This is a genomic window from Camelimonas lactis (assembly GCF_004342915.1).
Classification (GTDB): Bacteria; Pseudomonadota; Alphaproteobacteria; order Rhizobiales; family Beijerinckiaceae; genus Camelimonas; species Camelimonas lactis.
In genome coordinates this window covers 342,345-400,015 of the sequence record NZ_SLWL01000001.1, presented here as the reverse complement: position 1 = coordinate 400,015, position 57,671 = coordinate 342,345, and the positions used below count along the sequence as shown (strand labels likewise).

At 67.5% G+C, this 57,671-nt stretch carries 45 protein-coding genes and 1 other RNA gene (1 of these 46 only partly in view); 14 read left to right on the top strand and 32 right to left on the bottom strand.

Annotation, left to right across the window (positions count from 1 at the left end):
- Positions 1-60: 60 nt before the first annotated feature.
- The 3 genes from EV666_RS01730 to EV666_RS01720 all read right to left on the bottom strand — a co-directional run bounded on the left by EV666_RS01730 (position 61) and on the right by EV666_RS01720 (position 3,872).
- Positions 61-1,131 carry a bifunctional riboflavin kinase/FAD synthetase gene (locus EV666_RS01730; protein WP_132002044.1) on the bottom strand — a complete coding sequence of 357 codons (1,071 nt, stop codon included), beginning with the start codon at positions 1,129-1,131 and terminating at the stop codon, positions 61-63.
- Between the two features lie 1,221 nt (positions 1,132-2,352).
- The gene (locus EV666_RS01725) at positions 2,353-2,796 is read right to left on the bottom strand and encodes a MaoC family dehydratase (RefSeq protein WP_132002041.1); all 444 of its coding nucleotides are present in this window, start codon (positions 2,794-2,796) and stop codon (positions 2,353-2,355) included.
- A gap of 188 nt (positions 2,797-2,984) precedes the next feature.
- Positions 2,985-3,872, bottom strand: coding sequence for a TIGR01459 family HAD-type hydrolase (locus tag EV666_RS01720; RefSeq protein WP_132002038.1), 888 nt, complete (start codon positions 3,870-3,872; stop codon positions 2,985-2,987).
- Positions 3,873-4,077: 205 nt separating this feature from the next.
- On the opposite strand from EV666_RS01720, the gene aptA reads away from it, so the two are divergent.
- Both aptA and EV666_RS01710 read left to right on the top strand, forming a co-directional pair.
- On the top strand, positions 4,078-5,463 hold the full coding sequence (aptA, locus tag EV666_RS01715) for an omega-aminotransferase AptA (RefSeq protein WP_132002035.1): 1,386 nt from the start codon (positions 4,078-4,080) through the stop codon (positions 5,461-5,463).
- A 7-nt stretch (positions 5,464-5,470) separates the two neighbouring features.
- Positions 5,471-5,902, top strand: coding sequence for a secondary thiamine-phosphate synthase enzyme YjbQ (locus tag EV666_RS01710; protein ID WP_132002032.1), 432 nt, complete (start codon positions 5,471-5,473; stop codon positions 5,900-5,902).
- 25 nt (positions 5,903-5,927) lie between these two features.
- On the opposite strand, the gene EV666_RS01705 is transcribed toward EV666_RS01710, so the two are convergent.
- The 23 genes from EV666_RS01705 to EV666_RS18525 form a co-directional block, all read right to left on the bottom strand.
- On the bottom strand, positions 5,928-6,758 hold the full coding sequence (locus EV666_RS01705; RefSeq protein WP_132002029.1) for a 3'-5' exonuclease: 831 nt from the start codon (positions 6,756-6,758) through the stop codon (positions 5,928-5,930).
- Between the two features lie 4 nt (positions 6,759-6,762).
- A complete protein-coding gene (gene ligA / locus EV666_RS01700; protein WP_132002026.1) occupies positions 6,763-9,234 on the bottom strand; it encodes an NAD-dependent DNA ligase LigA in 2,472 nt (823 codons plus the stop codon).
- A gap of 217 nt (positions 9,235-9,451) precedes the next feature.
- Positions 9,452-11,122 carry a DNA repair protein RecN gene (recN, locus tag EV666_RS01695; protein ID WP_132002023.1) on the bottom strand — a complete coding sequence of 557 codons (1,671 nt, stop codon included), beginning with the start codon at positions 11,120-11,122 and terminating at the stop codon, positions 9,452-9,454.
- A 6-nt stretch (positions 11,123-11,128) separates the two neighbouring features.
- Positions 11,129-11,980, bottom strand: a complete 852-nt coding sequence (locus EV666_RS01690; RefSeq protein WP_132002020.1) for an outer membrane protein assembly factor BamD — start codon at positions 11,978-11,980, stop codon at positions 11,129-11,131.
- A 541-nt stretch (positions 11,981-12,521) separates the two neighbouring features.
- On the bottom strand, positions 12,522-13,463 hold the full coding sequence (lpxC, locus tag EV666_RS01685) for a UDP-3-O-acyl-N-acetylglucosamine deacetylase (protein WP_132002017.1): 942 nt from the start codon (positions 13,461-13,463) through the stop codon (positions 12,522-12,524).
- Positions 13,464-13,768: 305 nt separating this feature from the next.
- Positions 13,769-15,601 (bottom strand): cell division protein FtsZ, encoded by a 1,833-nt coding sequence (gene ftsZ / locus EV666_RS01680; RefSeq protein WP_132002014.1) that lies wholly within the window; start codon positions 15,599-15,601, stop codon positions 13,769-13,771.
- Positions 15,602-15,796: 195 nt separating this feature from the next.
- The gene (ftsA, locus tag EV666_RS01675; protein ID WP_132002782.1) at positions 15,797-17,104 is read right to left on the bottom strand and encodes a cell division protein FtsA; all 1,308 of its coding nucleotides are present in this window, start codon (positions 17,102-17,104) and stop codon (positions 15,797-15,799) included.
- A 23-nt stretch (positions 17,105-17,127) separates the two neighbouring features.
- The gene (locus tag EV666_RS01670) at positions 17,128-18,069 is read right to left on the bottom strand and encodes a cell division protein FtsQ/DivIB (RefSeq protein ID WP_245514143.1); all 942 of its coding nucleotides are present in this window, start codon (positions 18,067-18,069) and stop codon (positions 17,128-17,130) included.
- A 23-nt stretch (positions 18,070-18,092) separates the two neighbouring features.
- Positions 18,093-19,028 (bottom strand): D-alanine--D-alanine ligase, encoded by a 936-nt coding sequence (locus tag EV666_RS01665; protein ID WP_132002008.1) that lies wholly within the window; start codon positions 19,026-19,028, stop codon positions 18,093-18,095.
- Between the two features lie 167 nt (positions 19,029-19,195).
- Positions 19,196-20,131 carry a UDP-N-acetylmuramate dehydrogenase gene (gene murB, locus EV666_RS01660; protein ID WP_132002005.1) on the bottom strand — a complete coding sequence of 312 codons (936 nt, stop codon included), beginning with the start codon at positions 20,129-20,131 and terminating at the stop codon, positions 19,196-19,198.
- A 56-nt stretch (positions 20,132-20,187) separates the two neighbouring features.
- A complete protein-coding gene (gene murC / locus EV666_RS01655) occupies positions 20,188-21,588 on the bottom strand; it encodes a UDP-N-acetylmuramate--L-alanine ligase (protein WP_132002002.1) in 1,401 nt (466 codons plus the stop codon).
- A 71-nt stretch (positions 21,589-21,659) separates the two neighbouring features.
- On the bottom strand, positions 21,660-22,769 hold the full coding sequence (locus EV666_RS01650; RefSeq protein WP_132001999.1) for a UDP-N-acetylglucosamine--N-acetylmuramyl-(pentapeptide) pyrophosphoryl-undecaprenol N-acetylglucosamine transferase: 1,110 nt from the start codon (positions 22,767-22,769) through the stop codon (positions 21,660-21,662).
- Position 22,770: 1 nt separating this feature from the next.
- Positions 22,771-23,919, bottom strand: coding sequence for a putative lipid II flippase FtsW (ftsW, locus tag EV666_RS01645; RefSeq protein ID WP_132001996.1), 1,149 nt, complete (start codon positions 23,917-23,919; stop codon positions 22,771-22,773).
- A 119-nt stretch (positions 23,920-24,038) separates the two neighbouring features.
- Entirely contained in the window at positions 24,039-25,418 is a 1,380-nt protein-coding gene (gene murD / locus EV666_RS01640) for a UDP-N-acetylmuramoyl-L-alanine--D-glutamate ligase (protein WP_132002778.1), read from the bottom strand.
- 34 nt (positions 25,419-25,452) lie between these two features.
- Positions 25,453-26,556 (bottom strand): phospho-N-acetylmuramoyl-pentapeptide-transferase, encoded by a 1,104-nt coding sequence (gene mraY / locus EV666_RS01635; protein WP_132001993.1) that lies wholly within the window; start codon positions 26,554-26,556, stop codon positions 25,453-25,455.
- A gap of 19 nt (positions 26,557-26,575) precedes the next feature.
- On the bottom strand, positions 26,576-28,033 hold the full coding sequence (locus EV666_RS01630) for a UDP-N-acetylmuramoylalanyl-D-glutamyl-2,6-diaminopimelate--D-alanyl-D-alanine ligase (protein WP_132001990.1): 1,458 nt from the start codon (positions 28,031-28,033) through the stop codon (positions 26,576-26,578).
- Between the two features lie 142 nt (positions 28,034-28,175).
- Positions 28,176-29,663, bottom strand: a complete 1,488-nt coding sequence (locus tag EV666_RS01625) for a UDP-N-acetylmuramoyl-L-alanyl-D-glutamate--2,6-diaminopimelate ligase (RefSeq protein WP_132001987.1) — start codon at positions 29,661-29,663, stop codon at positions 28,176-28,178.
- Positions 29,664-29,855: 192 nt separating this feature from the next.
- Positions 29,856-31,655, bottom strand: coding sequence for a peptidoglycan D,D-transpeptidase FtsI family protein (locus EV666_RS01620; protein WP_132001984.1), 1,800 nt, complete (start codon positions 31,653-31,655; stop codon positions 29,856-29,858).
- 404 nt (positions 31,656-32,059) lie between these two features.
- A complete protein-coding gene (gene ftsL / locus EV666_RS01615) occupies positions 32,060-32,488 on the bottom strand; it encodes a cell division protein FtsL (RefSeq protein ID WP_132002775.1) in 429 nt (142 codons plus the stop codon).
- A complete protein-coding gene (gene rsmH, locus EV666_RS01610) occupies positions 32,488-33,531 on the bottom strand; it encodes a 16S rRNA (cytosine(1402)-N(4))-methyltransferase RsmH (RefSeq protein WP_132001981.1) in 1,044 nt (347 codons plus the stop codon). Before rsmH ends, ftsL begins: the two co-directional genes overlap by 1 nt.
- Positions 33,528-34,034, bottom strand: coding sequence for a division/cell wall cluster transcriptional repressor MraZ (locus tag EV666_RS01605; protein WP_132001978.1), 507 nt, complete (start codon positions 34,032-34,034; stop codon positions 33,528-33,530). The genes rsmH and EV666_RS01605 overlap by 4 nt, the downstream gene beginning before the upstream one ends.
- 801 nt (positions 34,035-34,835) lie before the next feature.
- An RNA gene (gene rnpB, locus EV666_RS01600) (RNase P RNA component class A) lies at positions 34,836-35,214 on the bottom strand.
- A 149-nt stretch (positions 35,215-35,363) separates the two neighbouring features.
- Entirely contained in the window at positions 35,364-36,398 is a 1,035-nt protein-coding gene (locus EV666_RS18525; RefSeq protein ID WP_245514176.1) for a lytic transglycosylase domain-containing protein, read from the bottom strand.
- A gap of 1,234 nt (positions 36,399-37,632) precedes the next feature.
- Here EV666_RS18525 and EV666_RS01590 point away from each other — a divergent pair.
- The 8 genes from EV666_RS01590 to EV666_RS01555 all read left to right on the top strand — a co-directional run bounded on the left by EV666_RS01590 (position 37,633) and on the right by EV666_RS01555 (position 43,966).
- The gene (locus tag EV666_RS01590) at positions 37,633-37,887 is read left to right on the top strand and encodes a hypothetical protein (protein ID WP_132001975.1); all 255 of its coding nucleotides are present in this window, start codon (positions 37,633-37,635) and stop codon (positions 37,885-37,887) included.
- A gap of 357 nt (positions 37,888-38,244) precedes the next feature.
- The gene (locus tag EV666_RS01585; protein ID WP_132001972.1) at positions 38,245-39,045 is read left to right on the top strand and encodes a TerB family tellurite resistance protein; all 801 of its coding nucleotides are present in this window, start codon (positions 38,245-38,247) and stop codon (positions 39,043-39,045) included.
- Between the two features lie 177 nt (positions 39,046-39,222).
- Entirely contained in the window at positions 39,223-39,993 is a 771-nt protein-coding gene (locus EV666_RS01580) for an N-acetylmuramoyl-L-alanine amidase (RefSeq protein ID WP_132001969.1), read from the top strand.
- Between the two features lie 265 nt (positions 39,994-40,258).
- Positions 40,259-41,329, top strand: a complete 1,071-nt coding sequence (locus tag EV666_RS01575; RefSeq protein WP_132001966.1) for an FAD-dependent oxidoreductase — start codon at positions 40,259-40,261, stop codon at positions 41,327-41,329.
- Positions 41,326-41,553 (top strand): sulfur carrier protein ThiS, encoded by a 228-nt coding sequence (gene thiS / locus EV666_RS01570; protein WP_245514142.1) that lies wholly within the window; start codon positions 41,326-41,328, stop codon positions 41,551-41,553. The genes EV666_RS01575 and thiS overlap by 4 nt, the downstream gene beginning before the upstream one ends.
- A gap of 4 nt (positions 41,554-41,557) precedes the next feature.
- Positions 41,558-42,343 (top strand): thiazole synthase, encoded by a 786-nt coding sequence (locus EV666_RS01565; protein ID WP_132001963.1) that lies wholly within the window; start codon positions 41,558-41,560, stop codon positions 42,341-42,343.
- Positions 42,330-42,938: a thiamine phosphate synthase gene (locus EV666_RS01560; protein WP_132002765.1), complete on the top strand. Its 609-nt coding sequence runs from the start codon at positions 42,330-42,332 to the stop codon at positions 42,936-42,938. Before EV666_RS01565 ends, EV666_RS01560 begins: the two co-directional genes overlap by 14 nt.
- A gap of 611 nt (positions 42,939-43,549) precedes the next feature.
- The gene (locus EV666_RS01555; RefSeq protein WP_245514141.1) at positions 43,550-43,966 is read left to right on the top strand and encodes a septal ring lytic transglycosylase RlpA family protein; all 417 of its coding nucleotides are present in this window, start codon (positions 43,550-43,552) and stop codon (positions 43,964-43,966) included.
- A gap of 92 nt (positions 43,967-44,058) precedes the next feature.
- On the opposite strand, the gene EV666_RS01550 is transcribed toward EV666_RS01555, so the two are convergent.
- Positions 44,059-44,403, bottom strand: a complete 345-nt coding sequence (locus EV666_RS01550; RefSeq protein ID WP_132001960.1) for a hypothetical protein — start codon at positions 44,401-44,403, stop codon at positions 44,059-44,061.
- On the opposite strand from EV666_RS01550, the gene EV666_RS01545 reads away from it, so the two are divergent.
- Together EV666_RS01545 and EV666_RS01540 are read left to right on the top strand one after the other, a co-directional pair.
- The gene (locus tag EV666_RS01545) at positions 44,393-45,466 is read left to right on the top strand and encodes a hypothetical protein (RefSeq protein ID WP_132001957.1); all 1,074 of its coding nucleotides are present in this window, start codon (positions 44,393-44,395) and stop codon (positions 45,464-45,466) included. The two genes, EV666_RS01550 and EV666_RS01545, sit on opposite strands and share 11 nt — an antisense overlap.
- A 679-nt stretch (positions 45,467-46,145) precedes the next feature.
- On the top strand, positions 46,146-47,192 hold the full coding sequence (locus EV666_RS01540; RefSeq protein ID WP_132001954.1) for a hypothetical protein: 1,047 nt from the start codon (positions 46,146-46,148) through the stop codon (positions 47,190-47,192).
- A gap of 183 nt (positions 47,193-47,375) precedes the next feature.
- On the opposite strand, the gene metH is transcribed toward EV666_RS01540, so the two are convergent.
- The 4 genes from metH to EV666_RS01520 all read right to left on the bottom strand — a co-directional run bounded on the left by metH (position 47,376) and on the right by EV666_RS01520 (position 54,270).
- A complete protein-coding gene (gene metH / locus EV666_RS01535) occupies positions 47,376-51,149 on the bottom strand; it encodes a methionine synthase (RefSeq protein ID WP_132001951.1) in 3,774 nt (1,257 codons plus the stop codon).
- A gap of 130 nt (positions 51,150-51,279) precedes the next feature.
- Positions 51,280-52,233, bottom strand: coding sequence for a methylenetetrahydrofolate reductase [NAD(P)H] (gene metF / locus EV666_RS01530; RefSeq protein WP_245514140.1), 954 nt, complete (start codon positions 52,231-52,233; stop codon positions 51,280-51,282).
- On the bottom strand, positions 52,230-53,249 hold the full coding sequence (locus EV666_RS01525) for an ArsR/SmtB family transcription factor (RefSeq protein ID WP_245514139.1): 1,020 nt from the start codon (positions 53,247-53,249) through the stop codon (positions 52,230-52,232). Before EV666_RS01525 ends, metF begins: the two co-directional genes overlap by 4 nt.
- A 130-nt stretch (positions 53,250-53,379) precedes the next feature.
- The gene (locus EV666_RS01520; protein WP_132001945.1) at positions 53,380-54,270 is read right to left on the bottom strand and encodes a DMT family transporter; all 891 of its coding nucleotides are present in this window, start codon (positions 54,268-54,270) and stop codon (positions 53,380-53,382) included.
- Positions 54,271-54,699: 429 nt separating this feature from the next.
- Between EV666_RS01520 and EV666_RS01515 the strand changes: the two genes are divergently transcribed.
- Positions 54,700-55,881 (top strand): OpgC family protein, encoded by a 1,182-nt coding sequence (locus EV666_RS01515; RefSeq protein WP_165909864.1) that lies wholly within the window; start codon positions 54,700-54,702, stop codon positions 55,879-55,881.
- 26 nt (positions 55,882-55,907) lie between these two features.
- Positions 55,908-56,915: an SGNH/GDSL hydrolase family protein gene (locus EV666_RS01510; RefSeq protein ID WP_132001939.1), complete on the top strand. Its 1,008-nt coding sequence runs from the start codon at positions 55,908-55,910 to the stop codon at positions 56,913-56,915.
- A gap of 269 nt (positions 56,916-57,184) precedes the next feature.
- Here the strand turns inward: EV666_RS01510 and EV666_RS01505 are convergent, their stop codons facing one another.
- Positions 57,185-57,671: the 3' portion of a DUF6065 family protein gene (locus tag EV666_RS01505; RefSeq protein ID WP_132001936.1), read on the bottom strand. It continues 266 nt past the right edge of the window; 487 of the gene's 753 nt are visible here — the last part of the coding sequence; the start codon falls outside the window, past its right edge; the stop codon is at positions 57,185-57,187.

Genomic DNA, 57,671 nt, shown 5'->3' with positions numbered 1-57,671 from the left:
GCCGGCAACATAGAGCATTTCCGCCTGAAAGGAAGTCGCTGCGGGCGCAACGTCGCCGCTTCAGCCAAGCACGGAAGGCGGCGGCGGATCAGCGGCCAGAATGCGACGCGCTTCGGCGCTGTCGCGGTCCATCTGCCGCACCAGGTCGTCGATGCTGTCGAATTTGGCTTCGCCGCGCAGGAAAGCAAGGAACTCCACGTCCAGCGTTTTGCCATAGAGATCGCCGCTGAAATCGAACAGGAAGCTCTCCAGCAACGGCGCGCCATTATCAAAGGTGGGGCGGCGGCCGAAGCTGGCGACGCCGCCATGCACGACGCCGTCAACCAGCACCCGCACCGCGTAAATGCCGTGGGCGAGCTGGCAGTCGTCTGGCAGGCGAATATTGGCGGTCGGGTAGTTCAGCGTGCGGCCGATCTTCTGGCCATGGCGCACCTCGCCGCGCACGAACCAGCGATAACCGAGCAGCGCGTTGGCGGCGGCGATGTCGCCCAGGCGCAGCGCGGCGCGAATCCGGCTTGAGGACACCGCCCCGGCTTCATCGTCGCCGTCGCTGACCCTGGCGACAATGCGCACCGGCGCGCCGCTGCTGGCGCCGCGCGCCGTCAGATAGGCGGGCGAGCCTTCCCGCCCCTTGCCGAAATGGAAGTCATGACCGACGACGACGCCGGAAACCCCGAGCCCCCGCACCAGCAGGTCGTCGAAAAATGACTGCGCCGTCATGGCGGCGAGCGCGGCGTTGAACGGCAGGACGATCATGCCGTCGAGCCCCAGGCGGGCGAGCAGCGTCTCCTCCACCCCGTCGGGGGTGATGCGGAACACCGGCTTGTCCGGGTTGAAGAACGAGCGCGGGTGCGGCGCGAAGGTCAGCATGGCGGCGGGCCGGCCCAGCTCATCGGCCAGGGCGCGGCAGGCGGCGATCACCGCCCGGTGGCCGGCGTGCACGCCGTCGAAGTTGCCGATGGCGACGACGGGCCGCGCCAGGGCGTCGCCGCCACAGCCCAAGGGCAGCCCTGCCAGCGCCGCCTCAGCGGCGTTATCAATGCAGCGCTGCACCAAAAAAGGGCGCGCCTGCTCCAGAGCCGGGAAGATATCGGGAGCCGGTCGTGAACCGGATTGCGGCGCCTGCACCATGAAACCGTCAACACTTGCCGGCAGGGCAGTGCTGATCCGTTGCCGGATTTTGCCCCGCCGCCTTGATAAGTTGTGTTTTCTTCACGCGACATGGCCCCCACGTCGCTCGAAAACGCGCTGTCCGCCAACGGGACATGGCCCGCATGACGGCCGGCGAAACCTGCCAACATTCGGCGGCTGAGGTCAAGGGCGCGGGCGCGCAACCGCGCGGACCAGGAAAGGGGGCGGGAGGCAATCACTGCCGCAAATCCTGCGGGCCGCGCCAGCGACCCATCATCGGTTCCGTCATCCGCAAAGCCGGACTGGCGCGTTCACGCCATCAGAGCGCAATACGTTTCAACAATGCGTTTAATTGAATCGCATCGCCGCTTTAACTTCCTGATGCTGCATGGTTGTTCACGAATAAACGGCGTCCATTTACGCGCATCATGCGCGGAGCATTTCCGGTCAAACCAGACGCACCGGAAATGCCCTGTCTCTTTGGTTCAATGCATTCCATTCACAAAAAAGCTGTCAATTTTCCTCGATAATGCGCTGGCGCATCAAGAGTTCGCCTACAAACAAAATGGGATGAGCACCCTGTAGCCCTGGGTGCATTTATCCAGACACTCCTTGTCTCCGCCACAGACCAGACGCTTGGCGCGCTCCCCACCAGACGACGCGCCAGAAGACGCGCCCCGCGTCGTCGCGGCGTTCGCAACGCCGAAGCCGGCAAGCATCGCACCTGCGAGCGCCGCTATAAACAAATGCCGGGACCCAAACATGTTCATATCCCTTCATGTATTCATTGCTATAAACAACCAAATAAACACACATGCTTATCTGGTTGAATGACTATCAAAACCGAATTTTGGCAATTTTGTGTCAACTTGGTCCGAAAAGTAAAATTGAAAAACACCCAACAACATGTAGATCGACAACTAATCTATGCGAAAATAAAATTGAACGACCCGATCGACGGCGGCATGCAATCCCCGGGCAACCGGCTGAACAAACAGTCCCTCATCCCGACCAACTGCCGCCGCCAGATTTGGGGATAATTCTGCTTCTGCCGCCGTCATCCTGGGCCATTGACCTGGAGCCGATGCGTTCAGAGTGAAACGCATCAACGTCCTGTCCTCACGGTATCGCATGGCTTTTCCCGAACAGGCGGCGCCCGCCCATTCGCATCATACGCCAGGAGATCGCCTTGCCGATTGGCCCGGCATGGCCGCGGCAGCCTCAGGGCGCCGCGCCTCCAGATTCGGGAACGGCCACCCATGCTTCGCCTTCCAGAACCCCGCGTCCATCGGCCACACATTCGCAAAACAGCCGCACGCGCTGGCGCGCCGGAACCAGCTCCACCACCTCGACGGCGGCGGTCACCACGTCGCCAATCCGCACCGGCGCCAGGAATTGCAGGGTCTGCGACAGGTAGACGGAACCCGGCCCCGGCAGCCGCGTGCCGATCAGCGCCGAGATCATGCCGGCCGTGAACATGCCATGGGCGATGCGCTGGCCGAACAGCGACTGGGACGCGAAGGCTTCGTCCAGCAACAGGGGGTTGCGGTCGCCGGTAATGGCGGCGAAGTCGCTGATGTGCGTCTCCATGATGGTGCGCATCAGCGTTTCGCGCATGCCCAGTCGCAGGTCGTCAAACGCATAGGCCTGCAATGCCGATCCCATGACGCCTCCAGTCCCCCGCCCATCTTGCGCCGGTAAAATAACGCCCGCCCGCGGCCGCCGCCCCAGCCAGGACCAGGGCCGGCAGCCAGAGTGCCGTTGAAGCCCGGCGCGGCCAATTGGACTTTGGTCACGCCGCAACGACCCTGGGCCCACAACCACAAGGAAAAATTGCCGGAAACCCGGCGCCCTCACCAGCGCAGGTGGTCGATGAGCGCCGTGGGGCGCACGCGCTGGCGCAACGCCCATTCGTTCACGGACGCCGGCGTCAGCTTGCCGGGCGTCATCACTTCGTGCGCGTGAATGCCCCGCGCCACGAACAGCACGTCAATGCCGGCCGCGACCGCGCCGGCCACGTCCGTATGGATCGAATCGCCGATGGCGAGAATGCGGTCGTGCGCGATGGTCGCGTCCTTCAGGCGCTCGCCCATGTCGAAGGCGGCTGCGTAGATGGGACCGTGCGGCTTGCCGGCGTAGAGCACCCGGCCGCCCATCTGCTCATACAGCGCGGCGACGGCGCCGGCGCAGGGAATCAGCTGGTCGCCGCGTTCGACCACCAGGTCGGGATTGGCGCAGATCATCTCCACATCGCGCGCCACCAGGCTTTCCAGGGTGGCGCGATAGGTTTCGGCTGTCTCGGTTTCATCATCGAACAGGCCGGTGCAGACGACATAACCGGCCTCGTCCACGGACACGAAATTCGCGCCAAGTCCCTCGAAGATCGGGCGATCCCGCCCCGGCCCGATCATAAACACCGGCAGGCTGGCCCGTTCGGCGATGGCGCCGCGGGTGATGTCGCCCGAGGTGACGATGGCGTCCCAGGCGTCACGGGGCGCGCCCAGCCGGTCGAGCATGTCGCGCACCAGGTGGAACGGGCGCGGCGCGTTGGACACCAGCACCACAATGCCGCCGCCCGCGCGGAACCGGGCCAGCGCCGCGCAGGAATCAGCGAAGGCCGAAACGCCATTGTGAATGACGCCCCAGATGTCGCAGACCAGCAGATCCTTGCCGACAGCAAGCTCCGACAGACCCCTGACCAGTTGAACGCCGGCGCCCGCCGACCCCTGCGTTGCGTTCATCCGCATGCCTTTCCTGATGGCGGCGCCCATCGGCCGCCCGAACACGCCCGGATTCGGGACCGGCCCCATGGCCGGCGCGGCCCCTTATGGCCAGGCATTGCCGCAACAACAAGACGCCGCGCCCGACGACGCGCTATAGTGCCGCCGATCATCCGGTCAGCAACGCGGCCTGCCAGGCAACCGGCCCCGCCGCGCAGGAGGCGACATGAACGAGCATACCCCGCACGCCGCCCGAACCCAGGCCGCCAGTCACGCCGCCAGCCAGGCGCCCAATGATCTCGACGCCTTCTGGATGCCGTTCACCGCCAACCGCGCCTTCCGGGCGCGTCCCCGGCTCATCGCCGGCGCCGAAGGCATGCATTATGTCACGGTGGACGGCCGCCGTATTCTCGACGGCGCCGCCGGCCTGTGGTGCAGCAACGCCGGCCATGGCCGCGAGCCCATCGTCCGGGCCATCCAGGCCCAGGCGGCGCAACTGGATTTCTCGCCCACCTTCCAGTACGGCCACCCCGCCGCCTTTACCCTGGCCAGCCGCCTCGCCGAACTGGCCCCTGGCGATCTCAACCACGTGTTCTTCGCCAACTCCGGCTCGGAGGCGGCCGATACGGCGCTGAAAATCGCCATCGCCTACTGGCAGGCCCGGGGCAAGGCCACCAAAACGCGGCTGATCGGTCGCGAGCGCGGCTATCACGGCGTCGGCTTCGGCGGCATTTCCGTTGGCGGCATCTCCGGCAACCGCAAGAGCTTCGGGACGCTGCTGGCCGGCGTCGATCATTTGCCGCACACCTACAACCGGGCCGAGCAGGCCTTCACCCATGGCCAGCCGGCGTGGGGCGCGCATCTGGCCGACGAGCTGGAGCGGCTGGTCGCCCTGCACGACGCCTCCACCATCGCCGCCGTCATTGTCGAGCCCATGGCGGGCTCCACCGGCGTGCTGCCGCCGCCCCAGGGCTATCTGGAACGCCTGCGCGCCCTGTGCGACCGCCACGACATCCTGCTGATCTTCGATGAGGTCATCACCGGTTTCGGCCGTCTCGGCGCGCCCTTCGCGGCTGAACGGTTCGGCGTCACTCCGGACATGCTGACCTTCGCCAAGGGCGTCACGTCAGGAACCGTGCCCATGGGCGGCGTCATCGCCCGCGCCGGCGTGTTCGAGGCCTTCATGCAGGGGCCGCCGCACATGATCGAACTGTTCCATGGCTACACCTATTCCGCCCATCCGCTGGCCTGCGCCGCCGGCCTCGCCGCCCTCGACCTGTATCGCGACGAGGACCTGTTCGCCCGCGCCCGGAAGATGGAGAAGGCGTTTGGCGACGCGGTGCAGGCGCTGAAGGGGCTGCCGGGGGTGCTGGACATCCGCAACATCGGCCTGGCGGCCGGCATCGACCTGGCGCCGGCGAAGGACGACGCCGGCAAGGATGCGCCCGGCAAACGCGGCCTCGCCGCCATCGAAAGCGGCTTCCACGATCATGATGTGCTGCTGCGCGTCGGCGGCGACACCATCGCCCTGTCGCCGCCGCTGATCGCCAGCGAAGACGACATCGCCGCGCTGGTCGACAGGGTGGCCGGCGTCATTACGGCGACAGCGTGAGCCAGCCATGGCCCATGTCCAGCACCGCCTGACCCTGGCCACCAAAGGCCAGGGCTTTTACGAATTCACGGGCGAAGCCGCCGCTTTCGTCCGCGAGACATCGGCCAGCCGCAACCTGTCCTTCGGCCTGCTCACCCTGTTCTGCCGCCACACCTCGGCGTCACTGCTCATCCAGGAGAACGCCGACCCGGACGTGCAGACCGACCTGCTGACTTTTTTCCGGCATATCGCGCCGGAAGGGCGCGGACTTTACGTGCATGACAGCGAAGGCCCGGACGACATGCCCGCCCACATCCGCGCGGCGCTGACCCAGACGCACCTGTCGATCCCGGTGGCGGACGGGCGGATGCTGCTCGGAACCTGGCAGGGCGTCTATCTGTTCGAACACCGCCGCGCCCCACACCGGCGCGAAATCGTGTTGCACCTCAGCGGCGACTGATTCGGGGCGGCGTGCTTCGCCTCCCTCACCGCCGGATCTGGCGGCTGATGCGCTGGAGGGCGTCGGCAAGCTCCACGTTCTCGCAGGTGATGACATGATCGACCACCCCATCGGCCAGCGCCTGAACATGGCGGCACAGCCGGCCGAACCGCCCGGCCGGGCAATCGCAGGAGGTGCGCGCCCCCGCCTCCATGGCCACCCGCACCCGCCAGGCGTCGCCACGGCTGCCGCGCACGGTGATCACCGGATGGCCGCGCCCGCCGGCCAGCCTGTCGGTGCGCGATTTGCGGCCCGGGGTGAAGGCCGGCGTGGCTGACCCACGACGCGGCGAACGCGCCCGCGCCGGTTCAAACGCCGCATCGCCGACCTTGTCCAGCGCCGCCAGGGCGATCTGGGCGCAGGCGAACGCATCCTCCCCCGCGTGATGATGCTGGAAGCTGACGCCGAGAAATTCGCTGACCAGGTTCAGGCGATGGCCGGGCAGCTCAGGCCAGGCCCGCCGCGCCATTTGCAGCGAACAGGCAAAGCGGAACTGCGGCGAGGGCATGCGATAGCGCGCCAGCATCGCCGCCAGCACGGCGCTGTCAAAAGCGGCGTTGTGGGCGATGAACAGCCGGTCGCCGACATCATCGGCAAAGCCGCGCCAGATGTCGGGAAACTCAGGCTCGTCCGCCACATCCTCCGGCCAGATGCCATGCACCTGGATGTTGAACGGCTGAAACCGCATCTCCGGCGGGCGGATCAGCCGGTATTCACGCCGCGTCACCGCCCCGTCGTCGATCCAGGCGAGGCCGAGGGCGCAGGCGCTGTCCCGGCGCTCATTGGCGGTTTCAAAGTCGATGGCGACGGCTTTCATGGCGTCAAACCTGTCCTTTGCCCGCGAAATCCGGCGGCAGGGTCGCCAGCCATTCGGCTTCGCTCATCACCGCCACGCCCAGCTTCTGCGCCTCGGCCAGCTTGGAGCCGGCGCCCGGCCCGGCCACCACCAGATCGGTGCTGCGGCTGACCGAGCTGGCGACGCGGGCGCCAAGCCGCACGGCGGTGGCCTTGGCCTCTGATCGGGTCATGTGCTCCAGCGTCCCGGTGAACACCAGGGTCTTGCCGGCGATGGACGAGCTGGCGGCGGCGGCGATCTCCAGCGGCTTCGGCGTTGTCTGGGTCAGCAGATCCTCGACGGCGGCGCGGCTGTGTTCGTCGGAGAAGAAGTCGAGCAACGCGTCGAGCGCCACCGGCCCCACGTCCTGCAACCCGGCCATCTCCGTCCAGGCCGGCCCGGGCTGGTGCGCCGCCGCCTCCTGCAGCGCGGCGTAAAGCGCTTCGCCATCGCCATATTCAGCCAGCATGGCGTCCACGGCCTTCTTGTTCAGGCCGGCGGCCTTGAGGCTGCCGGCCGGCGCCCGGCGCAGGGCTTCCATGGGCAGGCCGCCCTCGCCCGCCATCTGCAACAGCCGCTGCTGCGAAGTCGGGCCAACGCCTTCCACCGCCTGCAACCGGTGCAGCGCCAGGCCCGGCCGGCCGGCGATGGCTTCATCGATGCGGGCGAGCAGCGCCGCCATGGAGCCATATTTGCGCGCCAGCGCCCGGCTGGTCGCCTCGCCGATGTGGCGGACGCCAAGGGCGAACAGGAACCGGTCGAGCGGCGGCGCGCGCCGCGCATCGATCGCCTCCAGCAATTTGTCGACGGATTTGTACTCAGGCGCGGTTTTCGCCTTGCGCGCCGCGGGCCTGTCGCCCTCCCCCGCATCGGCCTCATCGCCATTCCGCTTCGCCGACAGCTCCTGGCGGCGGCGAAACTCCGCCGCCTTCACCGCCTCGCCGTCGAGGCGGAAAATATCCGCCGGGCTGTGGACCATGTCCTCGTCGAACAGCATGTCGATCTGCTTCTCGCCGAGGCCATCGATATCCATGGCGTTGCGCGAAACGAAATGTTTCAGCCGCTGCCGCGCCTGGGCCGGGCAGATCAGGCCGCCGGTGCAGCGCCGCACCACGTCCTGCCTGCCGGTGCGCGGGTTGATCTCCCGCACCGCGTGGCTGCCGCAGGCCGGGCAATGGTCAGGGAAAACGAACGGCGTCGCACCGGCCGGCCGCTTGTCCAGCACCACGCCGACCACTTGGGGAATCACGTCGCCGGCGCGCTGCACCGCCACCGTATCGCCAATGCGCACGTCCTTGCGGACGATCTCGTCCTCATTGTGCAGGGTGGCGTTGGAAACCACGACGCCGCCCACCGTCACCGGCTGCAATTTCGCCACCGGCGTCAGCGCCCCGGTGCGGCCTACCTGGATGTCGATATCGTGCAGCACGGTGGTCGCCCGTTCCGCCGGGAACTTGTGGGCGATGGCCCAGCGCGGCGAACGGGCCACGAAGCCAAGCCGGCGCTGCATCGCCAGATCGTTGACCTTGTAGACCACGCCGTCGATGTCGTAGCCGAGCGTGGCGCGCTGCGCCTCGATATCGCGGTAATGCGCCAGCAGGTCGGCGGCGCCGTCGCAAACCACGGTCAACGGATTGACCGGCAGGCCCCAGCGCGCAAATGCGTCGATCACGCCCATCTGCGTGCTCGCCGGCAGCACGGGCGCCTCGCCCCACGCATAGGCGAAAAACGCCAGCGGCCGGCTGGCGGTGATCGCCGGATCCTTCTGGCGCAGCGAACCGGCGGCGGCGTTGCGCGGATTGGCGAACACCGGCCGCCCCGCCGCCTGCTGCCGTTCGTTCAGCGCCGCGAAATCGGCGTGACGCATGTAGATTTCGCCACGCACCTCGAACACCGCCGGCATGTCGTCAGCGGTGATGCCATGGGGAATGCCGGCGATGGTCCGCACATTGGCGGTGACGTCCTCGCCCTCCTCGCCGTCGCCGCGCGTGGCGGCGCTGACCAGTTCGCCCTGCTCGTAACGCAGGTTGATCGACAGGCCGTCGATTTTCGGCTCGGCGGTGACATGCAGCGGCGCGTCGTCGGCAAGACCAAGGAACCGCCGCACCCGGCCGACGAAATCCTCCACGTCGGCGTCGCTGAAAGCGTTGCCCAGCGACAGCATCGGCACGGCGTGGCGCACCTTGCTGAACGTATCCGACGGCGCGGCGCCAACCTTCTCCGACAGGCTTTCGGCCGTGCGCAACTCTGGAAAACGCGCCTCGATCGCCTCATAACGGCGACGCAGGGCGTCGTATTCGGCGTCGGAAATCTCCGGTGCGTCGTTGCGATAGTACAGCGCGTCGTGGCGGGCGATCTCCGCCCCCAGCGCGGCGTGCTCCTCGCCGGCCGCGATCAGATCGAGCCCGTCCACAGGCGGCGCGCCGGCAGGGCGCGCATCGGTCGGTTGTCTGGCCATGTCCTGCCTCGCGCAAATTGTCTGTGGCGTCCCCGCCGGCGCGTCTCCACGCTTCCGCGCTTCCACGCCAGCCGCCGCCTTGTACCCGGCGAAGCCAGCCATCGCAAAACCCGCGCCGCGCAGCGCCCCACGCCGCATCATGTCTGAACGCCCCAGCGTCGGCGCCCAACCATGCCCAAGCTCCGGAAACAGGCGCCCGAAACGCCTGCCCGTTGCCTCAGCCCGCCCCGTCGAGCAGGCGGGCGGCGGCGGCGCGGGCTTCTTCCGTGATGGTCGAGCCCGCCAGCATGCGGGCGATTTCCTCCTGGCGGCGGCGCGCCTCCAGCGCCGCCACGCGGGTGGCGATGGCGCCGGTTTTCGCCACCGGCTCCTTGGCGATCAGGTAATGGTGCCCCGCCCGGGCGGCGACCTGCGGCGCATGGGTGACGCAGATAACCTGCACCTTGCCGGCCAGCCGCGCCAGCCGCTGGCCGATGGCGTCGGCCACGGCGCCGCCGACGCCGGTGTCGATCTCGTCGAACACCAGGGTCGGCGCTGAGCCCCTGTCGGCCAGCACCACCTTCAGGGCCAGCATGAACCGCGACAGCTCGCCGCCAGACGCCACCTTCATCAGCGGCCCGGGCCGCGCCCCGGGGTTGGTCTGCACCACGAACGACACCCGGTCGAAACCGTCGGGCCCGCGCGCCTCCGGGTCGCTGTCCACCTCGGTGATGAACCTCGCCCGCTCCAGCTTCAGCGGCGGCAACTCCGCCGACACCGCCTTGTCCAGCGCCGTCGCGGCCTTGCGGCGGCCATCGGACAGCTTGCGCGCGGCGGCGACATAGTCGGCCTCGGCCTGGGCCACCGCGGCGCCCAGCGCGTCCAGATGCTTCTCGCCGGCGTCGAGATTGTCCAGCTCCGCCTCGAAACGGGCCAGCACCGCCGGCAGGTCGTCCGCCGCCACATTATACTTGCGGCTGGCGGCGCGCAGGGCGAACAGCCGCTCCTCGGTCTGCTCCAGCTCACGCGGATCGAATTCGGCGTCGGCCAGGCTCTGCTCCAGCACGCCGGCCGCGTCCTCCAGCGCCACCAGCGCCGCGTCGAGGGCGCGGATGCCCGGCTCGACCAGCTGCGGCGCCTGGTCAGCCCGCCGCTCAAGCCGCCGCATGGCGCCGGAGAGCACGGGAACCGGCGAGGCGTGGCCGGAGAGCGCCTGATGCGCCTCGTTCAGCTCCGCCACCACCTTTTCCGCCTGCATCATTGCCTGGCGCCGGGCGGCGAGCTGTTCTTCCTCGCCCGTCTCGGGCCCCAGCTTGCCCAGTTCCTCCACCGCATGGCGCAGGAAGTCCGCCTCCTTGCGGGCCGCTTCGATGGCGGCGAGACGCGCGGCGCGCTCCTCTTCGGCGGCGCGCAGCCGGCGCGCGGCGTCGGCCACCCGGGCCGCCTGGCTGGCGAGGCCACCAAAGGCGTCGAGAATCGCCCGATGCGACGCCGGGTCCATCAACGCCCGGTCGTCGTGCTGTCCATGAATTTCGACGAGTTCCTGCCCGACCGCACGCAGGATCTGCACGCTCACCGGCTGGTCATTGATGAACGCGCGCGTGCGCCCGTCCGCCATTTGCAGGCGACGCAGGATGAGATCACCGTCGACCTCCAGCTGCTGCGCCGCTGCGGCGGCGCGCGCCGGATGCGCGAGGGGAAGATCGAACGCCGCCGTCACCTGCCCCTGGGCCTGCCCGTGCCGGACGAGGCCGCCGTCGCCCCGCCCGCCAAGGGCGAGCGAAAAGGCGTCGAGCAGAATGGACTTGCCAGCGCCCGTCTCACCCGTCAGCACGCTCAGACCCGATGCGAAGGTCAGGTCAAGCCGGTCGATCAGGACAATGTCTCGGACCGACAGCTGGGCGAGCATGACGCGTCAGTTCAGGCTGATGGCCTTGCCGAAAGCCTGGCTGATCCACGAGCCCTTGTCCTCGCGCGGCGCAAGGCCGCCCTTGGTCAGCAGGGTGTGGGCGTCCTTGTACCACGGGCTGTCGGGGAAGTTATGGCCCAGCACGGCGGCGGCGGTCTGCGCTTCGTTGACGATGCCCATGGCCATATAGGCCTCGACCAGACGCTCAAGCGCCTCTTCGACGTGGCGGGTCGTCTGGTAACGGCTGATCACCACGCGGAAGCGGTTGATGGCCGCGCCGTAGTTGCGACGGTTCAGATAATAGCGGCCGACTTCCATCTCCTTGCCGGCGAGCTGGTCGCGGATGACCTGGATCTTCCACTTCGAGTCCTTGACGTACTCGGAGTTCGGATAGCGGGTCACAAGATCGTTGAGGGCCTGGCCGGCCTTCTCCGCCTGCTCCTGGTCGCGCGACACATCCGGCGCCATGGAGTAATGCGACATGGCCAGAAGATACTGGGCGTAGGCGGCGTCCTTGTCGGACGGATACAGGGTGACGTAGCGTTTCGCCGAGCCGATGGCGTCGTCATAGGCGCCGGCTTCATAGTTGGCGTAGGCCGACATCAGCAGCGCCTGCTTGGCGTAGGCCGAATGCGGATGGATCTTGATGACCTCATCGAACTTCTTCGCCGCGCCAACGAAATTGCCGTTGGCCGCGCGGGCAAGGCCATCGTTGTAAAGCTGGTCCGGCGGCGTATCGACCACCTTCTCCGGCTTGTACTTCTCGTCAGCGAACGGGTTGAACTTGTCGAGGCCCTCGCTGCAAGCAGCCAGGCTTGTGACGGCGACGGCGGCGAGCAAGACCCGAGCGCTCACCATGGAAGCTGCCCTGAACGAATATCCGAGACGCATGCCGCGACGTTCCCTTCAGCCATTTTCCGCGCCGGCCCGGCGCGTCTGGCCCGGCGATCACCAGCCGGAGCCATCTGTTACCTGTACAACGCCCGCTGGGCGACATGGGCATAGCCGCCTGGCTACGCGTTCTGCCAACGCTTTTATCCTGAACTCGCTGGCCACGCCAACCCCGCGCGCCCCTCGCCATTGCGAATTCGCGGGACATGACGCGCCGACGTGGCGCCGGCGCCGCGCCGCCCCTCCCCGCCAGCCAGCGGCAGGCCGGAATAACGGCCGTCCCCAGCGAGGTTGGAACCGGGCGCCAGACCGAACATGTCCGGCAAGCGCAAAAAAAAAACCGGGTCAGATCGAGCCCGCCCGGAACGGCGCAGACGATGCGGGCCAGCCCCGACAGCGAAACGTCGCTCCGGCCAGCGCCCGACAGTCCACTGTTTCCGAGAGATGCGCCGCTTCTGAGAGATGCGCCGCGCAACCGGCAACCGGAAGAATCCCCGGTTGCGGCGCGTCAGTTGATGGTCGGCGCGAAGGCGGCGGCGGCGACGGCTGCTTCCGCATGGCCCACCTCACGGCGCGGCGCGGTGTCGATGATCGCGTAATTGGCGCGATCGGCGAACAACGCCTCCAGCATCATGAAGTTGAGGCGGTGACCGCCGCAGAACGAATGATAGGCGCCAAGAATCTGGCCGCCGGCCAGCGACAGGTCGCCCACCGCGTCGAGAATCTTGTGACGGACGAACTCGTCCGGCCAGCGCGTGCCTTCCGGGTTGAGCACGCCGTCGTCGCCAAGGGCCACCGTGTTGTCCAGCGAGGCGCCGCGCGCGAAACCGGCTTTCCACAGCGCTTCGACGTCGCGCATGAAGCCAAACGTGCGGGCGCGGGAAATCTCGCGGCGATAGGCGGCCGGCGACAGATCGAACACCATGCGCTGGCGACCAATGACCGCCGTGTCGAAATCGATCTCGACATCGAGGCGGAAACCCCGCTCGTAGGGGCGCATTTCGGCGAAGGCGCGGCCCATCTCGACGCGCACCGGACGCAGCACGCGGATGACGCGGCGGAAAGCCGCCTGCTCGACGACGCCAACCTGCTCGATCGCGTCAACATATTCGGCGGCGCTGCCGTCGAGAATCGGAACCTCTGGGCCGTCGATCTCGATGCACACGTTATCGACGCCAAGACCGGCGAGCGCGGACATCACATGTTCGATGGTGGCGACGGAGCCAGTTTCCTCATCCCCGATCACGGTGCAGAGCGCGGTGGCCGAAACAGCCAGGTGCCGCGCCTCGAGAAGACGCTCGTGGCCGTTGGCCAGGTTGGTGCGGAGGAAGGTCACGCCGTTGAAGGCCGGGGCCGGATGCAGGGTCATCCGGACAGGCTGCCCGCCATGCACGCCGTTACCGGTGATGACGATGGGGGAGCGAAGCGTGGTTTGCCGGCTGGCTTTCATCTGGCGTTCCTGACTTCCGGTCGCTGCGGGGGCGCCGCGCCGGCGTCTGTCCGTTGCTGTCTGCCATCAGGGCGCCGTTGGGGCAGCAGCGCTGCCGGAACCCTGTTTTCTGAGCAGGAACATAGTCCGGCGCCCTGCATCGGCCAAATCACGCTTTCTTACGTTCTGTTACGAAAAACATCGGATGTGAACGATGCCTATCCAATTGATTAACAAAAGGTTTTCAAAACGCCGCGACCCCGGCCAGGGCCGGGGTCGCAATCATTGTTAACAGCCTGTTACAGCCGTGCTCACGTCAGGTCAAATCAGTTCGCCTGACGACGCAGGAAGGCCGGAATCTCGAGCTGGTCATCTTCGAAGCCACGCCCCTGCGGCGCCGGGGCCGGCTGCTCCGGGCGATGCTGCGGCGCCGGAGCCGGACGGCGACCGTATTCGGCGTGCACCGGCGAGGGGTTCTCGGCGGCCGGATGGCGCGGAGCCTGGGGGGCCGGCGCGGCGTGCGGCGCGGCGTGGTGCGGCGCGGCGTGATGCTCTTCGCGACGGCCAAGACCGACCGATGCGATGCGCTGCAGCAGCGACATGCGGCGCGTCTCGTGCTCCGGCTCGTACTCATGCTCCGGGCGGTTGGCGCGCAGCTGGTTCTGGGCCGGCAGCGGCAGTTCATCAACGCGCGGCATGCGGGCCGGGCGAACGACGCGTTCGGCCTGTGGCGGGATGAAGTGGTTCTGGTGCAGCTCGGCCTCGGGAGCGTGCGGCTGCGCCATCTGCGGCTGCGGCTGCGGAGCCTGCGGCTGGGCCATCTGCGGCTGGGCCATCCTGGGCGCCGGCGCGGCCGGGCGAACCACGGGCGCCGGCTGCGGAGCCGGGGCCGCCGCGACAGGCGCCTGAACCGGGGCGGGAGCCGGCTGCGACGCGGCGACGGCCTGGACCGGCGCCGGGGCGGCGACGTCCGCGGCCGGGGCGACGGCCTCGACCGGCGCGACCGGAGCGGCGACCGGCGGCACCGGCGCGAAGGCTGCGGCGGCCTCGGAGGCCGGAGCCGGCGCAGTGACCGTGGAGCGGATCGACGGCGGCGCCTGGTTGGCGCGCATGCGGGCTTCCGTGCGCAGACGCTCGGCGACCTCGGCGATCTTCTTTTCGGTGGCGACGATGTCGGCGTCCTCGGAGATCGCGGCCGGCTCGATGCCGGTGGCCACGACGGAGACGCGGATCAGGCCTTCCATCGACTGGTCGAAGGTGGCGCCCAGGATGATGTTGGCTTCCGGATCGACCTCCTCGCGGATGCGGGTCGCCGCCTCGTCAACTTCATACAGGGTCAGGTCGGGGCCGCCGGTGATCGAAATCAGCAGACCGCGCGCGCCCTTCATCGAAACGTCGTCGAGCAGCGGGTTGGCGATGGCGGCTTCTGCGGCGTTGATCGCCCGCTTGTCGCCGGAAGCCTCGCCGGTGCCCATCATCGCCTTGCCCATGCCGCGCATGATCGAGCGCACGTCGGCGAAGTCGAGGTTGATCAGGCCCTCTTTCACCATCAGGTCGGTGATGCAGGCCACGCCGGAATACAGCACCTGGTCGGCCATCGCGAAGGCGTCGGCGAACGTGGTCTTTTCATTGGCCACGCGGAACAGGTTCTGGTTGGGGATGACGATCAGCGTATCGACGGCCTGCTGCAGCTCGGCGATGCCGGCCTCGGCGACGCGGGTGCGCCGCGAGCCCTCGAACTGGAACGGCTTGGTGACGACGCCGACGGTCAGGATGCCCAGATCACGGGCGGCGCGGGCGATGACCGGCGCCGCGCCGGTGCCGGTGCCGCCGCCCATGCCGGCGGTGATGAACACCATGTGCGCGCCGGAGAGCTGGTCACGGATCTCGTCGATCACCTCCTCGGCGGCGGCCCGGCCAACGTCTGGCTGGGAGCCGGCGCCCAGCCCTTCGGTCGCCTGGATGCCCATCTGGATGATGCGTTCGGCCCGCGCCGACGCCAGAGCCTGGGCGTCGGTGTTGGCGCAAACGAACTCCACGCCCTCAAGGCCTGCTTCGATCATGTTGTTGACGGCGTTGCCGCCGGCCCCGCCGACGCCAAACACCGTGATGTGGGGCTTCAGTTCGCGGATGTCCGGAACCTGCAGCTGGATCGCCATTTGAAATTGCCTCTTTCCAGAACGGCGCCGGCTGCGCGCCCCCTTCGGAATGTGAATGGTCTTCGGCCGCCGCACCGAAAACACGGATTCATCCTGAGATCCCACACCGGGGGGCGAATCAGCTGATTTGCCCGCAAGTGTCTGATTTGATTATTTTTTCAATCTCGAAGCAGGATTGGTAACCATAATCATGCTTCAGAAACTCTCTTTGATCCACCGTCCCACGCGCGCAAAATAGTTATCCGAGCCCGTTCTCGCGTAACTGTGGCTGGCGCGCGGCTCGAAATGTTCGACATGCGCGACCTGGGGATAAACCAGCAGCCCCACTGCCGCAGCGAAAGCCGGGCCCTTGGCTGCTTCTGGCAAACCTTTCACACCGAGGGGACGGCCGGTGCGCACCCGCGCCGGCGCGACCCCGGCCGAGAGAATGCGCCGGGCCGCGTCATGCATGCCGTTGAGCTGGCTGGCGCCGCCGGTGAGCACGATGCGGCGCGAGGCTTCCGCCCCCAGCCCCGCATGACGCAGGCGGTCGCGCACCAGTTCGAGAATTTCCTCGACGCGCGGCTGGATGATCCGCGTCAGCTGCGATTTCGGCGCGTGATTGGGAATGTCGCGCTCGAATTCATCCACCAGCGGCACGGCGATCAGTTCACGCTCGTCCGCCGGGGTCATCACCGTGGAGCCGTACAGGGTCTTCAGGCGTTCGGCCGCGGCGATGCGGGTGGACAGGCCGCGCGCCACGTCCATGGTGACGTGGTGGCCGCCGACCGCGATGGCGTCCGTGTGGACAATCGCGCCGCCCGCGAACACCGCGAAAGAGGTGGTGGAGCCGCCCATGTCGATAAGCGCAACCCCCATGTCCGCCTCATCGTCGACCAGGCAGGAAAGCCCCGAGGCGTAGGGCGTGGACACCACGGCCTCCACGTCCAGATGGCAGCGCTCAACCGCGAGCATCAGGTTGCGCGCAGCGGAGGCGTCCGCCGAAACGATGTGCATGTTGACGCCGAGGCGCTGGCCGAGCAGCCCGCCCGGATCGACGACGCCGCCCTGTCCGTCAACGGCGAAACCCGTCGGCAGGGTGTGCAGCACGGCGCGTCCCTGGCGCATGCCCTGCTGGGCCGCCGCCGAGAGCGCCCGCTCCACGTCGCGCAGCCCCACGGAGCCGCCGCGCACATCGACTTCGGCGCTCTGCTTCAACGAGCCGAGGCGGCCGCCCGTGAGATTGACGATGACCGACTGCACCTCGACGCGGGCCATGCGCTCGGCGGCGTCCACCGCATGGCGGATCGACTGCTCGACCGCCTCCAGGTTGACGACGGCGCCGCCCTTCAGGCCAGCGGAGCGTGTGTGGCCGATGCCGAGCACACGCGCGATATGGGTGCGCCCTGGCAACGCTTCGCCGTCCGCCACCGGCTTCAGCTCGGCGATGATGCAGACGATCTTGGAGGTGCCGACGTCCAGCACCGACAGGGTCATGCTGCGACGCGCCGACAGCGGCTTCATCCGGGGGGTGATGATATGGTGGTTCACAGGACGACGCCCCCCTTCTGTTTCGCCTTGTTCTTCAACATGTCCGCCCGGGCGGCGGCGGCCTCCACGCTCTGGCGGGCGATGACGCGATCGGGAACGCGCATGTCCACCAGCAGGATGTCCTTTTCGAGAATCCGGCTTTCCCGCTCGAAAATGGCGAGCCGGGCCAGGGCCTCGCGGGCGGCTTCCCCCGACGGCAGCTTCACCCGCACGCGGTTGTCCATGGTCAGGGTCCAGTTTTCGCCGGCTTCCAGCGAGCCGGCGCGGATGCGCTCGCGCAACGGGCCGGCGGCGTCGAGCAGCGCGGCGTATTCGCCGGCGCGCAGATTGGCGCCCTCCCCCACCACGAACGGCAGGCGCGCGAAACGCATGTCGGTGACGCGGTCGATCGGCGTGCCGTCAGCGGCGACCACGAACAGCTCGCCGTTCTTCTGCCACAGGGCCGCCGGCTTGCGCTCGGTGATGGTGATCGACAGTTCGTCCGGGTAGAGCTTGCGCACCGCTGCTTCCTTCACCAGCGGCAGCTTTTCCAGCGCCTCGCGCACGGCGGTGACGTCAAGAAACAGCAGCGAGGTGCGATCGGTGACGCCGGCGGCCTTCAGCGCCTCCTCCTGGCGCAACTCCACCAGGCCGGAGATCTGCACCCGGTCGACCCCGAGGCCCACCGCGCGGGCAATGGCGTCGCGCGGTTCGCCCCAGGCTTCCCGGAAGGCGACGTCATTGCCGCCCATGTAATAGCCGCCGACGCCGACCAGCGTCATGAAGCCGAACAGCAGCACCGTGCCCGAGAAGCGGGGGATGCGGGCGCCCAGCGGCTTCGAAACGCCGCGGCGCGTCAGTTTGCGCAGGAATGGCAGGCGGTTGCGACGCAGGCCCGACAGCGCGTCGAGATCGACCGGAACCGTGCGGCCGTCGTGGCTCACCGCCATCGCCGACATGCCGGCGCCGGGCAGTCCCGACGTTACCGATCGCAGGAGGCGTCCTCCACCATCCATCGCATCAACTCACCGAAAGAGAACCCGGCGTAAGCCGCCATCTCGGGAACAAGGGACGTCTCGGTCATGCCTGGTTGCGTGTTGACTTCCAGGCAGATCAGATCCCCGGTTCCACCGGGCGTATCGTCCCACCGGAAGTCCGCGCGGCTTACGCCGCGGCAGCCGAGCGCCTGATGCGCCCTGAGGGACAACTCTTGTACAAGACGGTAAATATTTGGTTTAACGTCCGCCGGCAGGATGTGGGTGGAGCCGCCTTTGGCGTACTTTGACTCATAGTCGTAGAAGGCCTGGCCGCTGGTGCGGATGTCGATGACATCGAGCGCCCTGTCGCCCATCACGGCGCAGGTAAGCTCCCGTCCCGCCACGTATTTTTCCACCATCACCCGCTCGCCATAGGGCCAGTCCGGCCGCAGCAGCTCCTGGGAGGGATGCGACTGGCCTTCGCGGACGATGATCACGCCGAACGATGAGCCTTCAGCCACCGGCTTCACCACGTAGGGCGGCGGCAGCAGGTGGCCGGCGGCGGCCTCCTGGCGGGTCACCACCCGGTCTTCGGCCACCGGAATTCCGGCGGCGGCCAGCACCGTCTTGGCGCGGCCCTTGTCCATGGCGAGCGCCGACGCCAGCACGCCGGAGTGGGTGTAGGGAATGCGCAGGGTCTCCAGAACGCCCTGGATGACGCCATCCTCGCCGCCGCGCCCGTGCAGGGCGTTCAGCGCCACGTCGGGCTTCAGATCCGCCAGCCGCGCGCCGACATCATGGCCCACGTCGACGCGGGTGACGCGGAACCCCTCGCCTTCCAGCGCCGCCGCGCACGCCGCGCCCGAGCGCAGCGACACCTCGCGTTCGGCCGCCCAGCCGCCCATCAGAACCGCCACATGCCTCGTGTCCCGCGCTGTCATGTCCATGTTCCTTCCGGACGCCGCGGCGTCCTGACGCCAAATGTCCGGGTCTTGCAGGTGGCGCACGCGCCAGCAGCGCCACAACCCGGGTGCAGGGGATCGCAAGGCGGCTTCAGGAAAGCGGCGCCGCTTTCCCGCAAGAGCCTGCGTAACCCCAGATAATGCGGTCAGCCAGGCAGGAGCGCCCGGCCGACGCGGCGGATTTCCCATTCGAGCCGCACGCCGGAGTTTTCCAGCACGCGCCGGCGCACCTCCTCGCCCAGCTCCTCGATATCCGCGGCGCTGGCGCCGCCGTGATTGACGAGGAAATTGCAGTGCAGCTCCGACACCTGGGCGGCGCCGCGCCGCAGGCCGCGACAGCCGGCGGCGTCCACAAGTTCCCAGGCCTTGCGACCGGGCGGGTTCTTGAAGGTTGAGCCGCCGGTGCGGGTGTTCACCGGCTGGGAGGCGCTGCGCGCGTCGGTGATCTGCGCCATTTCGCGCGCAATCTCCGCCGGATCGCCGGGGCGTCCCTGAAACAGCGCCTGGGTGAAGATCACATCTTCGGCAACGTCGCTGTGGCGGTAGGAGAACCCCATGTCGGCGTGGCTGAACACGCGCAGCGCGCCGCTGCGGTCGACGCCGCGCGCCTCCACCAGCACGTCGGCGGTTTCCCCGCCATAGGCGCCGCCATTCATTCGCAAGGCGCCGCCGATGGCCCCGGGAATGCCGCGCATGAAACTGAGGCCGGCAATACCCGCTTTGGCGGCGACATTGGCCACCTTGACGTCGGGCGCGCCAGCGCCGGCGCTGACGCGGTGGCCATCCAGCGCCGCGATGGCGGCGAACGGTTTGCCCAGCCGGATGACAACGCCGCCAAAGCCGCCGTCACGCACCAGCAGATTGGAGCCGAGCCCAACCACCAGCACCGGAACCGGCGCCGGCAGCTGGCGCAGGAAGCTGGCCAGGTCATCCGCATCCGCCGGCGTGAACAGCACGTCGGCGGGTCCACCGGCGCGGAACCACGACAGCGGCGCCATCGGCGCGTTCGCCTCCAGGTCGCCGCGAATGCCGTCAAGGCCGGCGACGATATCCGCAACCGGATTGCCGCTGATGGCGCTCATTGCCTTCTCCTGGCAGGTCATTTGTCGTGCAGGACGTTTCTCACACGCAGGAAGCGTCAGCCCGCGCCCAGTTGCTCCGGCAGGGCGTAAGCCCACTGGCTGATGCTGCCGGCGCCAAGGCACACCACGTAGTCGCCCGGCTTCGCCAGCTCCTTCACCACGCCGGCCAGTTCTTCCGGCCCGGCGATGGCGACGACCTTGCGGTGGCCGCGCGCCTTCAGGCCGTCGACCAGATCCTGCTGCTCCGCGCCCGCAATCGGCTGTTCGCCCGCCGCATAGACGGGGGCGACCACCACGGCGTCGGCGTCGTTGAAGCAGGTGCAGAAATCATTGAACAGCGCCGCCAGCCGCGTGTAGCGGTGCGGCTGCACCACGGCGATCACCTGCCCCTCGGTGGAGGCGCGGGCGGCGCGCAGCACCGCGGCGATCTCCACCGGATGGTGGCCATAGTCGTCGAACACGGCGACGCCGTTCCATTCGCCGGTGCGGGTGAAGCGCCGCTTGACGCCGCCAAAGCCGGCGAGGCCCTTGCGGATCAGGTCCGGCGTCACGCCCAGCTCCAGCGCCACGGCGATGGCCGCGGTGGCGTTCAGGGCGTTGTGCAGGCCCGGCATGGGCATGTCGAGGTCCGGGATCAGCAGCTCGTCGCCACCCTTGGGACCGCGCACCTGCACCGAGAAGCGGCAGCGGCCGCCGCGCAGGTCCACGTCGATCAGGCGCACGTCGGCCTGGGGGTTCTCGCCATAGGTGATGACGCGCCGGTCAAGGGCATGGCCAACCAGATCCTGCACCGCCGGATGGTCGATGCACATCACGCCAAAACCATAAAACGGCAGATTGTCGATGAAGGAGCGGAACGCCTGCTTCACCGCGTCATAGGTCTTGAAGTGGTCAAGGTGCTCGGGGTCGATATTGGTCACCACGGCGACGTCGGCCGGCAGCTTGAGGAAGGTGCCGTCGGACTCGTCCGCCTCCACCACCATCCAGTCGCCGGCGCCAAGCCGGGCGTTGGTGCCATAGGCGTTGATGATGCCGCCATTGATCACCGTGGGATCGAAATTGGCGGCGTCGAGCAGGGTCGCCACCAGCGAGGTGGTCGTGGTCTTGCCATGGGTGCCGGCAATGGCGACGCAGGTCTTCAGCCGCATCAGCTCGGCCAGCATCTCGGCGCGGCGCACCACGGGAATGCGCGCCTCGCGCGCCGCCTTCAGCTCCGGGTTATCCGGCTTGATGGCGGTGGAGATCACCACGACGCCGGCGTCGCCCACGTGGGCCGCGTCATGGCCGACGAAGGTGCGCACACCAAGCCCGGCGAGGCGCTTCACATTGGCGTTCTCGCTGGCGTCCGAGCCCTGCACGCGATAGCCGAGATTGTGCAGCACTTCAGCAATGCCGGACATGCCGATGCCGCCGATGCCGATGAAGTGGATGGGGCCGATCTCGCGCGGCAGTTTCATCAGTGCTCTCCAGTTGGGACCCGGCGCCTCAACGGCGACGCCCGTCCTGCCAATTGTTATGGGCCGGCGCTTCAGGCCGTGAGGCCGCCGACCTGCATCACCAGATCGGCCAGCCGGCTGGCCGCGTCGGGAATACCGGCCCCACGCGCCGCGTCCGCCGCCGCCGTCAGCAGCGAAGGATCGGCCAGCCGGGCGGCGATCTCGTCGTGCAGACGCGTGGCGGTGAATTCGGGCTGGGGTATGACCACGGCGGCGCCAATGGCCGACAGGGTGGCGGCGTTGGCGGCCTGGTCCTGGTCCAGCGAACCGGGCAACGGCACGAGGATCGACGGCCGGCCAATCACTCCAAGCTCCGCCACCGTGGACGCGCCGGAGCGCGCCACCACCAGATGGCTGGCGGCGATCTTGGCCGGCAGGTCGCTGAAGAACGGCTCCACCGTGGCGTCCACGTCCATGCCGGCGTAACGGGCGCGCACGCGCTCCAGATCCTCCGGACGCGCCTGTTGGGTCACGTGCAATCGCGCCCGCTGCGCCGGCGACAGCAGCGCCACGGCGGCCGGAACAATATCGCTCATCACCCGGGCGCCCTGGCTGCCGCCGAAAGCCAGCAGCCGCAAGGTTCCGCCAGCTGCGAAGGCTGGCATCGGCGTTTTCGCCGCCTCCAGCACCGCCGGCCGCACCGGGTTGCCCACATGGTGCATGCGTCCGCGCACGCTGTCCGGCACGCCGCCCACCTCGGCGAAGCCGGTGGCCAGGGCCGTCACATGGCCGGCCAGAAATTTGTTGGCGCGCCCCAGCACGGCGTTCTGCTCATGAATGATGCTACGTGCCCCCGCCGAGGCCGCCGCCATCAGCGGCGGCACGCTGGGATAGCCGCCGAAGCCGACCACCACGGCCGGCCGCAGCTCCTTGCGCATCAGCCCCCGCGCCCGCCAGAAACCGCGCGCCAGGGTCAGCGCCGCTTTGGCCATCACCGGCAGGGATTTGCGCGACGGGGTGGCGGAAGGGATCTCATAGATCTTTTCCGCCGGAAATTCCGCCACGTGGCCAGTGACGCGGCTGTCCGTGGCCAGCGCCACGCTGAGGCCGCGCGCGTTCAGCTCGCGGGCCAGCGCCTCGGCGGGAAACAGGTGGCCGCCGGTGCCGCCGGCGGCGAGAAGGATAACGGGACGGGCGCTCATGTCAGGCGTCACTGCGGTGGAGGGGGGAAATCCGGTCGTACAGGGGCGCGGTCGGGCGCTTGCGGGTCACGGCGATGAGGAAGCCCATGCCGAGCGCCAGCGAGATCAGCGACGAGCCGCCATAGCTGATGAACGGCAGGGTCATGCCTTTCGCCGGCATCAGATGCACGTTCACCGCCATGTTGATGCAGGCCTGGATGCCGAACAGCAGCACCAGCCCCACGGCCGCGAAACGGCAGAACGGATCCTCCAGCCGCCGCGCCAGCACCAGGCCGCGCAGCACGATCAGCATGAACAGCAGCACCAGCACGATGCAGGCGATGACGCCGAGCTCCTCGCCGGTGACCGCGAAGATGAAGTCCGTGTGCGCGTCGGGCAGGATGCGCTTCACCGTGCCCTCGCCTGGCCCCTTGCCGAACCAGCCTCCCTGGTAAAACGACTCCAGCGCTGTATCCACCTGGAAGGTGTCGCCGGAGGACTTGTCCATGAAGCGTTCGACGCGGGCGCGTACGTGCGGCACGAAGGTGTAAGCGATGATGATGCCGAGGCCGCCGACGCCGGCAAGCCCGATCATCCACATCATGTGCAGGCCGGCGACGAAGAACAGCCCGGCCCAGACGATGGTGATCAGCATGGTCTGGCCGAAATCCGGCTGCAGGATCAGCGGAATGATCGTCGCCGGCAGGATCAGGATGGCCAGCAGCGTGCCGGGAGCGTCGCGCCGGTGCGAACCTTCCGAGAAGGCCCAGGCGGCGAGGATGACGAAGGCCGGCTTGACGAATTCGGACGGCTGCAGCGTGACGCTGCCGATGTTCAGCCAGCGGTGCGCGCCCTTCACCTCAGGCCCGAACTGCAACGCCGCGAACACCAGCAGCATCGAAACCAGATAAATGAACAGCGCCAGGCGCCGCACATGGCGCGGCGACAGGAATGAGGTGGCCACCAGCACGATCAGCGCCGGCGCCAGAAAAAACACCTGGCGATTGACGAAGTGGAAGGTGCTGAGACCAAGCCGCTCGGCCACCGGCGGGCCGCCGGCCATCAGCAGCACCAGACCGCTGACCATGACGGCTCCGAGCGCGACCAGCAGAACCCGGTCGACGGTCCACCACCACTGCCCCAGATAGGTGCGTTCGGCGCGCGACGCCATGGACGTGTCTTTCTGTTCCGGCGCATGCGACGGACGGCCCCGGCCATCCGCGCCACATGCCGCTCAATGCGAAACCGCGCCCTGGCCCCCTCCCCGCGCCTCACGGCCCGGGAACGGCGTCAGCCCGGATGGGCCGCCAGCCACGCGGCGACGAGGCGCCGGAAATGATCGCCCCGCGCCTCGAAATTCGGATACTGGTCGAAGGACGCGCAGGCGGGCGACAACAGCACCACCGCCTCCGGCAAACCGGAGGCGACGGCGTCGTCCGCGGCCGCGGCAAGCGCCTGGTCAAGGGCGCCGCAGCGGGCGTATTCGACTTTCCCGTCGAGGGTCGCGGCGAATGATTCGGTTGCTTCGCCGATGAGATAGGCTTTGCTGATCCTGGCAAACAAACCGTTAAGAGCAGCGATGCCGCCCACCTTGGGCTTGCCGCCGGCGATCCAGAACACGCCGGAGGGAAACGCCGCCAGCGCCTTTTCCACCGAATCGGCGTTGGTGGCCTTGGAATCATTGATGAACACCACATGGCCGCGCCGCGCCAGCTGCTCCATGCGGTGGGCGAGCCCCGGGAACGTGGCGAGCCCGGCGGCGATCACCGCCAGATCGACGCCAAGGGCGGCGACGGCGGCGCTGGCGGCCAGGGCGTTCTGGGCGTTGTGGCGGCCGCGCAACGACGACGATCCGGCGAGGTCAGCGAAGACCACGCCATGGCGCAGCAGCTGCGTCCCCTCGCACGACCAGCCGTCCGCTTCCGGCGCGTCGCTGCGCACCCGTTCGACCGGCTTGCCGGCCGCCTCCAGCCTGGCGGCTACGGCGCGGGTCCAGTCGTCCTCCACGGCGATCACCGCCGTGCCGGCGCCGGCGACCAGGCGTTCCTTCACCGCCGCGTAACGGGTCATGTCGCCATGGCGGTCGAGATGATCCGGCGTCACGTTGAGGAAAACGCCGACCGTCGGGTTGAGCGACGGCGCCAGATCGATCTGGTAGGAGGAGCACTCCACCACATGCACGCGCCCCATGTCCGGCGGCGGCAGCGACAGGATCGCCGTGCCGATATTGCCGCCGAGCGCCACCTCGCGGCCGGCGTGGGTCAGCAGGTGGGCGATCAGCGCCGTGGTGGTGGATTTGCCGTTGGTGCCGGTGATGGCGATGAACGGCGCCTGAGGCGCGCGCGCCGCGCGCTCCCGGCAGAACAGCTCGATGTCGCCGATGACGGGGACGCCCGCCGCCTGCGCCAGCTTCACCGTCCAGTGTGGCTCCGGGTGGGTGAGCGGCACGCCCGGCGACAGGATCAGGGCGGCGAAGTTTTTCCAGTCGGCGTCACGCAGATCGGCGACGGAAACCCCCGCAGCCTCCGCCCGCTCGCGCGAGGCGGCGTTGTCGTCGAAGGCGGTGACGTCGGCCCCGCCGGCCAGCAGGGCGCGGGCGGTGGCGAGCCCCGAGCCGCCGAGGCCGAACAGCGCCACGGCGCGGCCGGCGAACGTCGCGACAGGCGTCATCACATCCTGGTTCGTGTTCATGGAAGAATGCGCCTCAACGCAGCTTGAGCGAAGACAGGCCGACCAGCGCCAGCACCACGGCGATGATCCAGAAGCGGATCACCACCTGCGGCTCCGTCCAGCCCAGCTGTTCGAAATGGTGGTGGATCGGCGCCATCTTGAACACGCGCTTGCCGGTGAGCTTGAACGACGCCACCTGGATGATGACCGACAGGGCCTCCAGCACGAACAGGCCGCCGATGATCGCCAGCACGATCTCATGCTTGGCGGCCACCGCCATGGCGCCGAGCAGGCCGCCGAGAGCCAGCGAACCGGTGTCGCCCATGAATATCTGCGCCGGCGGGGCGTTGAACCACAGGAAGCCGATGCCGGCGCCGATCAGCGCGCCGCAGATCACCGCCATCTCGCCGGAGCCGGGCACGAAATTGATCTGCAGGTAATCGGCGAACTTCACGTTGCCGACCAGATAGACGATCAGGCCGAAGGCGGCGGCGGCGATCATCACCGGCACGATGGCGAGACCGTCGAGGCCGTCGGTGAGATTGACGGCGTTGCCGGCGGCGACGACTACGAAGGCGCCGAAAACGATGAAGAACCAGCCGAGGTCCAGCATCACGTCCTTGGTGAAGGGGATGGCCAGCGCGGTCGCCATGTGCGCCGTCGCGCCGCCGCCGGCGTTGCGCTCCACCGTGACGATGGCGAAGCAGGCGGAGGCGGCGATAATGAACTCAATGGCGAGGCGCGCCTTGCCGGAGAGCCCGGCGTGGCTCTGCTTGGTCACCTTCAGGTAGTCGTCATAGAAGCCGATGGCGCCGAAGCCGACCGTGACCAGCAGCACGATCCAGACGTAAGGATTGGCGAGGTTCGCCCACAGCAGCGTGGAGACGATGACCCCGGAGAGGATCATCAGGCCGCCCATGGTCGGCGTGCCCTTCTTCGACAGGTGCGACAGCGGCCCGTCGGTGCGGATCGGCTGCCCCTTGCCCTGGCGGATGCGCAGGCTGGCGATGATCGCCGGGCCAAACATGAACACGAAAAACAGTCCGGTGGCGATGGCCCCGCCGGTGCGGAAGGTGATGTAACGAAACACATTCAGGGCGCTGAACGACGTCGAAAAGTCGGCGAGCCAGTACAACATGGGTAAAGCTTTCTTCTGTTCAGTCCCTGGAGGAGCCAGCGGCCGGGAACCGCGCCTTCAGCGCCGTCACGATGCGCGAAATCCGGGTGCTGTTGGAGCCCTTTACCATCACCACGTCGCCGGCGTGAACGGCTGCGACAATGGCGTCCTCCAGCCCGGCGGGCGCGTCGCAATGCAGCGCCCGGCGCGCTGGCGGCAGCGCCTGCCACAGCGCCTGCATCATCGGGCCGGCGGCATAGACCAGATCAATGTCATGCGCCTCAAGGTCGGCGGCGAGGCCGGCGTGCAGCGCCGCCCCCTGCGCGCCCAGCTCCAGCATGTCGGCCAGCACGGCGATGCGGCGCCCGCGCGGCCCCGGCTCCACCTTGCCCAGCGCCGCGATGGCGGCGCGCATCGACGCCGGATTGGCGTTGTAGCTTTCATCGATCAGCAGGAAATCACCACCGTGGGCGGCAAGGCGCGTGCGCTCGCCGCGCCCCTGCGGCGCGCTCATCTGGCCGAGCGCCAGGGCGGCCAGGGCGACGTCCGCGCCCAGCGCCTGCGCCGCCGCGAGCACGCCGAGGCTGTTGACGACCATATGGTGGCCAGGCGCGCCGACGCGCCAGGTCGCCGGGTCGCCAAAAACGCTGGCCTCGACAATGGACAGGTCCGGCTGGAGAATCTCCCGGGTCAGGCGCACGTCCGCGCCGGCGGCCTCGCCAAACGTCAGGATGCGCGCCGCGCCAGCCCGCTCCGCCAGGGCGCGCAGACGCGGCGCGTGCGGGTTGTCGGCGTTGATGATGGCGGCGCCGTCCGGCTCCAGCCCCTCAAAAATCTCACCCTTGGCGTCGGCGATGGCCTCGACGGAGGGAAAGAATTCCAGATGCACCGGCGCCACGGTGGTGACGATCGCCACATGCGGCCGCACCATGGCGGTCAGGGCGCGGATTTCGCCGGGCGCGCTCATACCGATTTCGAACACGCCAAATTCCGTCTCGCGCGGCATGCGGGTCAGGGTCAGCGGCACGCCCCAATGGTTGTTGTAGCTGGCGACCGAGGCATGGGTCCGGCCCTGGCCCGCCAGCGCCAGCCGCAGCGCTTCCTTGGTGCTGGTTTTGCCCACCGAGCCGGTGACGGCGACGATGCGCGCCCGCGAACGCGCCCGGCTGGCCCGCCCGGCCGCCTCCAGACCGCCCAGCACGTCGGGCACAACCAGCAACGCGCCCCGGTCCGCGACCAGCGGCGCCAGCGCCGCGGCCTGCGCCTCGTCGATCACCGCAGCGGCGGCGCCCGCCTCCAGCGCGGCGGCGACAAACTCATGCCCATCGCGCGCAAGGCCGGTGATGGCGAAAAACGCATCGCCCGGCTGGAGGGTGCGCGTGTCGATCGACGCGCCGTCGATCGCGTCGGGCAGCGCGCCGATCACGCGGGCGCCCATCGCCTGACGCAGTTCCTCGCCGGTCCAGAGCGGCGATGCCTTCGATGTCATGCCCTGCATTCTCCAAGGAAGCGATGTGAAGCGGAGCGGATATGTGGCGCGCGCTGTCCGCCAGGAAACGGCGCATGATTCACGGCGACTTCCGGCCCGGACTTATAGTCCGGCGGTCTTAACAAATCCGCCTGTGGGCGGCGATGACCTGTTACGCGGAGGCTTTCCGTATGGCGGCGCGCACCGCCTCATGATCCGAAAACGGCAGCACGTTCTGGCCAAAGGTCTGCCCGGTTTCGTGTCCCTTGCCGGCGATCACCAGCACGTCGCCGGCCTGCAGCCCGGCGATGGCCGTGGCGATCGCCTCGCCCCGGTCGCCGATTTCGCGCGCCTCCGGGGCGCCGGCGAGAATGGCGGCGCGAATCGCCGCCGGGTCCTCCGAGCGGGGGTTGTCATCGGTGACGATCGCCTGGTCCGCGTATTTCGCGGCGATCTCGCCCATGATTTTCCGTTTGCCGGGATCGCGGTCGCCGCCGGCGCCGAACACGCAGACCAGCCGGCCGCTGGCGAAGGGGCGCAATGCCTTCAGCACCTCACGCAGGGCGTCGGGCTTGTGGGCGTAATCGACGACGACCAGGGCGCCATTGACTTCAGCCACCCGCTCCATGCGCCCCGGCACGCCCTGCAAATTGGCCAGGGCCGGCATCACCACGTCCGGCTCCTCGCCGGTGGCGATGCACAGGCCGGCGGCGATCAGGGCGTTTTGCGCCTGAAAGTCGCCGCACAGCGGCAGACGCAGATCATAGGCGGCGCCCTCGACGCTGACGCTCAGCTGCTGGTCGAAACCATCCGGCGCGCATCCCAGCAACTGGATGTCAGCCCCGCTCTCGCCCACCGTCAGGGTGCGCATGCCGCGCGTGCTGGCGATCACCAGAATTTCCTGCCCATGGCTGGAATCGGCGTTGACCACCGCCGCCGCCGAAGCCGGGGCCACCTCAGAGAACAGGCGCGCCTTGGCGTCGAAATAGCTTTCCTCGTCCGGGTGATAATCGAGATGGTCACGCCCCAGATTGGTGAAGGCCGCCGCCTGCAGTCGCACCCCGTCAAGCCGGCGCTGGTCGAGCCCGTGCGACGAAGCCTCCATGGCGAGGTGCGTGACGCCCTCGGCCGCCAGGGTCGCCAGAGTGCGGTGCAGCGTCACCGGATCGGGCGTGGTGAGCGAGCCATACGTGGCGCCAGAGGGACCGATAACACCGACCGTGCCCAGCGACGCCGCCTTGCGACCGCAGGCGGTGAACAGCTGGCGGGCGAAATCCACCACGGAGCTCTTGCCGGCGGTGCCGGTCACCGCGACGATGCATGGCGGCTGGGCCGGATAGAGCGCCGCCGCCGCCAGCGCCAGGGCGTGGCGCGCATTGGGCGCCTGTCCCCAGGCGACGTCCTGCGGCAGATCATCTGGCCGCGGCCCCTCGCCGACAATGGCGATGGCGCCGCGCGCCGCCGCGTCCGCGACGAAACGCCGGCCATCGTCCCGTGCGCCGGCCACGGCCACGAACACCGCGCCGGGAACGACCGCCCGGCTGTCCGCCGTGACCTCGCTGATCGTGCGCGCCGCCATCTCGCCAGTGAACAGGCCGGGAAAAACTTTCTCCAGCCCCGCCGGAACCGGCGGGGCGCTGGCGACTGGCGTATCGGTCATGGAAGAACTGCTCCTGATCCGCCCGGCGCAAGCCGGCGCGTCTGCATCAAGGCGACAACATAGAGCGTTTTCAGGTGAAGTGGATACCGCCGCGCGCCAAAAGGGAAGGCGCGAAGCAGACGACGCGACGGGCGCGCCGTCACGATCACCCCGCCGGGCGGAAGACCGGAAGCGGCAGCCCCCGGCCCAATGTCACCGCGTTCCCCAGGCGCCGAGCCGCACCATGTTGGGGAACGGGTTCTTCGGCTCCTCGAAAATCGGCGGCAAGCCCAGCAGCGGCGCGACCCGGGCGATGATCTTGCCGGTAGTGACGCCGGAGTTCCACGCCGCCGTGGCGTAGCCGTAGGTTTCCGGCAGCCCCTGCGGCTCGTCATAGATGGTAAGGAACAGGTACTTTGGCTTGTTGGCCGGCGCCACCGACATGAAGGTGGTGAACAGGCGGTTGCGCGCATAGCGCCCGCCGATCACCTTTTCGGCCGTGCCGGTTTTGCCGCCCACATAATAGCCCTGCACCAGGGATTTCTTCGCCGACCCCCTGTAGCCGTTAAGCCGCATGATGTAGCGCATGGCCTCGCTGGTCTGGGCCGACACCACCTGCTTGCCCACATTGGCGGCTTCCGCCTCCGTGCGCTTCAGGAAGGTTGGCGCCATCAGCTTGCCGCCGTTCACCAGCGCCGCCACCGCCGCCGTCGCCTGGATCGGCGCCACGGCGAGGCCGTGACCGAACGAGATGGTCATGGTGTTCAGCTCGCCCCAGCGGGCGGGAACGATCGGCGCGGCGCTTTCCGGCAGCTCGGTCTGCATGCGGGTCAGCTGGCCCATCTTGCGCAGGAAGGCCTTGTGGCCTTCCACGCCGACCGCCAGCGCCATACGCGCCGTGCCGATGTTGGACGAGTGCAGGAAGATTTCCGGCACGGTCAGGATGCGGTTGGTGCCGTGATAGTCGCGGATGGTGAAGCGACCGTAATGCAGGCCGCCGCGCGCGTCGAAGCTGGAGTTGATGTTCACCTTGCCCGAATCAAGCGCCATCGCCGTGGTCAGCGCCTTGAAGGTCGAGCCCATTTCATAGACGCCGACCATCATCCGGTTGATGCGGTCTTTGTCCAGCGCATCGACCGGGTTGTTGGGGTCGTAATCCGGCAGGGACGTCAGGGCGATCACCTCGCCGGTGTTGACGTCCATGATCATGGCGGCGGCGGCCTTGGCCTTGAAGTGGGCCATGCCCTTCACCAGCTCGTCGCGCACCGCGTGGGTGGCGCGCAGGTCCAGCGACAGCTTCACCGGCTTCAGGTCGGCGGCGTTGTTGGCGAAACCGAGGCCCGCCAGGTCCCTCAGCCCCTGGCTGTCGATATATTTCTCGATGCCGGCGATGCCCTGGTTGTCGACGTTGGCGAAGCCCAGCACGTGCGCCGCCACCGGGCCGTTGGGATACACCCGCTTGTTTTCAGGCAGGAAGCCGACGCCTGGAATGCCAAGCCGGTGCACCTCGGCGCGCTGTTTCGGCGTCAGCTCGCGCTTGATCCAGACAAAGCCCTTTTTCGTCGAGAGCTTCTCGCGCAACTCGCGGGCGTTGAGGTCCGGCAGCACCGCCGTCAGCAGCTCTGTCGCCTCATCGGCGTCCAGAATGTTGCGCGGTTCGGCGAACGCCGAATAGGTCTTGATGTCGGTGGCGAGCAGCAGGCCATTGCGATCGACGATATCGGGCCGCGCCACGCCCACCGTATTGCCGGCCACATACCGTTCGGAAGCCGGCGGCGGCATGACGGCGAACGTCGCGAGGCGCACGATCACCGCGCCAAAGATGAGGACGAAACCCGCGCCAACGAGAACGATGCGGCTGTTGGCCTTGTCGGCGCGCATGCGGAACATGTCGCCGATCATGGCGCGGGCAGCGCGGAAAAAGCTCCGCCATGTCAGGGCTCCGCCGTGCGTCAGCCCGGCTTTCAGCCGGCCGGCGCCTGCGACCAGCACCGCCCTGGCGCTGGCCCCCATGGCGGCCGCGTTGAAACGCGACGGGCCGGCGGCCCCGTGGGCGGCCCCTCCGCCAGCAGCGCCAGGCGGTGTCCGCCCGGAAGGGACCCGCCCAGCCGCGATCTGATCTGGCGCCGCCTTGCCGGAAGACGCGCCCCCCCTGGAGAAAATGCGCGCCGCCGACGCCTGTAGCCCCTGCCACAACCCAGCGCCCTGCCCTGGGCCATGGCCGGGTTTCGGCGCGGGCCGCGCCGCCGGCCCGGCTTTCGCCGCGGGCGTGGCTGGCTTGTGCGATGGCGCGACTGGCGACGGCTGCTGGCTGCCGCCGGATGCGCCCAGCGGCGCGCGCGGCGACGCCCCCGGCAACCGGGGGCCGGCGCGTTCAGGAGATTTGCCGCCGGGGGGCGTGGAGTGGTCCTGCAACATTACCTCCCTGGCGTGCGGGCGGCGGCCGGCGTGCGCGGCGCGGCGCGCTGTTCCGGCGCGGCTGTCGCGCTTGCTGCGCCAGCCGACGGCGTGGTGGTGGGCTCCGAGAGCCCCAGGTCCGCCAGCTTGCGCCCGATGGCGTCAATTTTCTCCTGGCGTTGCGGCAGGTCGCTGGCGCGCGCCAGCTGGTCGATCGCCATCGGTTTCAGGTCCAGATGCCGCTCGGCCAGGATCTGCAGGCGGTCCGGCCGCGTCAGGCGCTGCCACTCGGCGGCGAGCACCGCGTTCATGTCTTTTTCGCGCTTGATCTGGTGCTTCAGCTTGGCGACCTGCTCGGCCAGATAGATGGTGTCGTATTTGATTGAATAGGCGTAGACGGCCGATGCGATCAGGGCGCCGATGGCGGCGATGTGGAAAATGCGGAGGATCATCGCGCTCTCCGTCCCGTCGGGGCTGGCAATACCGCCAGGCTGGTCACGGCGCTGTCCTCGTCCTGCGCCGGCGCTTCCGTGCGCGTCGCCGCGCGCAACTTGGCCGAGCGGGCGCGGGGGTTGGCGCGCAACTCGTTTTCCGAGGCCGTCACCGGGTTGCGCGTCACCGCCGTGAAGGTGGCCGGCGCGACCGGCGCCAGCGAGGGCGCGAAGCGGTTGCCGCCGCCGCCCCGCCCCTGCCGGCGGGCGAAGAACTGCTTGACGATGCGATCTTCCAGCGAATGGAACGTCACCACCACCAGGCGGCCGCCTGGCGCCAGCAGGCGCTCCGCCGCGTGCAGCGCCCGGACCAGTTCTCCCAATTCGTCGTTCACCGCGATGCGCAGCGCCTGAAAGGTGCGGGTCGCCGGATGCGGACCGTTGGGGTCGGCGCGCACCACCCGCGCCACCAGATCGGCCAGGGCGCGTGTGGTCAGGATCGGCGCTTCCTTGCGCGCCGCGACAATGGCGCGGGCCACCGCGCGGGCGCGGCGCTCCTCACCGAAATGATAGATGATGTCGGCGAGGCGTTCCTCGCTTTCGTGATTCACCAGGTCGGCGGCGCTTTCGCCGGACGCGGCCATGCGCATGTCGAGCGGCCCGTCGAAGCGGAACGAAAATCCGCGCTCCGCCTGATCGAGCTGCATCGACGACACGCCGATATCCAGCACAATGCCGTCCAGCGGCGGCAGCGCCAGATCGCGCGCGGTCTGCTCCATGTCGCCGAAGCAGGCCTCGACCAGTCGCAGCCGCCCGCCCGATGCGGCGACCAGCGCCTGGCCGCCGGCGATCGCCGAGGGATCACGGTCGAGCGCCGTCAGGCGCGCGTCGGGATGGGATTTGAGGATTGCCGCGGCGTAACCGCCCGCGCCGAAGGTGCCGTCAAGGAATGCGCCGCCGCGCGCTGGCTGGAGGGCTTCGAGCACCTCCCCCAGGAGCACAGGAACATGCCGGGCCGGTCCGCCATCGGCGTCGGCGTTGCCGTCGCCGTGACCCGTCATGCGCCTGACGCCCCTGGGGAGAGAGACGTCGCAGACCGGACAGAAGCGCCATTCGCCCCAGACCGGCCCAGATTCTTCTTCAGCTCGCGCACCCGCGCCCGCGCCTCGTCCAGATGAGCCCGGAAACGGCCCGGCTCCCAGGCCTGAAACTTGTGTCCATGCCCCACGAAGGTCACCGTATCCGTGATGCCCGCGTGGGCCTTCAGCGCCTCTGAGAAAGTCACCCGGCCCTCCGGATCGACCTTCAGGATTTCGCTCGTGCCAAGCAGCGCCGTCGACAGGAAATCCCGCTCTTCCGAGTAGGGCGACAGCGTCTCCAGCAACGCGTTGATTTCCGCCAGCAAGGCGTTGCCGCCAGCATCCAGCGCCGGGGCGTCCAGCCCCGGATGCACATAGAGCCCCTCGAAACCGTCGCGCGCCAGCACAGCCCGGAACGGCGCCGGGATCGAAACCCGGCCCTTGGAATCGAGCCGGTTGGTGAAGTTGGACACGAACCGGTCCATCGCCGCCAGCCGCCCTGACCTTGCAGCTCCCCTCAACGCCGAAACCCGCGCCGGAGCAGGCGGCGGGCGTCGTCCCACGCATGTCCGCGCCCTCTCCCCCGGAGAGCCGCAGGGCTGACGCCCGCAATGGCGTCACGTCTTCATGCGGGATGATTTGGGATAGCATGGGATATCTTGGGCGTCAATGGAATCAAGGATTTCTGGGCCATGCGTCGCCGATTCGGAAACGCACGGCCCCGTCAGCCATTGTCGTCCTGACAAGGTTAATGAATCTGCTATGCGGCGCAGGTCCGGGCGTGGTTTTCCGGCCGCCGCCGCAGGGGAAAACCTTGGGACCAGGAACGCTGCGGCGGGCCGGCCATGGCCAGGCGGGATCCTCAGCAAGCGGGACGCGCCGGTTTGCTGAGTGCTGGCGCTTGATGCGCACGACGACGTGGCCCGACCAAGGAGGCGCATGAGCCAACAGACCAACCCCGCACAAAAAAAAGCCCGGACGCGCGTCCGGGACATCACGAGCTTGCTGGCCGTTGCCTGACCATCCGCCCTGGCGGCCAGATCATCGCAGCCGGTCTTGCGACGCGGGGGAACTGGCGTCCGCAGGCCGCTCTTTCGCCTCCCGCCCACATGCCGCAAAAAATCGCCGCTCAGGGGCAGCCCCCGGCGACATCCGCCTGATGAACGCGCGGCCAGCCCGCATTGGCGGAGATCAGCCTGGTCCGGGCCAAAGATGCGGGCCTAGGCCAGCGGCGCCCGCGCGATGCGCCGGCGGAAGCTTCGCCGTCCGCGAACGTCAGTGAAAAAAGCGCCAGTCAGCCTGTAAGCCGGGTTCTGTAAGGCCCCGCGCCGCAAGCGGCGCAGGACGTGACGACCATTCCTCTGGGACGACCGTTACCGGCCGCCTCAAGCAACCAACCCGGGCGATCTGGCCGGAAAAGCCCGCGCTTGCGCGCACGTCGCCCCTATTTGGTTTTGCTCCCGGCGGGGCTTGCCATGCCGTCTGCGTCGCCGCATCCGCGGTGCGCTCTTACCGCACCCTTTCACCCTTACCGCCGGCGGGCCGGCGGCGGTTTGCTTTCTGTGGCGCTTTCCCTGGGGTCGCCCCCGCCGGACGTTATCCGGCGCCGTTTTTCCGTGGAGCCCGGACTTTCCTCTGCGGGGCAGCGGTCGTCCGGCCAACTGGCGGGGGGTGGTGTGCCGCCGAACGGGCGGCCAGTCAATAAAAAACGCTCCCCATCAGCAATGGGGAGCGCATGAAACTTGCAATCGCCACGCGGACCAGGCCGCCGCAACCAGGCGCGCCAGGTCCGGCGACCGCCCTTCAGGCCGGGCTCAGAACGCCGCCATCATGGTGCGCACCCGCGAGCAATAGCGCGCGGCGTGGGAGGTCATGCGCTCGGCCCGGTGCCCCGCCTGATATTTCAGGATGGTGCGACAGGTGTCGCCGCCGGCCAGCCGGTAGGCTATGGCCAGGTATTTCATGCCGTAGCGCAGGTTGGTGTCCGCATCCATCAACCCCTGGGCGCCGCCGCCATAACCCACGGCGCGGGCCGTGTTGAGATGGATTTGCGACAGACCCAGATAGGGTCCGTTGCGGGCTGAAGGATTGTAGCGGCTTTCGACGCGGATGACCGCGTCGGCGAGCGCCACCGGAATGCCGTAGGCGCGGGCGTGCCGCTCGATCAGCGGCGCGATGCGCGCGCGCGCCGCGGCGTCCCGGGCCGCGCCGCGCGCATAACGGCGACCATGACGGGGTTCATCCTCGACCGGCGCGCCGGCGGTCTGGGTCGTCCCGCCCTGTGGCTTGCCGGCCAGAAACTTGAACAGGTCGAAGCCGCCGGACGACGGAGCCGGCGCGGCGGGCGCCTGCAACGCCGCCTGGGTCGCCTGACTGGCGACCTCGGCCGGCTGGGCCTGCGGCGCCATCGCCACCTGGGAGACGCTGCTGTCGAGATCATCGGGCCGCGCTGGCGGCAGCGGCGCGCGCGCCGCAAGACGCGTATCCGCCTTCAACGGCGCGTCATCCGCCGCCGGCTGTTCTTCCGCCGCCTGCGGCTGAAGCCCCTGCGGCTGAAGCCCCTGCGGCTGAAGCCCCTGCGGCCCAGTCCCCTGCGGCCCGCTCCCTTGTGAGTCAGGCAGCGACGGCGCGTTTGCCTGCATCTGCGTCGCCGGGGCGGTCGCCGCCTGCGCCACGCTGTCCAGGTCCACCGGACGTTGCGGCGGCAATGGCGCGCGCATCACCACGTGGCGCGGTTTTGCCGGCGCCGCGACGGCCGCGTCAGGGGCCGCGCTTGCCGCCGCCTGCGGTTCGGCCGCTCCAGCCTGGACTTCCGCCGCGCCGTCATCCACATGCAGCGACGCCTGCATCACGCTGGCTCCACCCGCCGCCGCATGCGCCGGGCCGCCGGTTTCATGTCCAGATCTCTTCTGGGAACCGCTTTTGGGAGCTTTGCCACCGGACTTTTTGCCCGAAGGCCTGGCGCCTGGGGCGGCCGCGGGCGCGCCCTCCCCCTTGTTGCCCGACGTATCGCCGGTTTTACCCCAGGGCGAACCCTTGGAGTATCCATGGCCGCCAAAGCCGCCGAGAGGCCCTGGTCCCTGGGCCACCACATCGCCAGACGGCGCCTGCGCCACCGCAGCGCTTCCGCAAGCAAGGAAGCACGCCAGCGACAGGGCTGTTGTCGTTTTCAAATTCAAACCGCGTTACCCCCAGATGGTGGTGGACCTGGCGCGTCCAGGTGAAACCTGGTTCACCGGAAGCATCCCATCTTTTTGGTTTGACGCACTGTTCTCACAAAAAGTGGGAGCCACTCTTCGTGAAATGCGCTGGAACTTCCGAAGCAGGACCGGCGCCTCCCGGCGCCTCGACCTGCGGCCTGATATCCCGCCAGCCACGCCAGACCCGGCAACCGGGCGGCGCGGCCGTGGATATCCGGAATTCACCCCAAGGTCCTGTTCGGGACACGGCGAATTCCGGTTCGCCGCGCCCTTCATCCACGAAACGGCGCGGCGCATGAACCGCGACACGGGTTATTCGTGGCCGGCGACGGGAGGCGAAACCCACCGCCCGCCAGGTCGCCGGCGCCCGGGCCGCGGCCGATCCGCTGTGCGGATACGGCCGCCCCGGAGCGGTTGCAGCCGCCGTCCGCCGGCCCGTTCATTTTTGGCGCATCATCCCTGTCGAAGCGGCCTCGCCTCGCGGGAGATGTCTGGCGCAAATTTTCCGCCAATTGCGGCAGGGATCAGGCAAGGGCCGATACAATCGCCGCAGCGTTTTAAGGTTACCAATTCCCGCACTGTTGCAGCAAACCGGCATTTTTTCAACGATTTCGCGACCAACTTCCCGTTCTGGCCCCCGATGATCCGGGCGAAAACCCTTGTCTCATCTGGGATAGGGCCCTGGTTTTTCCACGCCTGGAACGGGGTGTTGACCGGGACAATTTCGCCATTCCCGCGCCACGCTTCACGGCCAGCCTGGTGAGCGCCCGGGCGTCGGCCGGCGGCGCCAGCCGCCCCATTCCCGGCGCCATCGCCGGGAACCAATTCGCGCCCGGGCGCATTCCCGGCACAGGTCACGCTGCAACTCCGAGGGAGAGGATCGATGAAAAAACTGCTGGCTATCGGACTGGTGACGATGGGGCTCGCAGCCTGCCAGACCCCCGGCGAGCGCGCCGTGGGCGGCGCCGCCATTGGCGGTCTCGCCGGCGCGGCGGTTGGCGGCGCGGCCACGGGCACTGGCGGCGGCGCACTTGCCGGCGCGGCGCTCGGCGCCGGGGCGGGGGCGATTGTCGGCGCCGGAACCGCCAATTGCCGCAGCTACTACTATGGCGGCCGCCGTTACCAGGAGTGCTACTGAAGCAGGAATGCTACTGAAATCGGCGCGCCACTGAGCTTCGCGTGAAGCGTTTTCCAGCAAATGGCATTGCCTGGCGCCTGGAAAACCCATCAAACGGGACCGGTGGCGCAAGCCGCCCGTGATGCCCGCCCGTGATGCGGGCGGGCCTTGCCGGGAATGGCTGGTGGGAGGCGACATGCGGCGGCGCCGTTTCCGGCGTCGCTTTTTTCATGCGCGATGACCGGGTCGCCTCGAAAAATGCGCGTTCTGATGTTTCCATGCGCGCTTGATGACGCCTGATTCCCTTTCGCGCCCTCCCGCCCCACGTTCCCTCATATCCCGCCGCTCCCGGTTGGCGGACGCCCCTGGCCGCGCGCCATGAGCGTCTGGGGAAAACTCGGCGGCCTGGGGCTTGGCGCGGTGCTCGGCGGGCCGCTTGGCGCGCTGGTCGGCGCCGCCACCGGCCATGTGCTGCTCGACCGGGCCGACAGTCCCGGCGCCCAGGCCTGGGCCGCCACCGGCCGTTTTCTGGAAAGCACCGGCCTGTTCGCGCCCGGCGGCATTTTCGGGCCGCCGCCGCCGGAAGTGGTCTACGCCACCGGCCTTGTCGCCCTATGCGCCAAGATGGCGCGGGTCGACGGCGTGGTGACCCACAACGAAATCGCCGCGTTTCGCCGCATCATCGACGTGCCGGCCGAGGACCTGCCCCGCGTCGAGCGCCTGTTCGACCTCGCCCGCCAGACCATCCATGGCTTCGACGCCTACGCCCGCCAGCTCGCCAGCCATTTCGCCGACAACCGGCCGCTGCTGGAAAGCGTGCTGGACGCCCTGTTCGAGATCGCCCGGGCCGACCACGCCATCCACGAGGCGGAACTGGCGTTTCTGGAGGAGGTGGCGGATATCTTCGGTTTCAGCCACGACGAGTTCGTCGCCATCCAGGCCAACCACATGGCCATGCCGGATGACCCCTGGCGCATTCTCGGCGCCCGTCGCGACATGAGCGACGCCGAGCTTCTGCAATGCTATCGCCGGCAGATCGCCGAACACCACCCGGACCGGCTGATCGCCGCCGGCATGCCGCAGGAGGCGATCGTCGTCGCCAACGACCGCGCCGCCGCCATCAACGACGCCTTCGCCCGCATCCGCGCCCTGCGCGGCGGGAAGGCGCGGGCCGCATGACCAGGCAACAGGGCCGGGAAGGCGAACGCCGCTTGGGCGACCCGGCCATGGCTTGAGCTTTGTCGCGCTTCGGGCGAAACAGGCGGCGGGCGAAACAGGCGAAACGTCCGCCCGTCGCGGCGCCCGCATGCGCCGCCGCCTACGGCGCGTCGCCGCGCATGATTTTCAGGAGCGCTCATGTCCCGTCTGGAACCTGACAGCCCGGTCGCCGCCAGGGTGTTCCCCTCGCCCAACCACGGTGAACGCGCGGGCGGCCAGGCGCCGCGCCTGCTGGTGCTGCATTATACCGGCATGCCGGACGCCGGCGAGGCGCTGCAACGGCTGTGCAATCCGGTGTCGGAAGTCTCGGCGCATTATTTCGTGTTCGAGAATGGCCACGTGGTTCAGATGGTTCCCGAAGCCCGCCGGGCCTGGCACGCCGGCGCCAGCTTCTGGAATGGCGAGACCGATGTGAACTCCGCTTCCATCGGCATAGAAATCGCCAACGCCGGCCATCCTGGCGGCCTGCCGCCCTATCCGGATGCGCAGATCGCCGCGGTGACGCGCCTTGCCCAGGACATCATCCAGCGCTGGGCCATCCGGCCCGAGAACGTGCTGGCCCACTCGGACGTGGCCCCCCTGCGCAAGGAAGACCCGGGCGAGCTGTTTCCCTGGGAGCGCCTCGCCCAGGCTGGCGTCGGCCACTGGGTTCGCCCGGCCCCCATCAGCGGCGGGCGCTTTCTCAGCCCCGGCGAAAGCGGTCCGCCGGTCGAGGCGTTGCAGGCCATGCTGGCGCTCTACGGCTATGGCGTGGACATGAGCGGCAACTATGACGCCGGCGTCGAGGCGGCGGTGCGCGCTTTCCAGCGGCATTTCCGGCCGGAACTGGTCGATGGCGTCGCCGACGCCTCCACCATCACCACCCTGCGCGATCTCCTCGCCAGCCGGCAAGGCCCGCTGGTGGCCTGAAAAGGCCGCCCGCCTTGCAGAGCCGGCGGCCGGGGCGTATCTACATTTCGTGAGTTAGCCCTAACTCACAACAGTCCGGGGAGTGCCCTGTCTCAATGGCAGGGCTGAGATGGCGTGACGCCAAATCCTTTGAACCTGATCCGGCTGGCGCCGGGCCGGAAAGTGGAGACCGCTTTCCGGGCTGATCCGGCGCCGACTCAAGGCACGGGACATTCCTGGACGCTGCCCGGCGTCCAGGAATGTCCCGCATCGGCGGAGGGACGGCATGACCACAGCGAACACCCAGCCTCCAGACACATCCCGTGACGCGCCCGCCGTCTCGGTGGTCGGCGCCGGCGTCGCCGGAAGCTGGTGCGCGCTGGCGCTGGCGCAGGCGGGCTGCGCCGTCACCCTGTACGACCAGGGGGCCGGCGATCTGGCCGGAACCACCAGCTACTGGGCCGGCGGCATGCTGGCGCCCGATTGCGAGGCCGAGGTTTCCGAGCCACTGGTGATGCGCCTTGGCCACCGTTCCCTCGCTTTGTGGCGCGCGGCGTTTCCCGATGCGGCGTTCCACGGCTCGCTGATTGTCGCCCACCCGCGCGACCGCGCCGATTTCGAGCGCTTCGCCCGCATCACGCCAGGTCACCAGCGGGTTGACGCGGCGCAGATCGCCACGCTTGAGCCGGCGCTGGAAGGCCGGTTTCGCGATGGCCTGTTCTTCGCGGCCGAAGGGCATGTGGAGCCGCGCCGGGTCGTGCCGGCGATCCATGCGCGGCTGCGGGCGCTGGGCGCCAGCCTGCGTTTTGGCGCGCCGGTGGACCCAGAAAGCCTGGACGGCCTGGTGATCGATTGCCGGGGCATGGCGGCGCGCGACGCCCTGCCGGCCCTGCGCGGCGTCAAGGGCGAGGTGGTCACCATCGAAACGCCGGAGATCAGCCTGACCCGGCCAGTGCGCCTGCTGCATCCGCGCTGGCCGCTTTATGTGATCCCGCGCCCCAACAACCGCTTCGTCATCGGCGCTTCCACCATCGAGAGCGAGGACGACCGCATCTCCGTGCGCTCGGCGCTCGAACTGATGAGCGCCGCCTTCGCCATTCACCCGGCGTTTGGCGAGGCCCGCATCGTCGAGATGGGCGCGGGGCTCCGGCCGGCCTTTCCGGACCACGCGCCGCGCGTCGCCGTCGAAGGCCGCATCGTCCGCGTCAACGGCCTCTACCGGCACGGTTTCCTCATGGCCCCCGCCATCGCCGAAGCCGTGACCCGCTGGATTGTCGATGGCGTGCGCGACGACGAACTGTTTCATGTGGCGGGCCGCGCGGCCACGGCCCCGACGCTTGAGGAGGCGACGCCATGACCGACAATATGACCGGCGCCCCCGTCCTCGGGCTCACCGTCAATGGCGAACGCCAGCAGGTCGCCGCCGCCAGCGTGCGGACGCTGCTCGACGCCCTCGGCTATGACGGCGAGTTCATCGCTGTCGCCGTCAACCAGGCGGTGGTTTCGCGCGGACGCTGGGGCGAGGACCTGCTGCGCGACGGCGACGACATCGAAATCGTCTCGCCGCGACAGGGTGGATGACGCCATGCTGAAACTGTATGGCGAGGACATCGCCTCGCGACTGATGATCGGCACGGCGCTGTATCCCTCCCCCGCCGTCATGCAGGCGGCGGTGCGCGCCTCGGGCGCCGGCATCCTCACCGTGTCGGTGCGGCGCGAGACAGCCGGCGGGGCCACCGGCGACAGTTTCTGGGCGCTGATCCGCGAACTGGGACTGAAGATTCTGCCCAACACCGCCGGCTGCCGCACGGTGCGCGAGGCGGTCACCACCGCCCAGCTCGCCCGCGAACTGTTCGGCACCCCCTGGATCAAGCTGGAGGTTGTCGGCGACGACGACACCCTGCAACCGGACGTGGTGGCGCTGGTCGAGGCCGCCGACATCCTGATCCGCGACGGTTTCCAGGTGTTTCCCTATTGCACCGAGGACCTGACCGTGGCGACCCGGCTGGTTGACGCTGGCTGCCAGGTGGTGATGCCCTGGGCCGCGCCTATCGGCAGCGCTAAAGGCATCGTCAACCCGGGCCCGCTGACCCTGCTGCGCAACCGCTTTCCGGATATCGCCCTGGTGGTCGACGCTGGCCTCGGCGCGCCCTCCCACGCCGCCCACGCCATGGAGCTGGGCTATGACGCGGTGCTGCTCAACACGGCCGTGGCGAAGGCCGGCGATCCGGTGGCCATGGCCCGCGCCTTCGGCCAGGCGGTGGCGGCCGGCCGCACCGCGTGGGAAGCTGGCCTGATGCCCCCACGTGATTTTGCCTCTCCCTCAACCCCTGTTCCCGGGACGCCGTTCTGGCATGCTGCAAACTCCTGACCGTTTTTATCCCATCGTCGACAGCGTCGCCTGGGTCGATCGCCTTGTGCGCTGCGGCGTGCGCACGGTGCAGTTGCGCGCCAAGGAACTGGATCACGCCAGCGCCGTGACAATGATCCGCGCCGCCCTGGCGGTCACCCTGCCCGCCGACGTGCAGCTGATCGTCAACGACTACTGGCAGGCGGCCATCGACGCTGGCGCCGGTCACCTGCACCTGGGCCAGGAAGACCTGGCTGAGGCCGACCTCGCCGCCATCCGCAAGGCCGGGCTGACGCTGGGCGTCTCCACCCATGACGAAGCGGAGCTGGAGACGGCGCTGGCGGCGAGCCCCGACTATGTGGCGCTCGGCCCGATCTGGCCGACCACCCTGAAGGTCATGCGCTTTGCACCACAGGGGCTGGCGCGGATCAGTGAGTGGAAACGCAGGCTCGGGCCGACGCCGCTGATCGCCATCGGCGGCGTCACCCTGGAGCGGGCCCCGGACGTGTTCGCCGCCGGCGCCGACTCCATCGCCGTGGTCAGCGACGTCACCATGAACGCCGACCCGGAAGCGCGCGTCGCCGCGTGGCTGGCCTTCACCGGTCGCAGCGCCTGACGGTTCCTCGCGGCGCGTCAGCGCGGTCTTCGGGGAGCGACGCGGGACATCGGGCCACGCCCCGACCCGCCGCACCCGGGAAGCACCATATGCCTGCAAGAGCCTGAGGCTTCGCGGATACATTCAGCGGCTTTTCAGCGCGCCGTCCGGGATTGAGAGCTGAGAGAGCTGACGCTCGCGCGGATAACGCGCCAGGTCCAGGCCTGGACAGGCCCCGATTCGTCCGGCCCTGGTTCCGCCTCCCCGCGCACAACCGCGCAAATCATTACCCGCGTATGAATCGGCGCGATTTTTCACGACGACGGATTGTCGCAGGACTCCCGTATCCACAGCGCATTTTATCGCGACCCCAGATCGGGCCGTTTTGCTTGCGCACACCATGGCCTCAACATGGGATGGACGACGCGTGACGCCTCTCTATTCCGTTTCCAAGTAAATCCGCAACGTATCCAGGTAATGTCTCCGTCGGCCTGAACCGCCACGCAGGAGGAATATAGTCAAGTTGTGTGCATCGATGCCACAGTTTCATAGTTACGCATGAAACCGTACGCCACATTGTGGTCACCCCCCGCCATTTTCTGGCGCGATCCGCAACAACAAAGGACGGATCGTTGCTATCCAGAAAGAAAGTATTTGCCGCCACCCTGGTCGGGTTCGCGGCGTTCACCACGTCAGCAGCTTTCGCAGATAATTCTTCAACCCGCCAATCCGGCCAGCACGGCGTCGCCAGCTGGTATGGACCCGGCTTCTACGGTCGCAAGACCGCCAGCGGCGAACGTTTCACGGGCAAGGCCCTCACCGCCGCGCATCGCACCCTCCCCTTCGGCTCGATGGTTCGCGTCACTGACAAGCGTTCCGGCCGGTCCATCGTGGTTCGCATCAATGATCGCGGCCCTTTCAAGCACGGCCGGGTGATTGACCTGTCCGCCGCCGCAGCCCGCGCGCTCGGCATGGGCGGCGTCGCGCCTGTCGTGGTGACGCCGGTGGTCCGCACCGCCGCCAACGAAGCCCAGACGTCCAACCGCTAAATCCGGGATTTGTTCCCTGCGCCTCCCCGGCGCGGCGAAACCCAACCGCGAAAACGCCGCCCGCGTGTTGCTTGAGGGCGGCGTTTCGATATTCACGACAGATCAGGCCAGACAGTCACGCGCAACGCCACGCCGACGCGCCCGTATGCCGTCGCAATCCGGCGAGCGGCAGGAACCCCTCCACGCAGCGCGGCGCAGAGATGACGATCTCGCGCTTTTGCCCCTCGCCGCATGCGCTCGCAAGGGGAAGAGCGATCACCAGGCTGCATCATCCATTGCCCACGCCTGGGATAAATGACCCAACGGGCCAAAAGGTCTGATTTATCTGCAATCCAAAAAATATTGAAAATCAGGAAACCTACGCCAAATAACGCATGGCGAAATAATTTCCCCATAATCGGAATCATGCAATCGAGTATGGGGAAAATGATGTTCATCGATATTTCACGAATTGCCATCCTCGCCACATTTATCGCGGCATTGTCACCGCTTGCGAGCCAGGCAGCTGATCGACCAACACCGGAGCGGGCGCATCGCGCGACGCCGCAAACCCGCGTCACGGACATTCCGGCAAACTATCTGCGGACGCCCTTCGGCCTCGTTGACCCGTCCTGCTATATCCGGCTGCCGTCAGGCGCCCAAATTGTCAAAGAACAGATATATTATCCAAAGACAGATAAATATGAGGACATTCCGAGCTGTACAAAGCCACGATACACTGACTATGGCAGAATAATAGATAATTCAACAAGCTTGGTGTCTCTCATGGACACAACCATCGTCCGATCTGTTACCGATGGACCTCCACTTACAGGCTCCCCATACAATTTTTTTTCCACAAATGTACTTATTGAAGGCGCGCTTCCAACGCCCACGCTTGGCGCCAACCAAACTCTATTTCTGATAACCGGGGGCGCGATCAACTATCAATATACGCTCAACCCTTCCGGTTTATACAGCGTACTTGGATGGAACATGCCATTCCATGAGGGCGTCTGGGCCACCGCCTCCATGATTCCTAATATCAAGAACAATGTTATCTTTATTAGCACAAAAACAACAACTGGTCAGAGCTTCACATATATTGGATCAGCTTATGGCGCTTCGTATAAAGACGCTCTAACTGCGTCATTGTACGCCACGTCTAATGGCACAAACAAAGGGTCGCTCGGTCAAATGGTGTTTGACGCTCCAGCTATATTACATGAAGCGGTGCTCGCTGGCGTTAAAATTTATGGTGACTCACCATGCGATGGCATGACCACAATTCCCCTGTCGGTTACGGCAGCCCTGATGGATCCGAACGTCTTCAGGACATATCCCAACACAAAAAAATATATTACGAATCCAAATAATGTCAGCAACAGCCCAGCGTCGTGCAATGTACATATAAATATCAGGCCAGCCACCAACACCAACAGCGTGAACATGGACCTGGTCTTTGGAGCCCAACCTGCTCCCGTCTCCCGCTCTGCTGTCATTACCTTTAAGGACAACTGAGGGGCGCCATGACAAACGTCGCGTCCTGGACCGGGCGCGACGGGACATCAGCCTCCCCTTTCAACTACCGATAACGTGCGCCGCGCACTCAGTCGTGTCCCAAAAGCGTTGCGCCAGGGCCCATCGCCTTTGCCTATTCGCCAGACAGACGCCCATCCGGGAGCACGCGCACGTCGTTTCAGGCGCGCTCACGCCATAGGCCTTCGGGTCATAGTTCAGCGCCGGCGCCAGCCAGCCTCCCACGTCTGCGCCACCCACGCCCGTTCGGGCTGGTCCCGCACAGGCGGCAAAACCGCCCCAACGCCCTCACCCGGCAGTCCGACGCGACAGCCTTATCAAAGCCCGCTCCGGGAATTCGGCGGTCAGAAACTGCCGGGGGATTCCCGTGAGGAGGCAAACGCCGCCGGCATCCGTTAATGCCGGCACAATGGTCGATGGGAGACGTGCAAAGAACCGCCGGATCGGCTCTGTCGGATAGATTTCAAGATAGGCTCCAGACGATCGATTTTGGCAGGACACAAGCTCCAACAACACGCGGAACCACACAAAAAATCTTCTCGCCTGTAAATAAGCTCAGATTCTTTGAGAATCTCCCTAAAATATATGAACTAAACATATTCTGACAACAAACTTCAATACCGCCAGACTGGAAGGACTCCATCAACCTCTGGTGAACAACATGCGGAATCTGATTTCGAAACTGGCCATCCCGTTGCTTTCACTCGCCCTCATCATGCCCGGCGCCAGTGAGGCGGCGCCCAGTCCGGGCGCGAAAGCGCGCTTCCCCGTCAGGCCAACAAACATCCCGGCTGATTACGTGCCGACACCCTTCGGACTTTATGTTTCTTCCAAATGCGTTATATTTTTAGGTCCGAACGATCAAATTCCTGGCCTTGGCTTTGTCATCTCGGAGACCCAAGGAATCCTGCAGCCAGATAATAGTACTTACAAACCCGTCCCTGCTTGCACGCTGCCCCGGTACAACCGCGACGGCTCAATCTATAAGGGGACAGATTTGATGGATACATCAAACGGGAATCATGACCTGGTCATTTCTTATGAAAGCGCTGCGCCGCTTAACATGACGACACGCTTCACGTATCCGCCTCTTGGCTTCTCCCCCTCGCCTTATCCTATTCCAAAAAACATATCAGGCCAGACGATATTCCTGACAGACGGCATGACAAACGGAAATGACGGCTGGCTCCAATTCTGGGCATTCAACATGCAAGCGCCTCAATTTTCGCCTACTTGGCGCACAGGGTCTGCGTTTGCAAATATAAATGGGAATGTCATTATTATACTTGACTGGTCGTCGAACTGGCCAAATTATATGGTCAATTTTTACATGACAAACGATACGGGGCAAGGCTTGGCAGAAGGCATGTACCGCGGAGCGCCACGCTTTGGCGCCCAAGGCACACCATGGACACAATATGATTCGGAAATTTTTCTATCAAAATACACGCTAATATCAATGCAAACATTCAATGTAACATCCTGCGATATGCTTCCTGATACAACAAAATTGCAAGGGGACACAAAATTTTTGAATTCGAATACAAGACGCGTCGATTACGCATCTCCAACAGTCTGGAGCAGCGGCCTGTGCAATCTGTCCGCCACCGCAAGTCAAAATACGGCAACACCAGAATTCACAATTGCTTACGACACGTCGCCCGCCCCCAAGGGTAGATCGGCGAAAATCACTTATACAGCTAATTGACGCCGTAAGTTCGTGGAAGCTGAGCCCGCTTCGTCCTAAAAGGGGTCACTTTCCGAAATTTCCGCACATCCTCGTGCTGTTACACATCGCGTGACAGCGGCCATTTTCCGCGAAAGCCCACAGCGGCGCGCGCCTGCCGGCAGCGCGCCGCCATCAACCTGGCGTCACCTTGGCCCGACGGCCTCAGGCCGCGCTCCTGCCATAGCTCGCCGGGTCATAGTTCAGCACCGGCGCCAGCCAGCGCTCCACCTCGGTGACCGGCATGCCCTTGCGGCGGGCGTAGTCCTCCACCTGATCGCGCTCCACCTTGGCGACGCCGAAGTAATAGGCCTCGGGGCACGACAGGTAGAGGCCCGACACCGAAGCGCCCGGCCACATGGCGTAGCTCTCGGTGAGCTTCACGCCGATGCGTTTTTCCGCCTGCAACAGGTCGAACAGCGTTGCTTTCTCCGTATGGTCCGGCTGGGCCGGATAACCCGGCGCCGGCCGGATGCCGTCGTATGCCTCGGCGATCAGCTCGTCGTTGCTCAGGTTCTCGCCCGGCGCATAGCCCCAGAACTCGGCGCGCACCCGCTGGTGCATGCGCTCGGCGAAGGCTTCTGCGATGCGGTCGGCCAGCGCCTTGACCATGATCGACGCGTAATCGTCGTTGGCGCCCTCGAAGCGTCTGGCGATGCGGTCTTCTTCAGGCCCGGCGGTGACGACGAAGCCGCCGATATAATCGGGTTTGCCCACGCCCTCCGGCGCAACGAAATCAGCCAGCGCCAGATTGGGGCGGCCATCGCGCTTGCTGAGCTGTTGACGCAGGGTGAAGAAGGTCGCCAGCGTCTCCTGACGGCTCTCGCCGGTATAGAGGCGGATGTCGTCGCCCACCGCGTTTGCCGGCCAGAAGCCGATCACCGCCCGGGGCGTGAACCAGCGCTCATCGACGATGCGCTTCAGCATGGCCTGGGCGTCCGCGTAGAGCTGACGCGCAGCCTCGCCCTGCCTGGCGTCCTCCAGAATCGCCGGGAAGCGCCCCTTCAGCTCCCAGGTCTGGAAAAATGGCGTCCAGTCGATATAGGGAACCAGCTCGGCCACGTCATAGCTGCGGAACACCCGTTCGCCGAGGAAGGCCGGCTTCGGCGGCGTCAGCGTCGCCCAGTCCACCTTCATGGCGTTGTCGCGCGCCTTCGCCAGCGGCAAGCGCTGCTTGTCCGCCTCGGCCCGGGCATGACCGGCCGCCACCTTCTCGTACTCGGCCCGCACGCCGGCCACGTAGTCCACCGCCTGCATGTCCGAGAGCAGGCTGGAGACGACGCCGACGGCGCGGCTGGCGTCAGCCACATAAACCGCCTGGTTGCGGTGATAATTGGGGTGGATCTTCACCGCCGTATGCACGCGGCTGGTGGTCGCCCCGCCAATCAGCAGCGGAATGTCGAAGCCCTCGCGCTCCATCTCCGAGGCCACGTGCACCATCTCGTCGAGCGAGGGCGTGATCAGGCCGGAGAGGCCAATGATGTCCACGTTTTCCTTGCGGGCGACATCGAGGATCTTCGCCGCCGGCACCATGACGCCGAGGTCGATCACTTCATAATTGTTGCAGGCCAGCACGACGCCGACAATGTTTTTGCCGATGTCGTGCACGTCGCCCTTCACGGTGGCCATCAGCACCTTGCCGGCGCTGCTGCGGCCGCCGCCGCCCGCAGCTTTCTCCGCCTCCATGAACGGCATCAGCCAGGCCACCGCCTGCTTCATGACGCGGGCCGACTTCACCACCTGGGGCAGGAACATCTTGCCGGCGCCGAACAGGTCGCCAACCACGCCCATGCCGGCCATCAGCGGCCCCTCGATCACGTCGAGCGGGCGGAAGGCGCTGAGGCGCGCCTCCTCGGTGTCGGCGTCGATGTATTCGGTAATGCCGTTGACCAGGGCGTGCTCCAGCCGTTTTTCCACCGGCCACGTCCGCCAGGTCAAATCGGCCTCGCGCGCCTGGCGTCCGGCGCCGCCACGGAACTTCTCCGCCACGTCCATCAGCCGCTCGGTGGCGTCGGGACGCCGGTTCAGCACCACGTCCTCGCAGGCTTCGCGCAGGTCCGGGTCGATCTCGTCGTAAACGGCGAGCTGGCCGGCGTTGACGATGCCCATGTCCATGCCGGCGCGGATGGCGTGCAGCAGGAACACCGCGTGCATCGCCTCACGCACCGGCTCATTGCCGCGGAACGAGAACGACAGGTTGGAAACGCCGCCGGAAATATGGGCGTAAGGCAGGGTCTGGCGGATGCGCTGCGTCGCCTGGATGAAGTCGACGCCGTAATTGTTGTGCTCCTCGATGCCCGTCGCCACGGCGAAGATGTTGGGATCGAAGATGATGTCCTCGGGCGGAAAGCCGACCTGTTCGGTGAGAATTTTGTAGGCGCGCGCGGTGATCTCCACCTTGCGCTGCGCCGTATCGGCCTGGCCCTGCTCGTCGAAGGCCATCACCACCACGGCGGCGCCATAGGCGCGGACGATGCGCGCCTCGTGAATGAACTTCTCCTCGCCTTCCTTCAGCGAGATCGAGTTGACGATGCCCTTGCCTTGCAAACACTTCAGCCCGGCCTCGATCACCTCGAACTTCGAGCTGTCGACCATCACCGGCACACGGGCGATGTCCGGTTCAGCGGCGACCAGATTGAGGAAATCGGTCATCACCTGCTTTGAATCGAGCAGGCCCTCGTCCATGTTGACGTCGATGATCTGGGCGCCGTTGGCCACCTGATCGCGCGCCACGTCGAGCGCGGCGGCGTAATCGCCGGCGGTGATCAGCTTGCGGAACTTCGCCGAGCCGGTGACGTTGGTGCGCTCGCCAACATTCACGAACGGAATGTCGTCGGTGAGGGTGAATGGCTCCAGGCCCGACAGCCGCAGGCGGGGCTCCACTTCGGGCGCGATGCGCGGCGCCTTGCCGGCCACCGCCCTGGCGATGGCGGCGATATGCGCCGGCGTGGTGCCGCAGCAGCCGCCCACCACGTTGACCAGGCCGGAGGCGGCGAATTCGCCCACCAGCGCCGCCATGGCCTCCGGGCTCTCGTCATACAGGCCGAATTCGTTGGGCAGGCCGGCGTTGGGATAGGCGCAGACCAGCGTGTCGGCGACCCGCGACAGCTCCTGGATGTGGGCGCGCATTTCCCGGGCGCCGAGGGCGCAGTTGAGGCCGATGCTGAACGGCCGGGCGTGGCGCAGCGAGTTCCAGAACGCTTCCGGCGTCTGGCCCGACAGGGTGCGGCCGGAAAGGTCGGTGATGGTGCCGGAGATCATCAGCGGCAGGCGCACGCCCTTCTCCGCGAACACCTGCTCCGCCGCCACGACCGCCGCCTTGGCGTTCAGGGTGTCGAAGATGGTCTCGATCAGGATGATGTGCGACCCGCCGTCGACCAGGCCGCGAATCTGCTCTGCGTAAGCATCGCGCACCTGGTCGAAGCTGACGGCGCGGTAGCCCGGATTATTGACGTCCGGCGAGATCGACAGGGTGCGGTTGGTTGGCCCCACCGCGCCGGCGACGAAGCGCGGGCGGCCATCGCGGCGCTCCGCCTCCTGCGCCGCCTCCCGCGCCAGCCGCGCGCCTTCGCGGTTCAGCTCGTAGACAATGGCTTCAAGGCCGTAGTCAGCCTGGGCGATTGACGTGCCGGAGAAGGTGTTGGTCTCGACGATGTCGGCGCCGGCCATGAAATATTCGAGGTGAATCTCGCGGATGGCGTCCGGTTGGGTCAGGATCAGCAGATCGTTGTTGCCGCGCAGGTCGTGGCCATGGTCGCGGAACCGCGCGCCGCGAAAATCCTCCTCCGAGAACTTCCGTCCCTGGATCATCGTGCCCATGGCGCCGTCGAGCACCAGGATGCGCTCGCGGGCGGCGGCGTTCAGGGCGGCGCGCGCGGCGTCGCCGTCGGCCGGGCTGGCGGCGGTGGGGATGATCGGCTGGGTCGTGGTCTGGGTCATGGCTTGATCCGGTTGCGCGAAAAGCGCCGGCTGGGGCTGCGGAGGGAGCCGGCAGACTGCCGGGCTCCGCCGCGCGCCCGTTTTAACATGAATCGTCCCATGCGGCGGCCGCATCAGGACAGGGCTGGCGTCAACCCGCCGGCTGGCTGGAGGCTCCGGCGGCCGGGCGCAGGCCCAGCAGATGGCACACCGCATAGACCAGGTCGGCCCGGTTCATGGTGTAGAAGTGGATGTCCTCCACGCCGCGATCAATCAGCTCCGCCGCCTGCTCGCTCACCACGGCGGAGGCGATCAGCCGCCGGGTTTCCGGGTCATTGTCCAGCCCCTCGAAGCGCTGCGCCAGCCAGCCCGGCACACTGGCGCCGGTGCGGGCGGCGAAGCTGGCCGCCTGGGTGAAATTCTGCACGGGAAGCAGCCCCGGCACGATCGGAATGTCCACGCCGCGCGCCTGCGCCCGGTCGATGAAGCGGAAGTAGACGTCGTTATCGAAAAAGAACTGGGTGATGGCCCGGGTGGCGCCGGCGTCGATCTTGCGTTTCAGCATGTCGATGTCGGCGTCGAGATCGGGGCTTTCCGGGTGCTTTTCCGGGTAAGCGGACACCGACACCTCGAAATCGCCAATGGCGCGAATGCCGGCCACCAGGTCGGCTGATGACTGATAACCCTGTGGGTGGGCGTGGAAGGCGTGGCCGGGGCCCTCGATGGCGTCGCCACGCAACGCCACGATGTGGCGCACGCCAGCGGCGTGGTAACCACGGATCACCTCATCCACCTCATCGCGCGAGGCTGCGACGCAGGTGAGATGCGCGGCGGGCGTCAGCGCCGTTTCATCGACAATGCGCTTCACCGTGGCGTGGGTGCGCTCGCGGGTGGAGCCGCCAGCGCCGTAGGTGACGGAGACGAAATGCGGCCGCATCGGCTCCAGCCGGCGGATGGCGCTCCACAGCTGCTCCTCCATGGCCGGCGTTTTCGGCGGAAAGAACTCGAATGAGGCGCGCGGCGCGCGCAGGTTGTCGCGGCTCGGACGCCCGCCCTGGCGCGCCGCCGCGCGCGTCCCGTCCCGTGTTCCCTGGGCAATCATCATGCAACCCCTGAATTCCGGTCGCCCGGCGACCAGTCTGTAATGACGCGCGGATCGCGGGCCAGCCACAGCACGACCGTCAGGCCGCCCTCCAGACCATCCGCTCCACCGCCAGGCAAACGCACGCCCGGTTGCGGCTCAAGCCCGGCGGCGGTGAACCAGGCCGCCATCTGCGCATCGTCAAACCCCAGGCGCCGGTGCTGGTGCCCGGTGCGGAGAAACTCGTGTTCGTGCGTGGCGAAATCGACCGCCAGCAGTCGCCCGCCCGGCGCCAGCGCCGAGGCGGCCTCGCGCAGGGCGCGGCCGGGATCGTCAAGAAAGTGCAGCACCTGGTGCACCACCACCAGGTCGAAGGCGCCGCGCTCCACGTCGAGGGCGTTGATGTCGCCCTGGCGCAATTCGGCGCGGGTAATGCCCGCCCGCTCCAGATTGGCGCGCGCCACCTGCAACATGGCCGGGCTGGCGTCGACGCCGACAAGGCGCTGCGCCTGCGGCGCCAGCAGCTGCAACATGCGCCCGGTGCCGGCGCCGAGATCAAGCAGGGCGCGCACCGGCGCCGGGCCAACCAGATCGCGGATCGCCTGCTCCACCGCCGCTTCCGGCGCGTGCAGCGAGCGCAGCTGGTCCCACTCCGGCGCGATGCGGGCGAACCAGGCGCTGGCGGCGCGGGCGCGTTCCTCACGCACCTGGGCCAGGCGCTCAAGATCACGGGCCAGCAGCGCGTCGTCCTGCGGCAGGGCGTCAACCAGCGCCCGCAGCGGCGCAGGCAGGCCGCCGCCGCCAGCCAGGCGGAAAAACGCCCAGGCCCCCTCGCGCCGCCGCTCCACCAGGCCAGCCTCGCACAACAGGCGAAGATGGCGGGAAATGCGCGGCTGCGACTGGCCGAGAATGTCGGTGAGGTCGGAAACGCTGAACTCGCCCCGCGCCAGCAGATACAGGATGCGCAGACGCGTTTCTTCCGCCGCCGCCTTCAGCGCGACGAGAATGGCGTCAAAAGAGACGTTGTCAGCGGCGGACACGCGCAACCCCATGGCAGGAAACCGGGGCGCGCGGCGGCGCCCCGGCGCTGAAACCAGCGTTGCGAGATAGATATAAACATATCTTTATATGGTCAAGCGGCGAATGTGTCTGGAAACCGCCGCCGGGCGCCTACCGGGTCGCCGCCGCCGTGCGCGAAATCGGCAGCTTGCTGTTGCGCCGCACGGCGATCAGCAGCACGCCGCCGAGGGCGATGGACGAGCCCAGCACCGTGCCGACCGTCAGCCGGTCGCCCGTCATCGCCATGCCGAGGGCGATTGTGAACAGCGGGCACATCAGGGTGAGCGGGGCGATCAGGCTGGCCTCGTATTTCTTGATGAGGCCGTAATAGGTGGTGTGGGCGCAGACCGAGACGACCAGGGCGGCGAACATCACGGCGAAGAACAGCATCCAGCCGCCATTGATCGCCCGTGGCAGCACCTGCTCCTCCAGCAGCAGCGTGCCGAGCGCCAGCGGCACGGCGCTCACCAGCCCCACCCACGCCTGGAATTGCAACGGCCGCACCTTCGACATCTGCCGCATCATGATGGCGCCGACAGAGGAGCATACGGCCGCCGCCGCCACGAAGGCCAGGCCTGTCGAGGCGCTGACGCCGCGCGGATCCCACATCACCAGCATGGTGCCGGTGAACGCCAGCAAAATGCCCAGCCTGCGCCGCCAGCCGATAACCTCGCCGAGCACGATCACGGACAGGATGGTGGTGATCGGCACGCCAAGCTGGCTGACGATGGCGGTGGCCGACGGCGTCGCTGTCTCCAGGCCGATGAACACCAGCGCGAAGCTGCCCGCCCCCATGCACAGGCCAACCACCATCACCCGCCACAGCGGCTTCGGCGCCGGAAACAGCCATGGCGCGCACACCAGCGCCACCACCGTGAAGCGCGCCGCCGCATAGAACAGCGGCGGCGCGTTCAGCTCCGAGATCACCACCTTGCTGAGCACGGTGCTGAACGCCCACGCCAGACAGATCAGCACGAGAAGGACAAAATCACGGATGTTCATGGAAAGGACCTGGCGGCGATCGCCACATGACAACGACTTCCGCGGACTTCCGCGCGCGCGGCGTCGTCACATCTTGTTGAGAGAAAACGGCAGGCAGGCTCTATCCCCAGCGCCCGAAACCGGCAATGGGCCAATGGATATATCGCATGATTTTGCATGGCTGCGGGCCAATGATATGTGCGCTGCGCATCGCGGCGCGCTTTGGCATGCAGTTTGTACAGACAGGCGCCCAATTGCCGACCCAAATCCGGGTCAGGTTGCGATGATGCGCTTTCCGCTTCTGGCCGGATCGCTTTTTTTCGGGATCGGTCGACGCCCTGGCCCTTGGCCTGGCGCCAACGCCGGAATGACAGGGACCCAGCAATGCATCTGGAAACGTCAGACGTCACGGGCGCAAGAGGACTGGCGGCTGCCGTCCCACCGGCGGAAATGCCCGGTGAAGCGCGCCTGCAGGCTGACGCGCCCCCGGCGACCCGGCGGGTTGAAACCATCGACATGTGGCGCGGCCTCGTGCTGGTGGTGATTTTCATCAACCACGTGCCTGGCAATCTGCTCGAACACCTGACCATGAAGAACTTCGGCTTCTCCGATTCCGCCGAAGCCTTCGTCTTCGTGTCGGGGCTTGCAGTCGCCCTCGCCTACTTCCCCAAGCTCAACGCCGGCGACTGGTTTGGCACGGCGCGGCGCTGCGTCAAGCGCGCCGTCAAGCTGTATGGCGTGCACCTGCTGCTCACGCTGGCGGCGCTGGTGATGTTCGGCCAGGCGTTCCTCGCCACCGGCATCACCGAACTGGCCACCAACCACGGCCGCGACATCAGCTTCATGGAGCCGGCGCGGGCGCTGGCCGGGCTGGTGCTGCTCAGCCATCAGATCGGCTATTTCAACATCCTGCCGCTGTACATCCTGCTGATGCTGGTGGCGATTCCACTGCTGATGCTGGCGTGGGTGCGCCCGGCGCTGGCGCTGGCGATTTCGATCGCGATTTACGCCTGGTCGCGCCTGACCGATTTTGGCCTGCCGACCTGGCCGGTCGAGGGGCGCTGGTTTTTCGATCCGCTGGGCTGGCAGTTGCTGTTCACCATTGGCATTGTTTGCGGCGTGGTCTGGCGCGGCCGCAAGCTGCCGTTCTCGCCCACCCTGTTTGGCCTCTCGGTCGCGTGGCTGCTGGCCAGCCTGGTCATCGTCACCAATGGCTTCGGCCAGTTCCCTGGCCTGTATGACGGGGCCCGCGCCTTTGTCGACCTCAGCAAGACCGATCTCGGCCTCGGCCGCATGTTCCACTTCCTGGCGCTGGCCTATGTGCTGTCCCAGATGCGCGTGGGCGAAGCCATCCTGCGCCTGCCTGGCGCCGACAAGCTCACCCTGATGGGGCGTCATGGCCTTGCGGTGTTTGCCGCCGGCTCCCTGGCCAGCGCGCTTGGACAGATTCTGCTTGCAGTCAGCCATGGTTCGCCCATTGTGGGCGTTGTCTATGTCGTTGCGGGCATTGTCGGGCTCGTGGCCTTTGCAAGTTGTCTCGAATGGTTCTCCACCGCACGCTCACAACGGGCCAGCGCCCGTCAGTCCCATGTTCCCGGCCGGGCCAGCCAGCGCAACGGCGCCGGGGTCTGATTCATGTCCTCTTCATCGGTTGCCTGATGGTTCCCGGCGGCCCGCCCCATGCGCGCGCCCGGGATCTGCCGGGCCAGGAGGCGCGCGCTCCCGAAGCGCGGGGCTCCGTGGTGAGCGCCATCGCCTCCGTGACGCCCGCCATGACGCCCCCTGTGATGATGGCTGCGGCGGGCGACGCCCTGATGGCGCCCCCGAAGCCGGCGGCCCTTGCCCCGTCCGCGCCTGGCGGCGACGCCCTCGCCCCGGGCGAGCCGGGGAAGCGGCGCGTCATTGAGCGAAAGATCCCGGAGATGTCCCACGGCGACGCCCCTTCGCGCCCCATGATCCGCCCCCGTCTGAGCGCGCCGGACTGCGTCTCGGCCCGCCCGCTGCTCGCCACTTCCGGCGCGTTGCGCCACACCGGCCAGCGGCTGGCCGAGGGCAAGCCGCTGCGCATTCTCGCCATAGGCTCCTCCACGACGGAAGGCGTCGGCGCCACGGCGCCGGACCGGACCTATCCGGTCCAGCTTGAAAAAGAGATCGAGCGGCTGCTGCCGCACGCCAGGGTGGACCTGCGTGTCTCTGGCGTCGGCGGTGAAACCGCCGTGCAGACCCTGGCGCGGCTGGAGCGGGAGCTGGCGGCGCACAATCCGGACCTGGTGATCTGGCAGGTGGGCACCAACGACGCCCTCTCGGACGTGGGCGAAGAGACGTTCAAAACCCTGCTGGAGAAGGGCATCGCCTCGGTAGACGCCACCCAGGCCGACCTGATTTTGATGAACCAGCAGTTCTTCCCGTCCATCCGCCACAAGGCCCGTTACGAGCGCTTTGTCCGCATGGTCCAGGACGCAGGCCTGAAAAAGCGCGCCTGCGTCTTCAACCGCTATGCCCTGATGCAGCAATGGGGCGAGGATTCCGCCGACACCCTGCGCGCCATGCTGGCGTCGGACGAGTTCCACATGAGCGACCGCGGCTACGCCTGCATGGCCAGGGTGCTGGCCGACGAAATCGTCCGCGCCGCCTGGCAGGACCACGTCGACACCAGCGCCATGTAACGGGCCCGTCGCAGGCTCCCGGCGGTCGGGGCGATCAGTCAGGCCCTGTCAGCCATGGCGCGCCCGGCGCTTTGCCTTCACCTTCGCGCCAAACGGCCTCAGCCCCATGGCGGTGCTCGCGCGCCCCTTCCTGAGCCAGTCCAGGCAACCCATATGCCCGTTGTCGCTTCTGACGGGCGCGACGCCGGCGCGAAGCCTGCGGATCATCACGGCTCATGATGGCGCGCCATGGCCGCCGCAGTGGGCGTCGATCCGCAGGCCATGCGACCTCATTCAGGCTCGCGCACCAGTTCTCCCTGCCCGACGGTGAAGGCCCGCAGGCGCAATTTGCTGCGATGGTCGCCGGCGCCGCTCCGGCCATCCGGCATGTGGCCACGGAAATAGGTTTTCTGCCAGCCGACCCGGACCGCATCCGGGTCCCGCTGCTTCAGCCCATTGTTGAAAGCGTCCCGTTCGGTCGACCAGCGCCGGTAGGCGCTGTTGAGATCGCCATCATCCTGGATCGCCTCGAACGACGGACGCACCGCCTCCAGGGCGCCCCGCGCCACGGGAAAGAAATGGCACACCGGCTCGCCCGCCTCGAAAACCACCGGATGGCCAGGCCGGGTGAACAGCCAGTTCATGGTGAAGGTATAGGGCGCCCAGTCGGCCTCGATCACCCCGGTCAGCGCCGCGATGCCGTCCTTCGGCCGGTTCAGCGGCCCGGTGACGAAGATGTCGTACCCCGGCTCGGTGCGGAACAGCACCGGGATGTGA

Excerpts from the sequence above, each read along its gene's own strand:
- EV666_RS01725 (WP_132002041.1), bottom strand. The coding sequence starts at position 2,796 with ATGGGATCGGCATTGCAGGCCTATGCGTTTGACGACCTGCGACTGGGC.
- EV666_RS01720 (WP_132002038.1), bottom strand. The coding sequence starts at position 3,872 with ATGAACGCAACGCAGGGGTCGGCGGGCGCCGGCGTTCAACTGGTCAGG.
- EV666_RS01520 (WP_132001945.1), bottom strand. The coding sequence starts at position 54,270 with ATGAACATCCGTGATTTTGTCCTTCTCGTGCTGATCTGTCTGGCGTGG.
- EV666_RS01665 (WP_132002008.1), bottom strand. The coding sequence starts at position 19,028 with ATGACAGCGCGGGACACGAGGCATGTGGCGGTTCTGATGGGCGGCTGG.
- EV666_RS01580 (WP_132001969.1), top strand. The coding sequence starts at position 39,223 with ATGTCCCGTCTGGAACCTGACAGCCCGGTCGCCGCCAGGGTGTTCCCC.
- EV666_RS01625 (WP_132001987.1), bottom strand. The coding sequence starts at position 29,663 with ATGACCGATACGCCAGTCGCCAGCGCCCCGCCGGTTCCGGCGGGGCTG.
- ftsA (WP_132002782.1), bottom strand. The coding sequence starts at position 17,104 with ATGAAGCCGCTGTCGGCGCGTCGCAGCATGACCCTGTCGGTGCTGGAC.
- lpxC (WP_132002017.1), bottom strand. The coding sequence starts at position 13,463 with ATGAAAGCCAGCCGGCAAACCACGCTTCGCTCCCCCATCGTCATCACC.
- EV666_RS01585 (WP_132001972.1), top strand. The coding sequence starts at position 38,245 with ATGAGCGTCTGGGGAAAACTCGGCGGCCTGGGGCTTGGCGCGGTGCTC.
- EV666_RS01605 (WP_132001978.1), bottom strand. The coding sequence starts at position 34,034 with ATGGACCGGTTCGTGTCCAACTTCACCAACCGGCTCGATTCCAAGGGC.
- thiS (WP_245514142.1), top strand. The coding sequence starts at position 41,326 with ATGACCGACAATATGACCGGCGCCCCCGTCCTCGGGCTCACCGTCAAT.
- EV666_RS01510 (WP_132001939.1), top strand. The coding sequence starts at position 55,908 with ATGGTTCCCGGCGGCCCGCCCCATGCGCGCGCCCGGGATCTGCCGGGC.
- ftsZ (WP_132002014.1), bottom strand. The coding sequence starts at position 15,601 with ATGGCGATCCAGCTGCAGGTTCCGGACATCCGCGAACTGAAGCCCCAC.
- rsmH (WP_132001981.1), bottom strand. The coding sequence starts at position 33,531 with ATGACGGGTCACGGCGACGGCAACGCCGACGCCGATGGCGGACCGGCC.
- aptA (WP_132002035.1), top strand. The coding sequence starts at position 4,078 with ATGAACGAGCATACCCCGCACGCCGCCCGAACCCAGGCCGCCAGTCAC.
- EV666_RS01705 (WP_132002029.1), bottom strand. The coding sequence starts at position 6,758 with ATGAAAGCCGTCGCCATCGACTTTGAAACCGCCAATGAGCGCCGGGAC.
- EV666_RS01730 (WP_132002044.1), bottom strand. The coding sequence starts at position 1,131 with ATGGTGCAGGCGCCGCAATCCGGTTCACGACCGGCTCCCGATATCTTC.
- EV666_RS01650 (WP_132001999.1), bottom strand. The coding sequence starts at position 22,769 with ATGAGCGCCCGTCCCGTTATCCTTCTCGCCGCCGGCGGCACCGGCGGC.
- EV666_RS01710 (WP_132002032.1), top strand. The coding sequence starts at position 5,471 with ATGGCCCATGTCCAGCACCGCCTGACCCTGGCCACCAAAGGCCAGGGC.
- EV666_RS01690 (WP_132002020.1), bottom strand. The coding sequence starts at position 11,980 with ATGGTGAGCGCTCGGGTCTTGCTCGCCGCCGTCGCCGTCACAAGCCTG.
- EV666_RS01670 (WP_245514143.1), bottom strand. The coding sequence starts at position 18,069 with ATGTCGGCGATGGCGGTGAGCCACGACGGCCGCACGGTTCCGGTCGAT.
- EV666_RS01540 (WP_132001954.1), top strand. The coding sequence starts at position 46,146 with ATGCGGAATCTGATTTCGAAACTGGCCATCCCGTTGCTTTCACTCGCC.
- EV666_RS01515 (WP_165909864.1), top strand. The coding sequence starts at position 54,700 with ATGCCCGGTGAAGCGCGCCTGCAGGCTGACGCGCCCCCGGCGACCCGG.
- recN (WP_132002023.1), bottom strand. The coding sequence starts at position 11,122 with ATGCTCGCCCAGCTGTCGGTCCGAGACATTGTCCTGATCGACCGGCTT.
- EV666_RS01590 (WP_132001975.1), top strand. The coding sequence starts at position 37,633 with ATGAAAAAACTGCTGGCTATCGGACTGGTGACGATGGGGCTCGCAGCC.
- ligA (WP_132002026.1), bottom strand. The coding sequence starts at position 9,234 with ATGGCCAGACAACCGACCGATGCGCGCCCTGCCGGCGCGCCGCCTGTG.
- murD (WP_132002778.1), bottom strand. The coding sequence starts at position 25,418 with ATGACGCCTGTCGCGACGTTCGCCGGCCGCGCCGTGGCGCTGTTCGGC.
- EV666_RS01550 (WP_132001960.1), bottom strand. The coding sequence starts at position 44,403 with ATGAACATCATTTTCCCCATACTCGATTGCATGATTCCGATTATGGGG.
- EV666_RS01545 (WP_132001957.1), top strand. The coding sequence starts at position 44,393 with ATGATGTTCATCGATATTTCACGAATTGCCATCCTCGCCACATTTATC.
- EV666_RS01630 (WP_132001990.1), bottom strand. The coding sequence starts at position 28,033 with ATGCAGGGCATGACATCGAAGGCATCGCCGCTCTGGACCGGCGAGGAA.
- EV666_RS01565 (WP_132001963.1), top strand. The coding sequence starts at position 41,558 with ATGCTGAAACTGTATGGCGAGGACATCGCCTCGCGACTGATGATCGGC.
- ftsW (WP_132001996.1), bottom strand. The coding sequence starts at position 23,919 with ATGGCGTCGCGCGCCGAACGCACCTATCTGGGGCAGTGGTGGTGGACC.
- murB (WP_132002005.1), bottom strand. The coding sequence starts at position 20,131 with ATGAGCGCCATCAGCGGCAATCCGGTTGCGGATATCGTCGCCGGCCTT.
- murC (WP_132002002.1), bottom strand. The coding sequence starts at position 21,588 with ATGAAACTGCCGCGCGAGATCGGCCCCATCCACTTCATCGGCATCGGC.
- EV666_RS01620 (WP_132001984.1), bottom strand. The coding sequence starts at position 31,655 with ATGGGGGCCAGCGCCAGGGCGGTGCTGGTCGCAGGCGCCGGCCGGCTG.
- metF (WP_245514140.1), bottom strand. The coding sequence starts at position 52,233 with ATGATGATTGCCCAGGGAACACGGGACGGGACGCGCGCGGCGGCGCGC.
- EV666_RS18525 (WP_245514176.1), bottom strand. The coding sequence starts at position 36,398 with ATGCAGGCGTCGCTGCATGTGGATGACGGCGCGGCGGAAGTCCAGGCT.
- mraY (WP_132001993.1), bottom strand. The coding sequence starts at position 26,556 with ATGTTGTACTGGCTCGCCGACTTTTCGACGTCGTTCAGCGCCCTGAAT.
- EV666_RS01575 (WP_132001966.1), top strand. The coding sequence starts at position 40,259 with ATGACCACAGCGAACACCCAGCCTCCAGACACATCCCGTGACGCGCCC.
- metH (WP_132001951.1), bottom strand. The coding sequence starts at position 51,149 with ATGACCCAGACCACGACCCAGCCGATCATCCCCACCGCCGCCAGCCCG.